Source organism: Ancylobacter mangrovi, from assembly GCF_024752335.1.
Classification (GTDB): domain Bacteria; phylum Pseudomonadota; class Alphaproteobacteria; order Rhizobiales; family Xanthobacteraceae; genus Ancylobacter; species Ancylobacter mangrovi.
Genome location: NZ_JANTHY010000003.1, coordinates 169253 through 226405, shown reverse-complemented (window position 1 = coordinate 226405; position 57153 = coordinate 169253). Strand labels below are relative to the sequence as shown.

Below are 57153 nucleotides of genomic sequence, written 5' to 3'. Positions count from 1 at the left end.
CGTGCAGATTGACCGTTTCCATGCCCCGTGCACTCTTGCCGCCCGTTTGGCGCCCATTTGGCGTGGGTCGTTCGGGTCGATTATGTCGACGGATAGGCGCTGCCTTCCGTCAGGTTTTGGCGTATCGGCGGCCCAAAACCGGGCGCCTCTTCACATAGTGTCGACAGATTTGACACCTCATCGCCTTCTGTCAAGACCACCCGGTCGCGTTCCTCCGCTCGTGCCCCGCCATGCGTCCCGGGTTGCCACCTCCCCTTGCCGCGCGCCCTCGGGCGGGCCTAGAGTAGGCTTTCCGCGACGGAACCCGCCGCATCGAGACCCCGTGTCAGCCGGTCGATCCAAGCCGTGAAAAAGCCGTCCGCCGCTCCGGCCTCCGTCACCATCAAGCATGTGGCCCAGCATGCCGGCGTCTCGTTCGGCACCGTCTCGCGCGTCCTGAACAACGCCGCCAATGTCGATCCGGCGCTGCGCCAGCGCGTCACGCAGGCCATGGCCGAGCTCGGCTACAAGCCCAACCCGGTGGCGCAGAGCCTGCGCTCGCGCCAGAGCCGGGTCATCGGCGTGCTGATGCCGGACATCCAGAACCCACTCACCGCCGCCGCCGTCACCGGGCTCGAGCCGGTGCTGGCGCGCGCCGGCTACACGCTCTTCCTCGCCAATTCGCATTCCGACCGCCAGCGCGAGAGCGACATTCTCGAGCAGTTCAAGCGCCGGCATGTCGACGGCCTGCTCGCCATGGTCGCCGACGACAATGACGAGACGACGCGCGCGCAGTTGCGCGATTTCTCGGTGCCGATGGTGATGATGGAGCGGGTGATCGACCTCGATGTCGATTGCGTGCTCACCAACCAGTATGAGGGGACCTACCGCGCCACCCGCTACCTGCTCGGCCTCGGCCACCGGCGCATTGCCCTCATCACCGTGCCGGCGATCACCCATTCGGGGCGCGAGCGGGTGCGCGGCTTCGAATCGGCCTTCGCCGATGTCGGCGCCGAGGTGCCGCGCGACCTCATCCATTCGCAGGGCCGCCAGCACCCCTATGGCCGCGACGCGGCCTATGCCTCGCTCATCGGCCGCGCGCCGGCGACCGCCATCGTGGTGAGCGGCGGCCATCTCGCCGGGGTGATCGAGGCGGTTCGGCTGCTCAATCTCAGCATCCGGCAGGACCTCTCGCTGGTCACGCTCGGCGACACCGAGCTCGCCGCGCTGATCGAGCCGCCGATCACCGCCATACGCTACGACTGGCCGGCGACGGGACGCTGCGCGGCCGAACTGCTGCTGGAGCATCTGGCGGGGCGTCAGGGTCCCTCGCGCCAGCGGACCATCGTCAGCCACGAATTCATCATTCGCGGCTCCTGCGCCCCGCCCGCCTGCCCCGCCGCCCGGGCGGGATAGGGCGCCCGCACGCCCTGCTTGCGCCGGCGACCCTGGCGGGGACGTTTGTCCCGCGACTCGCAATTAGGTGATGAACCGTTTCATTTCGTTATTGCCACGTCCGGTGGCTGGGCTTATCGTTCCGTAAAATCGACCTGCCACGGCAGGCATATGACGTCGCCGACGGGCCCGCCACGATGCGGGACCCGGCAACAAGGCGGCGCGAACCAGGAGGAAGCCATGTCCCAGCCGGGAGAGCTGTGCGGACGAGCGGACGCGTGCGCCCCGTTCGCCGAAGCATTCCAGCCCCCGTCATTTTCGAAGGCGCCCGCGGGTGTTCCGGAAGGGTCCGGACGCGCATCGCCCGGCGCCGGCCGCCCATCCGCGCGGCGGCATGAATCCGCTGCCGGACCGGCCCCCTGCCGCACCTTCGCGATCCTTCCCATCCTTCAAGAGCCCGTTCGCCATGCTTGATACTTCACGCTCCGCAGCGCATCTCACGCATAACGGCAACGGCGCCGCGAGTGCCGCCCCGTTCCTGCGCATCACCGGCATCGACAAGCATTTCGGCAGCTTCCGGGCCCTGTCCAACGTCACGCTGGACGTGCAGGCAGGCGAGTTCATCTGCTTTCTCGGCCCGTCCGGATGCGGCAAGTCCACCCTGCTGCGCATCATCGCCGGGCTGGAGCGCCAGAACGCCGGCATGATCCACAGCCTCGACCAGGACATCTCCGACCTGCCGCCGGCCCAGCGCCAGTTCGGCATCCTGTTCCAGTCCTATGCGCTGTTCCCCAACCTCAATGTGCGGGAGAACATCGTCTACGGCCTGCGCAACCGCCGCATGCGCGCTGCGGAAATCGATTCCCGGCTCAACGAGCTCATCGAGCTGATCGACCTGAAGGGCTCCGAGGGCAAATATCCGGCCCAGCTTTCCGGCGGCCAGCAGCAGCGCGTCGCGCTCGCCCGCGCCATCGCCCCCTCGCCGCGCCTGCTGCTGCTCGACGAGCCGCTGAGCGCGCTGGACGCCAAGGTGCGCGTGCATCTGCGCCAGCAGATCCGCGACCTGCAGCGCCGACTGGGCCTCACCGCCATCATGGTCACGCATGATCAGGAAGAGGCGCTGAGCATGGCCGACCGGGTGGTGGCGATGCGCGATGGCGAGGTGGAGCAGATCGGCACCCCGACCGAGGTCTACCACACGCCGCGCAGCCTGTTCGTCGCCGGCTTCGTCGGCAAGATGAACATCCTGCCGGGGCGCGTCGGCGGCGGGCGGCTCAGCATCGGCAGCCTCAGCTTCGCGATGCCCGCCTTCTACGACACGCCCGAGAACCAGGGCGAGGTCATCGCCTGCCTGCGGCCCGAGCAAATGCGGCTCGGGCCCGCCGGCGCCGCCGACGCCCTGCCCGCCAGGGTGACGCAGCTCGAATTCCTCGGTTCGTTCTGGCGCGCCACGCTCGTCGTTCCCGCGCTCGGCGACGCCGAGATCTCGGTCGATTTGACCAGCCGCGACATGGCCGACATGCCGGTCGCCATCGGCGAGAGCGTCGGCGTTGCGCTGCCGGAGGACCGCTTCGCCGTGTTCCCGGCCTCCCAGTCCGGCCAGGTCCGGGAGAGCGTGCGGCAATGACGGATCTCGCCACCCGCCACGGCGCCGCCGCCCATCACGGCACCGCCTTCCGCCCGGGGATCGACTGGGAGCACGTGGTCCGGCTCCTCGTCGGCGCCCTCATGCTGGCGGTCGCGCTCGTCATCATCGTGCTGCCGCTCTACGCGCTGCTGTCGCAGAGCTTCGAGGACCACGAGGGCAACTTCGTCGGCCTCGCCAACTTCATCAGCTACGCGCAGGACCCGATCCTGCGGCTGTCCGTATTCAACAGCCTGTGGGTCGCGGTGCTCACCGTCGCCATCGTGGTGCCGCTCGGCTTCTTCTTCTCCTACGCGCTGACGCGCAGCTGCATGCCGCTGAAGGGGCTGTTCAAGGGCATCGCGCTCCTGCCGATCCTCGCTCCCTCGCTGCTGCCGGCGATCGCGCTGATCTACATCTTCGGCAATCAGGGCTACCTGAAATGGCTGATGTTCGGCCACAGCATCTACGGGCCGGTCGGCATCATCATGGCGCAGGTGTTCCACTGCCTGCCCTTCGTGGTGCTGATCATGACGACCGCGCTGGCGACGGCGGATGCGCGCCTCTACGAGGCGGCGGAGACGCTGAACACCTCGCGCTGGCGCATCTTCTGGACCATCACCTTCCCGAGCGTGCGCTACGGCCTGATCAACGCCAGCCTCGTCGTCTTCACCACCGCCATCGTCGATTTCGGCATCGCCAAGGTGATCGGCGGCAAGTTCAACATGCTGGCGATCGACGTCTACCGGCAGATCATCGGCCAGGCCAACTTCCAGATGGGTGCGGTGATCGGCGTCATCCTGCTGTTCCCGGCGGTGCTGACCTTCATCGTCGAGCGCGTCACCTACAAGCACCAGACCTCGCAGCTCACCGCGCGGGCGGTGATGCTGCAGCCCAAGCCCTCGCGCGGCTTCGACCGGCTGATGCTGCTCGCCGTGGCGGTGCTCGCCGTGCCGATCCTCGGCATCATCGGCACCGCCATCTTCGCCTCCTTCGTCACGCTGTGGCCCTATAACCTCTCGTTCTCGCTCGCCAATTTCAATTTCGGCGCGTTCGATCCGGGCGGCTGGCTGTCCTACTGGAACAGCGTCGAGATGGCGGCGTGGACGGCGCTGTTCGGCACCGTCATGGCCTTCTGCGGCGGCTATCTGACGGAGAAGCACCGCCGCGGCTCGCGGGTGCTGCTCGGCTACCACATCGTGGCGATGGTGCCGCTGGCGGTGCCCGGCATCGTGCTCGGCCTCGGCTACATCTTCTTCTTCAACATGCCGAGCAACCCGCTCAACGTGGTCTACGGCACAATGACGATCATGGTGATGTGCACCATCGGGCACTACTACACCGTGCCGCACCTGATGGCGCTCACCGCGCTGAAGCAGATCGATTCCGAGTTCGAGGCCGCCTCGCAGGCGCTCGGCGTGTCGTTCTGGACCACGCTGCGGCGGGTGACGGTGCCGATCTCGATCCCCGCCATCATCGACATCGCCACCTTCTTCTTCGTCAATGCGATGACCACGGTGGCCGGCGTCATCTTCATCTACGGCTCGACCACCAAGGTGGCCTCGATCGCGGTGGTCGCGCTCAACGACACCGGCGACGAGGGCGCGGCCTGCGCGATGGCGATGATGATCCTCTACACCTCCGCCGGCGTGAAGCTCCTGCAGGTGATCGCGACCCGCCTGCTGCTGCACCGCCAGCAGCAATGGCGCTCCAGCCTGCGCGAGGCCTAGCGCGGCCCTTCCTTCCCGCACCGACCCGACATCGAGCCCGATGAAACTCTGAGAACCAAATGAATCGTTTCACTCCCCATCCCTTCCGCGGACCTCTGGCTGGCCTCAAGGTGCTGGAGCTGGGGTCGGACATCTCCGTCGCCTTCGGCGCGCGGCTGCTGGCCGATCTCGGCGCCGAGGTGATCAAGGTCGAGCCGCCGGAGGGCGACCCGCTCCGCCGCGAGGCGCCGCTGACGCCCGCAGGGGAGAGCGCGCTCTTCGCCTATCTCAACCGCGGCAAGGCGCTGATATCGCTCGACGGTTCCACCGGCGAGGGCTGGCGGCTGCTGGACGATCTCGCCGGGCGCTCCGATCTCGTGATCGCCACCGCGGAGGCGGTGCGCGGGGCCGAGCCGGACTGGGCGCAGCGCCCGGCGACGCTGGTGGTCTCGCCGCATGGGCTTTCCGGCCCGTCGACGGAGCGCCCCTCCTCCTCCTTCGTGCTCCAGCATGCCAGCGGTTTTGCCTTCCACCAGGCGAGCCCGGTCACCGACCCGGAGGCCACCGCCCCGGTCGGCTGCGCGGACTGGGAGGGCGACATGGCCGGCGGCCTCGTGGTCGCCATCGCCGCGCTGTGGGCGCTCGAGGCGGGCGAAGGCCGGCGGCCGGGCCCGCTGGTCGACGTCTCGCATGAGGACCTGCTGGTCTACATGCTGGTCGAGCCCTTCGCAGACTGGCAGGCCGGGCTCGACGTCACCAACCGCCGGCGCGACCCCGAGAAGGGGCTGACCATCGCCGGCGGCCTCGTCTGGTACCTGCCCTGCGCCGACGGCGCGGTCATGGTCTCCCCGCGCGAGGACCATCAATGGGCGCGCTGGTGCGAGGTGATGGGCCATCCCGACTGGACCCGTGACGAAAGCCTGTGCGGCGACCGTATCGTACGCACCGCCAATGCCGCGCGGCTTCAGGCGCTGATGGCGCAGTGGTCGGTCACGCAGGCCAACCGCGACGTGGTCGAGGCTGCCAAGGCGGCGCGCGTCGCCTGCTTTCCAGTGAGCACGCCGCACGACCTGATCGAGAACGTGCAGCTCCGCGCACGGCGCTTCTTCGACGAGGTCCGCTTCGCCGACGGGACGGTGCTGCCCATGCCCTCGCTGCCGTTCCGCTTCATCGACCAGGGCGGCGAGGAGCTCGCCCGCGGCGGCGAAGCGCTCGCGCCGGCCCGCGCGGAGGATGGAGCCGACCTGTTCGAGGCCCTGCTCGCCACCCGCGGCGGGCCGGCCAGACACCGCGCCGCAGGAGGTCTGTGATGAACCCGCTCAGCCTTGAAGGCATCCGCGTCGTCGATTTCAGCTGGGTCATGGCCGGGCCGATGACCACCAAGATGCTCGGCGCCATGGGCGCGGAGATCATCAAGATCGAATCCTCCACCCGCCCCGAATTCTCGGTCCGCGACGGCATGTTCGCGGTCATCAACAACAACAAGAAGAGCTGCACGCTCAACATCACCACGCCCGAGGGCCAGGAGATGATCCGCGAGCTGGTGCGCTCGAGCCATGTGGTGGTGGAGAACTTCTCCTCGCGCGTGCTCGCCAAATACGGCCTGTCCTATGACACGCTGCGCGAGATCCGGCCCGACATCATCTTCGTCTCCGCCTCCGGCATGGGCCGGACCGGGCCGGAGAAGGACCTGCTCGCCTATGGCTCGCTGCTGCAGGGTTATAGCGGGCGGGTCGGCATGATCGGCGAGCCGAACCCGGCGCTCGAGGCGATGGGCATCCTGCCGGCCTGGACCGACCCGATCACCGCGCTGTGGGAGACCACGGCGATCCTCGCCGCCATCCGCCACTGGCGCCAGACCGGACGGGGCGCCTATGTCGACCTTTCCATGCTGGAGGCGACCGTCGCCCTGCTGCCGGAGGCGCTGCTGCATGCCGCGCTCGGCCGGCAGGTACCCGAGCGGCGCAGCGTGACGGAAGCGGGCGCCGCGCCGTCCGGCTGCTTCCGCTGCGCGGGCGAGGACGAATGGCTTGCGCTCTCCGTGCGCACGCCGGCGGAATGGGAAGGGCTGCGCCGCGTCATGGGCGAGGCGGCCCCGGCCGATGCCGGGCTCGGCGGCGCGCAGGCGCGCCTCGCCGCCAAGGAAGACCTCAACGAGCGGCTCGCCACCTGGCTGCGCACGCGCGACGCTGCCGCGACCGAGGCGGCGCTGCACGCGGCCGGGGTGCCGGCCTCGCGCTCGCGCCACATGGCCGAGATCGTCGACGACCCGCACATGCGCGCGCGCTCGATGTTCCAGCAGATCGACGGCGAGGTGCAGATGGCCACCCTGCCCTGGCTCGCCGATGACGGCGGTGCCGCCGGCGGGGCCTGGCGCGGCGACTTCGCCCCGACCCCGGCCATCGGCCAACACAACGACTACGTGTTCGGCGAGCTGCTGGGGCTTTCGCCCGAAAGGCGCGCCGAGCTCGCCGAGGCGGGCACCATTCGCTGAGGCGAGACCCGCCGAAGCTTGAACGAGACCCGTCTCAAGGCGGGCAGAAAAGGGCAGAACAACCAGGAGGAAAACATGCGCAATTTTGGTTACCTGCTGTCGTCCGCAACCGCCGTCGCCTTCGTCGCGGCGGCCGCGGCGACGCCGGCGGCGGCGAAGACCCAGCTCACGGTCTATTCGACGCTGCAGAAGGAAGTGCTCACCCCTTACGAACAGGCCTTCGAGGCGGCCCATCCCGACATCGACATCACCTGGGTGCGCGATGCCGGCGGCGTCATGCAGGCCCGCATCATGGCCGAGAAGGACAACCCGCGCGCCGACGTGATCTTCGGCATGCCGGTCACCAACATCGTCAGCCTGAAGCGCGAAGGACTGATCGAGCCCTACGCGCCGAAGGACTACAAGCAGCTTCAGTCGAAGTTCCGCGACGACGCCGACCCGCCCTACTGGGTCGGGCTGGAGATGTATCTCAACGTCGTCTGCTTCAACACGGTGGAGGCCGAGAAGAAGGGCATCCCCATCCCCAAGTACTGGACCGATCTCGCCGACCCCGTCTACAAGGGCCAGATCGCCATGCCCAACCCGACCATGAGCAACACCGGATACGGCTATGTGCATAGCTGGATCCAGAAGATGGGCGACGAGAAGGCCTGGGACTTCCTCGACAAGCTGCACCAGAACGTCTCGGTCTACACCAACTCGTCCTCCACCCCGTGCAAATACGCCGCGAATGGCGAGTATGTGGTCGGCCTCTCGACCGACCTCACCGGCCCGTTCCTGAAGACCAAGGGCGCGCCGATCGTGCTGCTGGTGCCGGATGACGAGACCGCCTGGGACATCGAATCGACGGCGATGATCAAGGGCAGCAAGAACCCCGAGGCCGCCAAGGTGCTGATCGACTGGGGCGCCAGCCGCGAGGCGCACAAGGTGTTCAACAAGTATTACGGGGCGGTCGGCATGGACGGGCTGAACAACGGTCCGCCGAACTCGATCCCGGACGGCGCCTCCAAGGCGCAGGACTACAGCGTGGAATGGTCGATCGACAATCGCCAGCGCATCCTCAGCGAATGGGCCAAGCGCTACGATTCCAAGTCCGAGCCGAAGTCGAACTGACCGGCCAAAACGACGAAGGGACCCGGCACGCCGGGTCCCTTTTCCTTTCGGGTCGGCGCCTCCGCCCCCCGCGTCGAACGTGAAGGCCGGCCGCTCAAGCCGTCTGCCCGATCGCGTCGAGCCGCATCAGCAGGTCGGAATTAAGCTGGCTAAGCTCAGTGACGCCGAGCAGGCCCATGGTGCGGTCGATCTCGTCGCGGAACAGCTCCAGCACATGGGCGACGCCCGCCTCCCCGCTCACCGCGAGCGCCCACAGATAGGGCCGCGCGATCAGGCAGGCCGAGGCGCCGAGCGCGATCGCCTTGACGACGTCGCCGCCGCGCCGGATGCCGCCGTCCAGCAGCACCGGGATGCGCCCCTCGACCGCGCGCACGATGCCCGGCAGCGCCTCGAGCGAGCTCGCCGCATGGTCGAGCTGCCGCCCGCCATGGTTGGAGACGATCACCCCGTCGACGCCGTGCGCGACCGCCTCGGCCGCCTCCTGCGGATGCAGCACGCCCTTGAGGATGAGCGGGCCCTTCCAGATCCGGCGCAACTCGTCGACGTCGGACCAGTTCATGGCCGGGTCGAACATGTCGTGCATGCGCGCGGCGAGGGTGCGGATGTCCGAGGGGCCGTTCTCGCGCAGGTAATTGCCGAAGGTGAGCGTCGGCAGCTCCGGGCCCATGCGCATCAGCCAGGGCAGCTTGGTCGCCATGGCGAGCAGGCCCGACACGTCGAAGCGCGGGGGAATGGTGAAGCCGTTGCGCAGGTCACGGTCGCGCCGCCCGTGGAGCTGGTTGTCGACGGTCAGCACCAGCGCCTTGAAGCCGGCCGCCGCCGCGCGCTCCGCCAGCTCCCGCGTGAAGCCGCGGTCGCGATAGACGAAGACCTGCATCATCCGGTTCGGCCCGCCCGCGGCGGCGATGTCCTCCAGCGTGCAGACCGAGCCGTGGCTGGCGCAATAGGCGGTGCCGGCATTGTTGGCCGCGCGCACGGCGAGCTTCTCGGCGCCGGGCCAGAACAGCCCGGCAAGGCCCGTCGGGCCGATCATCACCGGCATGGAAAGGTCCATGCCGAACAGCTGCACCGACTGGTCGCGGACCGGCGCGCCGTTGATCGGGCGCGGCAGGAAGGCATAACGCGCGAAGGCCGCCTCGTTGCGGCGCAGCGTATGCTCGTCCTCCGCCCCGCCGTCGGAGAAATCGAACACCGGCCGCGGCAGGGTGCGCCGCGCCATGGCCCGCAGGGCGGGAACGCTGATCGCCTCGCGCCGCAGCTTCTCGGAAAGCGCGGGCGAGGCGGAGGAACGGTTTGAAGCGGACATGGGGGACCTCGAAACGACGGCCGGACGGAACAGCGGCCCGGATGGGCGGTGCAGGGATGACGGGCGGAGAGGCGACGCCGGAAAGCCGGCCGCCGCCGGTCCGCCCGGGCCGATCCGTAGAGGGCGGTCCACGCGGATGCCGGCGGCTTTGGCGCCGGTTCAGCTCTCGTCCTGGAACGCGACCTCGCGGGTGCGCTGGAACGCCGGCAGCAGCACCAGCACGAGGCACCCGGCCGCCGCGATCAGCAGCACCGCGCTGATCGGGCGCGTGACGAAGATGGCGGGGTCGCCATAGGAGACCTCCATGGCGCGGCGCAGATTCTCCTCCATCAGCGGCCCGAGGATGAAGGCCAGGAGAAGCGGCGCCGGCTCGCACTGCCACTTGATGAACATGTAGCCGAAGAAGCCGAAGATCATCAGCAGCATCACGTCGAGCACGCTGGAGTTCACCGTGTAGACGCCGATGCAGCAGAAGACGAGGATCATCGGATAGAACAGGTGGTAGGGAACCCGCAGAAGCTGCGTCCAGATGCCGATCAGCGGCAGGTTGATGACCACCAGCAGCGCGTTGCCGACCAGCATCGAGGCGATCAGGCCCCAAAAGATCTCCGGGTTGTTGGTGATGACGCGCGGTCCCGGCTGGATGCCGTGGATCAGCAGCGCGCCCGCCATCAGCGCCATCATAGCGTTGGAGGGGATGCCGAGCGTGAGCAGGGGAATGAACGAGGTCTGCGCGCCCGCATTGTTGGCGGCCTCCGGCGCCGCCACGCCCTCCACCGCGCCCTTGCCGAAGCGGCCGGGCTCCTTCGAGATCTTCTTCTCGATCGTGTAGGCGGCAAAGGAGGAGAGCATGGCGCCGCCGCCCGGCAGGATGCCGAGCACGGAGCCGATCAGCGTACCTCGCGTCGCCGCCGGCCAGGCGCGGCGGAATTCCTCGGCGGAGGGCCACAGGTTGCGCACCCGCGCCTCCAGCACAGACTGGTGATGCTCGTTCTCGATGTTGCGGATGATCTCGCCGACGCCGAACAGGCCCATCGCCAGCGGGATGAAGCCGATGCCGTCGAACAGCTCGGGAATGCCGAGCGCCATGCGCAGCGAGCCGGAGGCGACGTCGGTGCCGACGCAGCCGAGCAGCAGCCCGAGCAGGATCATGCCCAGTGCCTTCAGCACCGAGCCGTGCGCCAGCACGATCGCGGCGATGAGGCCGAGCACCATCAGCGAGAAGTACTCCGCCGGGCCGAACATCAGCGCCAGCCGGGAGACCGGCGGGGCGAACAGAGTGATGACGATGGTGGCGAAGATGCCGGCGAACAGCGAGGCGAGCGCCGCCACCGCCAGCGCCGACCCGGCCCGGCCGCGCCGCGCCATCTGATGGCCGTCGAGGCAGGTGACGACGGAGGAGTTCTCGCCGGGGATGTTGATCAGGATCGCCGAGGTCGAGCCGCCATACTGCGCGCCGTAATAGATGCCGGCGAGCATGATCAGCGCCGAGACCGGCTCCAGATAGAAGGTGATCGGCAGCAGGATGGCGATGGCCGAGAGCGGGCCGATGCCGGGCAGCACGCCGATCAGCGTGCCGACCAGCGTGCCGATGAGGCAGTAGACCACGTTGCCCGGCTGCAGGGCGATGAAGAGGCCGTGAAAGAGCGAGACGAAGCTGTCCATGTCAGTAGACGTTCCCCATGGGCCAGACGCGCATCGGCAGGCCTAGCCCGACCCGGAACACCAGCACGATGAAGACGGCCATGCCGACGGCGACCAGCGCCGCCTCGTGGAACCGGGTCTGGCGGCGGGCGACGCAGGCGACGAAGACCATGCCGACCACGGCGATGACCACGCCGAGACGGTCGATGGTGAGGGCGAAGAAGGCGATGCTCGCCAGCACGAAGAAGATCTGCCGCGGGAACCAGCGCTCGAACGGCTCGCCCTCGGCGACTAGGCCCTGGCCGATGATGGCGAGGCCGAGCCCGATCTCGATGAAGGCGAGCATGCGCGGGAAGAAGCCGGGGCCCATGGCGTCGACCGTGCCGACGTTGAGATGCCAGGCGAGGATGAGGGCGAAGACCGCGATCGCGACGAGCACGATCCCGACCATCACGTCGTTGGGGTTCTTGATCCGGGACATGGCTTTCCACCGATGGCCGGCGGCGCGGAAGAAGCGGCTCCCGCGGCCGGCGGACTCCCGGGCGCCCAAGGCGCCCGGGCGCGCGTCACGTCAGGGCGGGCTCAGAGCGAGATCTTCGCCTCGCGCACGACTTCCTCGACGACGCCCTTCCAGTTGGCCAGGAACGCCTTGAAGTCCTCTGTCGAGCTGCCGACCATGAAGGTGCCCTGCGCGGCGAGCTTGTCGTAGGCCGAGGGCGTCTTGGCCGCCTTGGCCACCGCCGCCTGCATCTGCGCGATGATGTCGTCCGGCGTGCCGGTGGCGGTGAAGATGCCGCCCCAGTCGGCATGGTTGGCCTTCGGCAGGCCGAGCTCGGCGAGCGTGGGCACGTCCGGGAACGGCTTGAGCCGGGTGTCGTTGCCGACCGCGAGCAGGCGCACCTTGTCGGACTGGATCATCGGCGTCAGCGTCGAGACGTTCAGCACCGCGAGGTCGAGCTGGCCGCCGACGAGATCGCGCGCGATCTCCGGCGCCACGCGGTAGGAGATGTTGCGGAACGTGACCCCGCCATAGAGCTGGATCGCCTCGGCGACGATGTGCGGCACGCCGCCGATGCCGGAGGTGCCGTAGCGGATGCGGCCCGGATTGGCCTTCGCATAGGCCATCAGCTCCTCGAAGGTCTTCCACGGCGAATCCTTCGCCACCGAGATGGTCTCGGGGTACTTCACCATCTGGGTGACGGGCTGGAAGTCCGCCGCGTAGTCGATCGGAATGTCCTTCATCAGCAGCGGGGTGACGAGCTGCTGCAGGCCGTTCATGAGATAGGCGTAGCCGTCATGCGGCAGGGCGAGCACCGCCTGGGCGGCGACGACGGAATTGCCGCCGGTGCGGTTCTCGACCACCATCGGCTGCTTCAGAATGTCGGACACCGCCTGAAAGGTGACGCGGGTGGCGATGTCTCCGCCGCCGCCGGGACCGAAGCCGGTGATGACCTGCACCGGCCGGGTCGGCCATGCGGTCTGCGCGCCGAGCCGCCCTGCGGCCAGCACCATCGGCGCGGCAAGGGCCATCTTCAGCGCGTCGCGCCTTGCAATCTTCGTCATTGATTCCTCCCGATTGGCTGAATGCGCGCTCTTGCGGCGCGCTGCGCCGGGCTCGTCACGCCCGGCCGCCGGGGATCGTCCGCTCGGACTCCCCGCGCCCGGAACCTGCGTCCCTTGACGTTATGGAAGCCCATTGCTTCGACCTTGTCAACAAATCTGTCGACACATTATGATTGCGCCGAAACACGCTCGCCGAGCATGGAAACACGCGCGAAGAACCGTCGTATTTACGCTGGTTGCGAGGGAATGAGACATCTGGTGCGGACTTCCTCCCCTCATTACCCGTCGTCAATCCATGTTTATGTCGACACTCATGAGTTCGCCGCGACATGAAAACGCTGGCGCGTCACGGCACGTCCGGAGGCGGGTGACATCCGCGGGCGCGCACCTCACCATCGACGCCGAGGCCGCCCGCGGGGCGCCTCGTCGCGTTGCCGTTCCGCTTCCCATCCCGTCAGGAGAGTGCCGTGTCCCAGCTTGAGAACCGCGTCGTCCTCGTCACCGCCGCCGCCCAGGGCATCGGCCGCGCCATCGCGAGCGCCTTCGTCGCGGCCGGGGCGGATGTGTGGGCGAGCGACATCAACGAGGCCGGCCTCGAGGGCCTCGAAGGCGCCCGCACCCGCCGGCTCGACGTGCGCGACGGCGCGGCGGTCGCCGCCATGATCGCGGAGATCGGCCCGATCGACATATTGTGCAACTGCGCGGGCTTCGTGCACGCCGGCACGGTGCTCGACTGCACGCCCGACGAGCTCGACTTCGCCTTCGACCTCAACGTGAAGTCGATGCACCGCACCATCAGCGCGGCGCTGCCGGGCATGCTGGCGCGCGGCGAGGGCGCGATCATCAACATCGCCTCGGTGGCGAGCAGCGTGAAGGGCGTGCCGAACCGCTTCGCCTACGCCACCACCAAGGCGGCCGTGATCGGCCTCACCAAATCGGTCGCCGCCGATTTCGTCGGGCGCGGGATCCGCTGCAACGCCATCTGCCCGGGCACGGTCGAGAGCCCCTCGCTGGAGGACCGCCTGCGCGCGCTCGGCGACTATGAGGCGGCGCGCGCCGCCTTCATCGCCCGCCAGCCGACCGGGCGCATCGGCACGGCGCAGGAGATCGCCGACCTCGCCCTCCATCTCGCCGGCGCCACCTACACCACCGGCGCGATCCACATCATCGACGGCGGCTGGTCGATGTAGCCGGCGCGCATCGCCCGACGACTCGGCGGGCGAGGCGGGCGGCGGCCTCAGCCGCTCTTCTTCGCCTCGTCCAGCTTCGGCCTCGGCAGGGTCGGCTTGTAGCCGCGGCGGTAGAGCATGAAGGTGCGCCTGAAGGTGATCACCACCACCCCGTCCTGGTTGAAGCCGACGGTCGAGACCCGCACGATGCCGACGCTCTCGCGCGACTTGGAGCGCCGTTTCTCCAGCACCTCGGACTGCGAATAGATGGTGTCGCCCTCGAACACCGGGTGCGGCAGGCGGATCTCGTCCCAGCCGAGATTGCCGAACACGTTCTGCGACAGGTCGGAGACGCTCTGGCCCATGACGGTGGCGAGCGTCAGCACCGAGTTCACCAGCGGCTTCCCGAACTCGGTCTGCGCCGCGTAGTGATGATCGAAATGCACCGGCGAAGGCGCACCCATCAGCAGCGTGAACCATGAATTGTCGCAGGACAGCAGCGTGCGGCCGATCTGGTGCGGATAGACGTCGCCGACCTCGAAATCCTCGTAGAAACGTCCCTGCCAGCCGATCTTCTCTGCCACCTTGGCCTCCCTTAGATCTATCGGAAATCTGCGGCTCAGCGCGCCAGCGCGTCCGCGGCGAACTCGGCCCGCACGCGTGCTGTGTCGGCGCCGAGCGCGGGCACCTTGCGGCCGGACGGGACGGGCCGCCCGGCCGGCCGGGGCATCCGGCTGTGCTCGCCGCCGGGCATCTCGACGTCGAGCCGGCGCAGCGCGCCGTGGACCGAGAGGTCGTGCAGGGTGGAGACCCGCGCCCAGGCGATCTGCCCCTCCTCGAGGCGCGCGATCAGCTCCTCGCAGCTATGGCTGCCGAACACCTCGTGCACCGCGCCGTCGAGCGCGTGGCGGTTCTGCACCCGCGCCCAGTTGTCGGCGAAGCGCGGATCGCGCACCAGTTCGGGGCGGCGCAGCACGGTGGCGCAGAAGCGCGTCCACTCGGCGGTCGACTGGATCGAGACCACGATGTCGCCGTCGGCGGCGTGGTAGGGCCGGTAGGGATAGACCGAGGCATGGGAGAGCCCGTAGCGCGCGGTCTCCACGCCCATATAGTCGTAGTGCAGCAGCGGCAGCGACATCCACTCGGCCATGCAGTCGAACATGGCGACCTCGATCGCCTGGCCGCGCCCGGTCGTCTCGCGCTCGAACAGCGCCTCCAGCACCGCGCAATAGGCGTTGGTGCCGGTGCCGATGTCGGCGATCGAGATGCCGACCTTGGAGGGTACCTCGGGCGTGCCGGTCACCGCGCAGATGCCGCTCTCGGACTGCACCAGCATGTCGTAGGCGCGCTTGGTCTCGTAAGGCGTGCCGCGCCCGTAGCCCATGATGTCGACGACGATCAGCCGGGGGAACTCGGCCGTGAGCTGCGCCGCGCCGAGCCCGAGCCGCTCGCTGGCGCCGGGGGCGAGGTTCTGCACGAACACGTCGGCCCGCGCGAGCATCGACCGCACGAGGGCGAGGTCGCCCGCCTCCTTCAGGTTGAGCACCACGCTCTCCTTGCCGCGGTTCAGCCAGCCGAAGGCGGCCGAGGTGCTGCCCATGGCGGTGTCGTAGTCGCGGGCGCGGTCGCCCTCCTTCGCCTCGACCTTGACGACCCGCGCGCCGGCGTCGCCGAGGCGCAGCGTGCAGAGCGGGCCGGCGACCGCCTGCTCGACGGCCACCACGAGGATGTCGGCGAGCGGGCCGCGCCGCTGTTCGGAAGGTCGAGGGTCGGACGGCTGGGACATGGGAACGGCTCCGCAGATCATTTCCGGCCGGTGACCTTTTCGAGGCCCACCAGGCGGTCGAGGAGGAAGACGAAGATGAAGGCGATGTAGATCGTGCCGGCGGAGACTGCGGCGATCATCGGATCGACCGAGTACTGCACGTAGTTGAAGACCTTCACCGGGATGGGCGAGGTGGCGATCACCGTGTTGAAGATGCTCACCTCGACGTCGATCCAGCTCATGATGAGGCCGAACAGGCAGCCGGCGATGATGCCCGGCTTGATGGTCGGCAGCGTCACATGAAGGAAGGTGACGAGCCCCGAAGCGCCGAGGTCGCGCGCCGCCTCCTCCAGCGAGGCGTCGAAGCCTTCGAGCGAGGCCAGCGTGGTGCGCACGATGTAGGGCAGGATGATCACCACGTGCCCCGCCAGCATGGCGGCGAAGCTGCGCGGGAAGTCGAGCGCCGTGGTGATCTGCAGCACGCCGACGCCGATGATGATGGCCGGCAGGATCAGCGGCGACAGGAACAGATTGGCGAGGAAATTAATGCCCGGCATCGTGCTGCGCTTCAGCGCCAGTGCCGCCGGCACGCCGAGCAGGAAGCCGATCAGCGTCGAGCCGAAGGCCAGCCGCGCGCTCAGCAGGATGGAATCGACATAGGACGGATCGGCCAGGAAGCGCTGGTACCAGCGCAGCGTGAAGCCGACCGGCGGGAAGGCGAGGAATTCCGTGGTGGTGAAGGAGATCGCGATCACCACGAACAGCGGCAGGATCAGGAACACCAGCACCGCCCAGGCGAGCAGCGACAGCGCCAGGATGCCGGCGCGGTCCCCGAGCTTCTCGAACAGCCCGCCCATGATCAGCTCCGCACCGGCTTGCGTTCGAGGATCAGCGTGTAGGCGATGATCAGCACGAAGCAGGTGACAAGCAGCACGACCGCGATGGCGCTGCCGAGGAAGGGGTTAAACACCAGCAGGAACTGGTCGTAGATCAGCATCGAGGAGACGACCGAGCGCCCCCCACTCATGATGCGCGGCGTCACATAGCTGGAGATGGACAGGGTGAAGACGATCAGCGTGCCGGCGACGATGCCGGGCACGCTCAGCGGCAGCGTCACGCGCAGGAAGGTGGAGAAGGCGGAGGCGCCGAGATCGCGCGCTGCCTCGCGCAGCGAGGGGTTGAGGTTCTGCAGCACGCTGGCGATCGCCAGCACCATGAAGGGCAGCATGACGTAGATCATGCCGACGATGATCGCGGTCTGGGTGGAGAGCAGGCGCAGCGGCCGGCCGATGATGCCGAGCATCACCAGCCCGTCATTGATCAGCCCCTCGCGCCCGAGCAGCACCAGCCAGCCGAAGGAGCGCACGATGCTGGAGGTGAAGAGCGGCATGAGGATCAGGATGAAGCACAGCCGCTTCACGAAGGCCCGGCGCTCGACCAGGGTGAGGTAATAGGCGAGCGGGTAGCCGAGCAGCAGCGTGGCGACGCAGGTCACCAGCGCCAGCCACAGCGTGTAGCCCAGCACTTCCCAGTAATAGATGTCGCCGAGCACGGTGGCGTAGTTCTCGAAGGTCAGCTCGCCCGCCTTGTTCGAGAAGCTGTCCGCCAGCACCATGCAAAGCGGCGTGACGAAGAAGACGATCAGGTAGATCAGCGGAATGCCGAGCAGGATCGCCGCCCAGAAGCGAGTGATGCGCATCGCTCAGCTCGTCAGCACGCGGGCGGCGTCGTGCGCCCAGCCGATGCGGATCGCGTCGCCCTCGCTCGGCCCCGCGCCCGCGCCGGTCTGGTGGATGACGATCTCCTGCCCGCTGCCGAGCCGGGCGAAGATGCGCGTCGCATTGCCGACGAACACCCGGTCCATCACGGTGGCGGCGAGTTCGACCCCGCCCTGCGGCGCCGCGCCGACCCGGACTTCCTCCGGCCGCACCAGCAGCGCCGGCTCGGCGGTGCCGGGGGCGACGCGATAGGGAAGATCGATCCCCTCCCCCGCCAGCCTCAGCCTGCCGTCGGCCGCCACCGCGCAGGGAAGGATGTTGGCCTCGCCGATGAAGTCGGCGACGTAGCGGCTTTGCGGGCGTGCATAGATGTCCTCGCCGCTGCCGATCTGGGCGATGGCGCCGTCATGCATGACGACGATGCGGTCGGCCATCACCAGCGCCTCCTCCTGGTCGTGGGTCACGAACAGGAAGGTGATGCCGAGCTTCTGCTGGAGGTGCTTCAGCTCCATCTGCATGCGCTTGCGCAGCTTGAGGTCGAGCGCGCCGAGCGGCTCGTCGAGCAGCAGCACCTTGGGCTTGTTGGCGATGGCGCGGGCGAGCGCGACGCGCTGCTGCTGGCCGCCGGAAAGCTGCTGGGGAAGGCGGTCGGCATAGGCGCTCATGCCGACGGTGGCGAGCGCGCCGTCGACGATGCCGGCGACCTCGCCCGAGGCGACGCCGTTCCGGCGCGGGCCGAAGGCGACGTTGTCGCGCACGCTCAGATGCGGGAACAGCGCGTAGTTCTGGAACACCATGTTCACCGGGCGGCGATTCGGCGGCACGCCGGTCATCGACCGGCCGGCGATGCGGATATCGCCACCATCGGTGTCGACGAAACCGGCGATGGCGCGCAGCAGCGTGGTCTTGCCGCAGCCGGAAGGGCCGAGGAGGGCGACGAACTCGCCCTCCTCGACGTCGAGCGAAACCCCTTTCAGGACCTTCAGCGAGCCGTAGGACTTGGTCATGCCGTCGATGGCGATGAGGGGCATGGTCGGGCCTGCTCCTGAAGCACTCGGGCTCAGCGCCGTCCGAGGACGTCGCGGTTCCACGTGTCGAGGATCTCCTGGCGATGCGCGTTGATGGCGTTCACGTCGGAGAAGCGCAGGTCCTTGATCGAGCCTTCCGGCCCCCAGGGCAGGCGCGAGCGCGCCTTCTCGCTCAGCTTCACGTCCTTCACGGCCGGGCCGTAGAAGTAGTTCTCGGCGATGCAGCCCTGGGATTCGGCGGTCATCGCGTAGTTGAGGAAGTCATAGGCCGCCTTGGACGGCTTGATGAGGTGCAGCCGGGCGTCGGAGGCGAGGCCGCCCTCCTTCGGGATGACGAAGCCGACCTCGAACGGATGCGCATCGGCCAGCGCCCACACCGCGCCGCTGTCCAGCACGCCGATGGTGGCTTCCTTGCGGGCGAGGATGTTGCTGGCATTGCCGCCGGAATCGTAGAAGGCGGCGACGTCGAGCTGCTTCAGCTTGTCGGCGCCGGGCTTGAGGTTGGTCACCCCGCCGCCGAGCAGCTCGGAGACATAGACCAGCATCGCCGGACCGGAGCCGTCGGACATGGACGGCCAGGTCACGTTGCCGGCGAAGTCGGGCTTCCACAGGTCGAACCAGGACGTCGGCGCCTGCTTGATCTCGTCCTTGTTGTAGACGATGCCGACCGAATAATAGCCGTCGCTGAGCCCGGTGATCTTGCCGTCCTTGTTCTTGTAGACGCCCTCCGGGATCATGTTGGCGACGTTCGGCACCTTGGCCGGGTCGATGTCGGCGAACAGCCCGTCCGCCTCGGCGACCTGCGAGACCTCGCCGTCGAGCCAGACGATGTCGAGCGAGGGGTTGTCGCGCTGCTGCTTCAGCTTGGAGACGGTGACGGTCGACACGCCCTGGTCGACGGTCACGCGCACGCCGGTCTTGTCCATGAACGGTTTGATGACGCATTTCTGCAGCGTCTCGCCGTGCTTGCCGCCAAAGGCGGCGACGACGAGCGAATCCTGCGCGAGCACCGGCGTCGCGGCCAGCGAGGCCGCGAGCGTACCGCCCAGGAGCCAGGAATGGCCCAGTTTCATGAAGTTCCTCCCTTGTGCCTTGTTCGTGGTCTTGGCGTTGGCACCGTCATTGAACCGGATCGTTTCCAGAGCGTCAAGTTATGTGTCGACAGATTTGACATTTCGGGCGTTGAGGCCGCCAGACCGGGCGGCGTCTGCCCTCGGCCTCGCTTGGCGGTCAGTTCATGGAAAACATATCGATTTTCATGATTTAGGCAGATGAAATCGCTTGGAAACCGTCTGTCGATACACGATCCGCCCGCCTTCGATGCTCTCGTTTCCACATGTCGTCGCCAAATAATGTCGACAAATATACAAGTAGCCGCATCTCGGACCCGGATCGCCCGAGATCGTCCGGCCCGCCGGCCGATTCTCGCCCACACCCTATTTTGTCGACAGGATTGGCCGCCGGCGGCTACACTGGAGGCCCGAAGCCGGGCCGGGACGCGGCCATGGCGCTGACATGGAAGGCGGCACATCGTTGAACAGGCCCGACTTCGAGCAGGCCGACGCCTGGATCGCGACCGCACCCTCAAGCCAGTCCGAATCCTTTCTCAACGCCGTGCTGGTGATCCGCCGCATCGTCGCCGAGCACCATGACCGGCCATCTCTGGTCTCGCGCGTCGCCTGCGAGGTCGGGGCGGAGATCGTCGAGAACATCCGCCAGAGCGGCGAGGATCTCAGCTCGGTCGAGCTCGCCGAGCGCTACGAGACCAGCCGCACGCCGATCCGCGAGGCGCTGTTATTGCTGGAGAAGGAGGGGCTGGTGCGCATTCCCCAGCGCCGCCGCCCGCACGTCGCCGTGCTCGACATCGCCGAGGCGCGCGAGATCTACCGCGTGCGCGCGGTGCTGTTCGGCGCGGTCGCCTCCGACGCGGCGCGCCTTCGCACCGACGCCGACCTCGAATCCCTGCGCGAGCAGCTCGCGCGGCTGAGCGCGGCGCACGACGCGCACGATTTGTCGGCCTATCTCTGGGCGAATGTCGAGTTCTACAACCGGCTGACCATGGCCGCCTACAACAATACGGCCAAGCGCATCCTGGATTCGCTGCTGCTGCGCACGCTGCGCCTGCGCCGGCTCTCGCTCACCCAGCCCACGCGGCGCGAGCGCTCCATGGCCCACCATGTGCAGCTCCTGGCCGCCATCGAGGAGCAGGACGCGCCGCTCGCCGACGTGCTGATCCGCTCCAACCACCTGCACGCGCTCGCCGCGCTGGAGCAGCTCTATGCCGATGGCGGCGTTCCCCTGCCGATGCGCTCGCGCCGCCGCCGCCGTCAGGCCGCTGCGGCGGCCTAGTCCGGGCCTGGAAAGCGGCCGGGCGCGTGACCCGGCCGCGCCGTCTCACGCGTTGCCTTCGATGGGAACGAGGAAGCGTCCATTGTCGATCCGTTTGACCCCGTCGACATAGAGCGTCGGCTCGAGGATCACGCCGTCCATGTGGATCTTGGACATGATCGAGCCGCCGACATCGACATTGGTGCCGAGGCCGAAATGCATCGTGCCCATGATGTTCTTGTCCTCGCGCTGGATGCCGCGCACCACCGCCTTGGCATTGACGCCGACCGAAGCCTCGGCCGGGCACATATAGGCGTTCTCGTCGCCATAGGTGGCGAGGAAGTCGCGCAGAATGCGCGCGTCCACGCCGCCGTCGATATCGACGATGCGCCCCTTCTCCACGGTGAGCTCGATCGGCGAGCCGAGCAGGCCGAGATGGTGCATGGTGAGGTCGATCACCAGCTTGCCCTCGGCCGTGCCCTCGATGGGGGCGACGTTGAACTCGCCGGTCGGGTACAGATAGTAGTAAAGCTTGCCCGCCGGCCGGTTCTCGTCCTTCTGGAAATTGATGATCTTGTAGGGATCGAAGCTGTCGGACGGCAGCGGTGGGATCCAGATCATGTTCTCGACCGAATAGCTGAAATCGGTGCCGTAGCGCGACGTCACGCGGCAGGTCTTGGCCTCGGCGCCGAACACGTTCTTGCCGACATAGTGCTTGCGCACCGCGATCTGCTTCATGTCGTCGGTGATGGCGCCGGACTGCAGCCATTCGAGCTTCATGCCGCCGTCGAGGCAGATCGAGGGGATGCCCGCCTCCATGGAGCGCAGGCTCGCCGCGCAGTGCAGCATGCCGGTCGACGAGCACAGGACGTTCACGTCCGACTTCATCATCGCTTCGCACACGGCCGCCGGCGGGTCGTAATAGTCGGCCGGGCGGCGGCCGAACAGGCACAGCGTCGCGTCCGCCTCGATGTCGGCGAGGATGGTCATGATGGCCTGCCACACCCGCGGGTCGTGTTCGGTGTCGGACAGCACCAGCACGCGCTGGCCCTTGGTGATGTTGCGCACCAGCGGGCGGCGCAGATGTTCCAGGGTGCCCGTGATCAGGCCGCTCACTCCCGTCATTTTCTCTCTCCTTGTCGGCGAACCGGCACGCTCCGGCCCCGTTGCAATAGTGTCGACATTTTGTGATTGACGGTCAAGAGCACTGCGGCGGCGCGTCACCCATCTGGTGGATTAATGCCACAGAATTAAAGCCGTATCGGCATCTTCGCAGGATTGGTCATTTCCCCGGACGAGGACCGCGCCATTAAATGTCGACTATTTGTCGACGCGGCGCACCCGGCGAGGGCGGCAGCCAGCACAGCGCGGTTCCGCCGACGGCGAGCACGCCGAGCAGCAGGAAGGCCGCCGGGAAGCCGATGAACGCCGCCAGCGCCCCGAACAGCGGCGGACCGAGCACGATGCCGAGATAGGAGAACAGCAGCGCCCCGCTCGCCACGAATCCGGCCTGCGCGGTCGGCACCGCCTGCATCAGGCTGGCGAGGAACACCCCGTTCCAGCCGCTGGTGGTGGCGCCGAGCAGGAACGCCACCAGCGCCACCACCGGGTCCGGGCTTGCCGGGGTGAGCAGCCAGGCCGCGGTGCAGGCGCCCGCCATGCCGAGGCCGATGGCGCCGAGCGTGCCGCGCAGCCGCCCCACCCGGTCGGCGACGAGGCCCCAGCCGATCCGCCCGATCACCGCCGCCGCCTGGCTGATGCCCAGCATCAGGCCGGCGGTCACCAGGTCGCGGCCGAGCTCGCGCATCAGGAACACCACCAGCAGCGAGGACACGACGAGTTGCAGCGCGCCATAGACGGTCGAGGCAAAGGAGATGGCGAGCAGCGAGCGATGGGTCAACATCAGCCGCAGCGGCGCGAAGAAGCCCGCCCGCGCCGGGGCGCGGGGCGCGCGCGGCTCGTGGCGCACCACACCGAGCAGGCTGCCGGCGAGGAGGCCGGACAACGTCACGCCGAGACCGAGCACGAGAAGCGCGGTCTCGAGGTTCGAGCGCACCACCAGCGCCGGGACGATCAGGCCCGCCAGCATGCCGCCGAGCGGCACCGCGGTCTGCCGGACCGACAGGAACAGCGCGATATTGGCGATCGGGTCGGCATTGGCGATCGCCTGCTGGCTCGCCGGGGTCAGCGGGCCGTAGCACAGCCCCATCAGCACCGTCGCCAGCACCACCCAGGCGAAGGAGCCGAGGCCGAAGATCGCCAGCGCCAGCCCGCCGGCGACGATGCAGGCGAAGCTCAGCCGCAACGGCCCGACGCGCGAGATCAGCGAGGCCGTGGAGAGCGCGCCGACGGCGACGAAGAAATAGCTCACCGCCGCATAGAGCCCCGCCGTTTCCGCCGGCAGGCCATAGGTGGCCGTCACCTGCTCGGCCACCACCGGCGGCGTCAGCACCATCATCGACATGACGGTCTGCGGATACATGGTGGCGAACAAGAGCGCCGACGGGCCGTGCCGGGTCATGGAGATTTCCGCGAAGGGAGGCGGGAAGCGCGGCCGGGGCCGCCCGAGGATCGCCCCGGCCGGACGAGAGCGCCATCGGAACACGCCTTATTAAAACGTTTTTCCACTAGCACGCGGCCACGTGCCAATGTCAATATGGCCGAACGAAACGGCGCACCGACGAGCGTCGTGTAACGTTTACCTGAACCGACGGAGGTCCCTGTGGCCGCGACCTATGAGACGCTGCTGGTGCAGCCGCTCGACCACGTCCTCGTGGTGACGCTCAACCGCCCCGCCTCGGGCAATGCGCTCAACCTCGCCATGGTCGAGGAGCTCAACCACTGGCTCTGGGAGCTCTATGTCGATGCTGGCGCGACGCGCTGTGTCGTCCTCACCGGCGCGGGCGAGCGCATCTTTTGCGGCGGCGGCGACATGAAGGAGCGCCAGGACATGGCGCCGGCGGCCCTGCGCCGGCATCGCGCGCTGACCGAGCGGCTGGTCCGCCAGATCGCCGACTGCCCGGTGCCGATCGTCGCCGCCGTGAACGGGGCGGCGGTCGGCGGCGGCTGCGAGATCGTGGCGGCGGTCGATTTCGCCTATGCGAGCGACAGCGCCCGCTTCTCGCTGCCGGAGGTGAAGCGCGGCATCTCGCCGGGCGCCGGGGCGACGCAGAACGTGCCGCGCGCCTGCGGCCTGCGGCGCGCCAAGGAGATGATCCTCACCGGCGAGATGTTCCCGGCCCGGCAGGCCCTCGAATGGGGGCTGGTCAACAAGGTGGTGCCCGGCCCGGAGCTGATGGAGGAGACGCTGGCGGTGGCGCGCACCATCGCCGGCAACGCGCCGCTCGCGGTGCGCCAGGCCAAGAAGGCGCTCGACATCGCCCTGGACACCGATTTCGCCACCGGCTTCCGCTTCGAGCTCGAGGCCCACTACCCCACCGCGCAGTCGCGCGACCGGGTCGAGGCCATCGCCGCCTACGCCGAGAAGCGCGAGCCGGTGTTCCACGGCGAGTAGCGCCCGGCGGCGAAGGCGTGCCGCCGCAACGTGTCGACGCGCCGTCAGTCGGCGTTGAATGCGGGCTTGCGGCGCTCGAGGAAGGCGGAGATCGCCTCCTTGTAGTCGGGCCCGTCGACCAGCTTGGTCGCGCTCATTTCGTGCGCCGCCGCGCGGCCCTCGTCCCAGCCGACCGTATCGATGAGATTGGCGCTCTGCTTGATCGCCCGCACCGCCGCCGAGCTCTTGGCCGCGATGATGCGGGCGATCTCCATCGCCTTGTCCATCACCTGGTCCTCGGGCAGCACGTGGTTGAGGAAGCCCACCTCGCGCAGCTCGGCGGCGCTGAGCCGGCGGCCGGTGAGGATCATCTCGCGGATGAAGCTGACCGGCAGGTTGAGCCGGTTGAAATAGGCCCCCGCGCCGCCGGTGAGGCTGCGGTCGACCTCCGGCATGGCGAAGAAGGCGGTGTCGGCCGAAACGAGGATGTCGCAGAAGCTCGCGAACACCATGCCGCCGCCGAGCGCGGGGCGGGTGATGGCGGCCACCGTCGGGCAGGAGAGCCGGTAGAAGCGGTCGGTGACGCCCTCCACATAGTCGTGCCGCGCCCGGCGGGTCTCGGCGGTGAAGGAGAGGAACTCCTTGAGATCGCCGCCGCCTATCCAGGCCTTGGCGTCCGGCTTGCAGGCCAACACCACCACCCGGATCGCCGGCGTCGCCTCGATATGGTCGATCACCCGGGCGAGATCCTCATAGACCTCCCGCGAGAAGGCGTTCACCGGCGGCCGGTCGACGGTGAGGACGGCGACGCCGTCGCTGGACTCGAGGTGAAAGAACTCGAATGTCGGTTCCTGGGGCATGGACGGCAATTCCTGTCTCCGGCCTTACGGCGGCATGCGGGGCGGCGCCCGCGCCGCCGACGGCGCAACTCTGCTGGCCCCGCACTATGGTTGAACCGACCGTTCGGGTAAACGTTTCATCATGCCCCCCATGCGGAAAATCTTCTTTTCTCGTAGAGGCTCCACGGGATCGACATTTCCCGGCATGGCGCCATCGTTGAAACGAATGCCGATGGGCGACTCGCGATGAGCCCCGGCGCCCGCGCGCCCCTCACGCAGCCCCTCCGGCACACCGGCCCGCGGCCGTGGATGCTTGCACGAGCCGGGCATCTACCGTCTGATTGATGGCGAACGACATCAATCCCGACCACGCATGCAGGGCGCCGGCGATGATCCTCTTCGAGTCGGTCCTTGTGCTCATGCTCGGCGCAGTGCTGCTGTCGGACGGGGCGCGGCGCGCCGGCATTCCCTACCCGGTCGTGCTCGCCATCGCCGGGACCGCGCTGGCGCTGGTGCCGGACATCCCCGCCATCGCGCTCGAGCCGGAGCTGGTGCTGGCGCTGTTCGTGGCGCCGATCCTGCTCGATGCGGCGTACGATTCCTCACCCCGCGACCTGCGCAGCAACTGGCTTTCCGTCGGCAGCCTAGTGGTGATCGCCGTCGGCGTGACGACGCTCGCGGTCGCCGCGGTCGCGCGCTGGCTGGTGCCGGACCTGCCCTGGGGCGCGGCGGTGGCGCTTGGCGCCATCGTCGCCCCGCCCGACGCCGTCGCGGCGACGGCGATCCTGCGCCGCGTGCGCCCGCCGCACCGCCTCGTCGTCATCCTCGAGGGCGAGAGCCTGCTCAACGATGCCTCGGCGCTGCTGATCTACCGGCTCGCCGTCGCCGCGGTGCTCGCCGGCGGCTTCTCGCCCGCCGGCGCGCTGCCGACCTTCGGCCTCGTCATCGTCGGCAGCCTCGCGCTCGGCGTGGCGCTCGCCAGGCTCATCACCCGGCCGCTAGCCTATTTCAACGAGGACGCGCCGAGCTCCATCATCCTGCAATTCATCAGCACCTTCGGCGTGTGGATCCTCGCCGAGCGGCTGCACCTGTCCGCCGTCATCACCATCGTCGTCTACGCCATGGTGCTGGCGCGCACGAGCGGACTGCGCATGAGCGCGCGCCTGCGCGTGCCCTCCTACGCGGTGTGGGAGACCACCGTCTTCGTGCTGCAGACCATGGCCTTCGTGCTGATCGGACTGCAGTTGCGCCCGATCCTCGCGCAGCTCGGCCCCTGGCAGAGCACCACCTATGCCGGCGTCGCGCTGGTGGTGCTGCTCACGGTCATTCTGGTGCGGCTGGTCTGGGTGGTGAGCTATCAGGTGATCACGCGATGGGCCGGCCGCCTCGCCGGTCGCCTGCGCGCGGGACGGACGCCCGACACGCTGAGCGGCAGCGACAGCCTCATCATCGGATGGTGCGGCATGCGCGGCATCGTCACGCTGGCGACCGCCTATGCCCTGCCGGACGGCTTTCCCTATCGCGAACTCATCGTGATGTGCGCCTTCGTGGTGGTGGTCGGCACCCTGCTGGTGCAGGGCCTGACCCTGCCGCTGCTGCTGCGGCGCCTGCCGCTGGGCGACGACCACTCGGTCGAGCAGGAGTTCCGCACGGCCCGCAAGCTGGCGCTCAAGGCCGCCATCTCGGCCATCGGCGACGACACCTCCGACACCGCCGAGGCGGTGCGCCGCGAATATGGCGACATGGCCCGGCAGACGCGGGACCGCCAGGAGTTCGACACGTCGGAGAACCGGCTGCGCCGCCAGGCCCTCGCCGCCGCGCGCGACACCGCACTCGAGCTGCGGCGCAACGGCACCATCGGCGACGACGCCTTCCACCGGATCGAGGAGGAGCTCGACTGGCTCGAACTCGGCGCCGCCCCGCGAACGCTCGAGTAGGTTCTTCGCGTCCCGAATGCGCCCGGGTTCAGCCGCGCGCGGCGATCTCCTGGATGAAGTCGAGAAAGGCCCTCACCTTCGCCGGCGGCAGATGACGCGAGGGGTGGTAGGCGTAGAGTGGGTAGAGCTCTTCCGACCAATCGGGCAGGATCTGCACCAGCTCCCCGCGCGCCAGCAACGGCGCCAGCCCGAGCGCGAGGCTCTGGAAGATGCCCTGCCCCGCGACGCAGGCCGACACCGCGACGGAAGGGTCGTCCAGCACCAGCCGGCTCGACACCTTCACCTCGACCGCCTTCCCCCCGCGATGGAACTCCCAGGCGAAGGGCAGCCCGGTCTGCGGATCGCGGAACAGCAGCGCCTCGTGATGGACGAGGTCGTGCGGCGAGCGCGGCTCGCCATGCCGCTCGAGATAGGCCGGCGCGGCGACCGTCAGCACCGGCGTATCGAGCAGCTTGCGGGCGATCAGCGATGAGGCGTCCGGCGGGCCGAAGCGAACAGCCACATCCACGCCGGCCATCATTTCCTCGCGATAATTGCTGGTGGAGACATCCACCGACAACGCCGGATAGCGGGCGAGGAAGCGTTGCAGCTCCGGCGCGAGCACCGTGCGGGCGAACCAAGGGTCGACCGAGACGCGCAGCCGCCCGCGCACCAGCGCAGCGGCGCCGGCGGCCTCGGCGGCGGCCTCCTCCAGCCCGGCCAGCAGCGGCATCACCTGCGCGTGGAAGCGCCGACCCTCCTCGGTGAGGCTGACCTCGCGCGGGTTGCGGTCGAACAGCCGCACCCCGACGCGGGCCTCGAGCCGGGCGACCGCGCGGCTCACGCCCGACGGCGTCAGCCCCAGCATCTCGGCCGCGCGCGCGAAATTGCCGGCCTCACTCACGGCGGCCAGCACGCCGACGCCGGCGAGAAGCCGCGTATCGAACGACATCGGGTCCCGTGTCCTCGCTGAAGGTGATTTTGAGTCACGATAGCAGTGATTTTAATGCGCGTGAATCACGCCATCGCCAAGCCTACAAAGGCCCATCGCTGAGGCGCCGGCGAGCGCGGGCTCTATCACGGCCTCGCCTGAGCCCGCCCCCGAACCATCGTCTGGAGAACCCTCATGTACGCCATCACCGGAATCACCGGCCAGGTCGGCGGTGCGCTCGCGCGCACGCTCCTCGCCGAAGGGCTGCCCGTCCGCGCCGTCCTGCGCGACGCGGCCAAGGCCGGGCCGTGGGAGGCGAAGGGCTGCGCCATCGCCCTCGCCGACATGGACGACGCGGCAAGCCTCGCCGCTGCGTTCGCGGGCGCCGAGGCGGTCTTCGTCCTGCCGCCGTCCGAGTTCGATCCCGAACCCGGCTTCCCCGAAGCACGGCGCGTCGTCGACGCCATCGCCGCCGCCCTGATGCAGGCCCGCCCCGCCCGCGTGGTGTGCCTCTCCACCATTGGCGCCGACGCGCCGCACGAGAACCTCCTGACCCAGCGCACCCTGCTGGAGGAAGCGCTCGGCGGGCTCGGCCTTCCGGTCACCTTCCTGCGGCCCGGCTGGTTCATGGAGAACGCGCTCTGGGACGTTCCGGCCGCGCGCGAGGAGGGCGTGCTGTGCAGCTTCCTGCAGCCGGCCGACCGGAAATTCCCGATGGTGGCGACGCAGGATGTCGGCCGCACCGCCGCCGCGCTGCTTCGCGAGACATGGAGCGGCACGCGCATCGTCGAGCTCGAAGGCCCGGCGCGCGTCTCGCCGGACGACCTTGCCCGTGCCTTCGCCGATGCAATCGGCCGCCCCGTACGGGTCGAGCCGGTGCCGCGCGGGAGCTGGGAAGCGATCTTCCGTTCGCAGGGCGCGCGCAACCCGCTGCCGCGCATCCGCATGCTCGACGGCTTCAACGAGGGCTGGATCGAGTTCCACGACCACGGCGCCTCGGCCCTGAAGGGCACGACCACGCTCGAAACCGTCATCGCCGGTCTCGTCGAGGCCGACAGGGCGCGGACGGCCGGCTGAGAACCGCGAAAGGCAATCGTCATGGAGACCATCGGCACCCAGGGCGTCGCGATACCCCGCCTCGGCTTCGGCACCTTCCGCATGCCGGGCGCCGATGCCCGCCCGGCGGTCGAGAGCGCGATCGCGCTCGGCTACCGGCACATCGACACCGCCGCCATGTACGAGAACGAGGCCGCGGTCGGCGCCGCCATCGCCGCGTCCGGCATCGCGCGGGAGGCGTTCTTCGTCACCACCAAGGTCTGGCACGACCAGCTCGCGCCGGACGCGCTCGCAAGGGCGTTCGACGCGAGCCTGCGCCGGCTCGGGCTCGACCATGTCGATCTCTACATGATCCACTGGCCCGCGCGCGGCATGGACATGGCGGCGACACTGGAAGCGATGACGGCGCTACGCGAGAAGGGCCTGACCCGGGCCATCGGCGTGTGCAACTTCAACCTGCCGATGATGCGCCGGGCGGTCGAGGAGATCGGCGCCCCCATCGCCAGCCTTCAGGTCGAGTACCACCCGTTCCTGTCGCAGGCGCCGATGCTGGCCTATCTGCGCGGGAAGGGCATTCCGCTCACGGCCTGCGCCCCGCTCGTCCAGGGGCGTGCGGCGGACGACCCGACACTCGCCGCGCTCGGCCGCCGCCACGGCGCCAGCGCCGCCCAGATGGCGATCGCCTGGCTGCTGGACCAGCCCGGCGTCGCGGTGATCCCGAAGGCCGCGCGACCCGAAAGCCAGCAGGCCAATCTGGACGCGCTCGGCATCCGGCTCGACGAGCGCGATCGCGCCGCCATCGCCGCCCTGCCGAAGGGCCAGCGCTTCGTCCGCCCGCCCTTCGCGCCGGAATGGGACGCCGCCTAGCCCCGGCGCGGGGCCGGAGGGCACCGCCTGAAGGTGCGCCTCAGGTCCCGCCCGGGTCTGCCGGGGCGCGGGCGTCCCCTCACCTGTAGACCAGCACCGGGATGCTGGAATGGGTGAGCACCTTCAGCGTCACGCTGCCGAGCATCAGCGCGGCGATGCCGCGCCGGCCGTGCGAGGCCATGGCGATGAGGTCGCACCCGCGCTGCGTCGCCGTGTCGATGATGCCGAGATAGGGATCGTCGCTCTCGAGCTGCACCACCTCGCATGGCACGCCGAACCGCTCCGCCTCGCGCGCCGCCGCCGCGAGGCAATGGTCCGCCTGCGCACGCGAGAGGCGCTCATACTCCTCGCGGGTCGCCTCGATCTGCTCGGGCGACATGGTGAACAGGTGGAACGGCTCCACCACCATCAGCGCCGTCACCTTCGCGCCGGCGTCGCGCGCGAAGGCCATGCTCGTCTCCATCGCCGTCATGGAGAGCGGGGAACCGTCCACCGGGATGAGGATGTGTCTGTACATGCTCGGACCCTCGCTCGGGCCGCAGGCAGGCGGGGCGCGGTGTCACGCCCAACCGCCCGGCGGCTCCTTGATCAGGTGATCCTGCACCGCCCGCACGCCGGGAGTGGTCTCGGCGACGACGCGCAGCGCGTGGCGCTCGGCATCGGCATTGGCGATGCCCCACAGGCCGACCACCCCGTCGTCGACGGTGATGTTGAGCCGCCAGGTATGAGCCCATGGCTGCTCGCGCAGCCGCTCCATGACCCGGCTGCGGATCGCGCTGTCGGTGACCGGGATGTCGAGATTCGCCGCCCGCGGCGTGGCCACGGCCTGGATGAGGTTGGAGCGGCTCACGATGCCGACCAGCCGGCCGTCCTCGACGATCGGCACCCGCTTGATGTCGTGCCCCTCGAACAGCGAGGCGATCTCGTGCAGCGGGGCGTCGGGCGTGGCGGTGACGACCGAGCGGCGCATCACGTCGGAGGCGGTGCGGCCGTGCGACTTCACATATTCGAGCTCCAGCGTCGAGTCGTCGAGCATCGCCTCGAGCCACCACGAGCGCCGGCGCGCCGTGCCCGCCTCGATCCGGCGGATCAGATCACCCTCGCTGACGATGCCGATCAGCGCGCCGGCATCGTCGACCACCGGCACCCCGCCGATGCGGTGTTCCAGAAGCGTCCTCGCCACCTGCGCCACGGTGTCGGTTGGCTTCGCCGTTATCACCGGCGCCGTCATTACGTCACGAGCCTTCATTGTCACCTCCCATCTATGATTGACGTTACGTTCTCACGGCCGGCGGCGCGGTCCCTTGATGTCGATCAACGGCCCTTGCGGGCCCCGGAAGGCCCGGGCGCGCCATGCGGCCGCACGGTCGATGCATCTCACGGTTGATGCATCTCAAGAGTCCCGCCCGCCCGCGGCGTTACGCTCATCAGGTCGCCGCCATGACCGTGGAACCGTGGAGCGGAAAGATGAGCGAGAGGATGCTTCAGGAGCGGGCCGCCGATGCGCTTCGGCGCGACGGCCGGATCGACGCCAGCCGTATCAGCGTCGCCGCCAAGGGCGGTGTCGTCACGCTGAGCGGGCGCGTGGGGAGCTATGCCGAGAAGGCGATCGCCGCGCGCATCGTCACGGCGCTTCCCGGGGTCCGGCATGTCGAGGAGGATCTGGGCATTGCCTGCCGCCACCCCTCGCGCTCGGTCGACCACGAGATCGCCCTCCGCGCCAGGGTGCGGCTCCTGCGCTCGCCCACCTTTCCCGGCGGCATCGAGGTCACGGTGCGGCACGGAAGGGTGACGCTGAAGGGCTGCGTCGCCAACTGGCACCAGGCCGCCCTCGCCGAGGCGGCGGTCGAGGACATTCGCGGCGTCACCGGCGTCGATAATCTGCTGACCATCGGCTCGGCGCCCGCAAACGGCCCGCAGCCCCGCCCCGCCTCGCGCATGCACTGACGGGCCTGCCGGCGCCGCAGGCGACACCCCCGCCATCGCCTTCATGCGCCGGTGCGGCAGCCCGAAGCCGGCGGCCCGAACACACGATTTTGTGGTCCGGCGGCTGCCGCCGCTTGCTGCATGTCAATGCGGGCACGGACGACTGGGTATCTGCTCACCACCGAAGGAGCCCGCGTGCGGGCGTCCTCCCATTTCATCATCGGTGCATCAGGGAGAGTGTCATGGCAGTGCCCACCAAGCTTCCCGCCAAACCGCCATCCGGTCCCGCCTCGCCCCCGGAGGCGTGGACGCCGTTCGACCCGCTTCGCCGGGAGATGGAACAGCTGTTCGACCGTTTCGGCCTGCCATCCTGGCCGCTGGCGCGCTCCGTGTTCCAGGACGACGTGTTCCGCGGCCGCAGCCTCGCGCCGGCGGTCGACGTCGCCGAGAAGGACAAGGAATTCGAGATCACCGCCGAATTGCCCGGCCTCGACGAGAAGGATGTCGAGGTCAAGCTGTCGAACGGCACCCTGACCATCCGCGGCGAGAAGAAGGACGAGAAGGAGCAGCGCGAGAAGGGCTACCACCTCTCCGAGCGGCGCTACGGCTCGTTCCTGCGCTCGTTCCGCGTGCCGGAGGGGATCGACCCCGGCAAGATCGAGGCCCGCTTCGCCAAGGGCGTGCTGACGATCAGGCTGCCCAAGACCGCCGCGGCCCCGGCCGAGACGACGATACCGATACGCGCCGCCTGACGGCGTCCTTGCGGGTCCGGGTCGGCAGGGCCGGCTCGGCTCCGCCGGCAGATGAGGAGGAGCCCATGGAAAACGCCAACCTGACCCAGCGCCTTGCCGAGGCGATCGGCCGCCAGTCCGATGACATCGCCGTCGACGTGTCGCTCGACAAGCGGATCATCACGCTGAAGGGCAAGGTGACCTCGCGCGGCGAGCAGATCCGGATCGAGGATGCGGTCGGCCGGCTCGCTCCCGACTTCACCATCATCGACAAGGTGAAGGTCGAGCCTCACTAGCGCGGCCCCGGGGGCGAAAACGCGCGACACCTCGCGGGCGCGACGCCTGCCGTCAGCCGCCGGGCAGCGCCCGGAGATAGGCGATGAGGTGCGGGACGATATGGTAGAGCACCCGCGCCGGCACGGTGTCGCCCACCGGCTGCCCGTCCACGTCGGTCTCGTTGATCCACAGCCCCGTCCGCGTGTCGAGCGCATGCTCGAACAGGGCGTCGAGCGCCGTCTCGGCGAGCGCGCCGTGGTCGATGTCCCGCCCGATCGCCTGCGCCTCGAGCGAGGCGCGCAGCAATTCGCCCGTCGGCCAGAGCGGCCGGCCGAGCGCCAGCGGACGGCCCGCGCCGTCGAGGCGGTTCGGCACTGGCCGCGCCAGCCGCCCCGCGCCGACGCCCGTGGCCTTCAGGCCCGCACGGTAGAACGCGTCGCCGATCTCCGCCGCCCGCGCCGGCCCGCCCGTCGCCGCATGGCGATGGAGCAGCCACGCCCATTCGAAATGGTGGCCGGCCTCCCTCTCGCGCTGCCGCGTATCCGCGAGCGGGCGCCAGTCCGGCTCGTACCATTCGTCGATGCCCGGAACGGTGCCGTCTTCCGGCGCCGTCAGGCGGCCGACAAGGTCGAGCACGCGTTCCGCCCTCAGGTCCCATCCGCCCGCCGGGTCGAGCCCGGCGAGCTGAAGGAAGGCCTCGAACAGGTGCATCTGCGGAAACTGCCGGCGCGGGCCTTCCCCGCCCGCCGGCTCGCTATAGCCGCCCCGGGGATCGGAAAGCTCGCCGTCGAGGCGCGCCCCGATCTCGCCGGCAATGGCGATGAGGCGGGTCTCCCCGCTCATGGCCACGTAGCTGCCAAGGGCGAGCAGCACGAAGGCGAGATCGTAGAGGTCGGCCTCGGCATCGGCGCCGCCGCCATCCGCATTCACCGTATGGGCGAAGCGGCCGGGTGCGAGACGGCAGGCGTCGAGGAGGAAGCCGAGCCCGTGCTCGGCCGCCTTCCGCGTCGCCGGCGCGCCGTCGAAACCGTGCGCGAGGCAGAACGTATGGACGAGCCGGCCCGTCAGCATCGTGCCGCGCATGTCCCCCGGGACGGGCGTGCCGTCCTTCAGGAACACCTCCTCGACATAGCCGGGCCGTCCCGGCATCACGGTCCGCTCGATCCAGCGCGGCAGGAAGAGCTCCGTCAGCCAGGCGGAGAGCCGCGCAGGGCGGGCGCGCGCCGGGGCGCCGAAATGCGCGGAATGCTGGTTCATCGGGACATCACTGAAACGGCGGGAGGCGGCGAGGACGGAGGCGAGAAAGCGAAGCCGGCTGGCGGCTACATGACCGCGCCGATCTGCCATGGCACGAACTCGTTGTCGCCATAGCCGAGCTGCTCGGACCGGGTAGGCTCGCCCGAGGCGACGCGCAACAGCGTGTCGAAGATTTCCCGTCCCTTGCGTTCCAGCGACACGCCCTCCAGCATCTCGCCGCAGTCGATATCCATGTCGTCGCGCATGCGGGAGTACATCTCGCTGTTGGTGGCCAGCTTGAGCGAGGGGGCGGGCTTGCAGCCGAAGGCCGAGCCCCGCCCGGTGGTGAAGCAGATCAGGTTTGCCCCGCCCGCCACCTGCCCGGTCGCCGAGACCGGATCGAAGCCCGGCGTGTCCATGAAGACGAGCCCGTGCGCGCGCACCGGTTCGGCATATTCATAGACCGCCTCAAGCGGCGCGTGGCCGCCCTTGGCCACCGCGCCGAGCGACTTTTCGAGGATGGTGGTGATGCCGCCGGCCTTGTTGCCGGGCGAGGGATTGTTGTTCATCTCCGCGCCGTTGCGGGCGGTGTAGGCCTCCCACCAGCGCAGCCGCTCCATCAGCCGCTCGCAGACCTCCGGGCGCGCCGCGCGGCGGATCAGCAGGTGCTCGGCGCCGTAGATCTCCGGCGTCTCGGAAAGGATCGAGGTGCCGCCCTCGCTCACCAGCAGGTCCGAGGCGAAGCCGAGCGCCGGGTTGGCGGTGAGCCCCGAATAGCCGTCCGAGCCGCCGCACTGGAGGCCGAGCACCACCTCGCCCGCCGGCCGCGCCTGCCGCCGCGCCGCGCCCGCATGGGGCAGCATCTCGCGCACCGCGCCGACGATCTGCGCCACCGCATGGCGCGTGCCGCCGGCCTCCTGGATCGACAGGCTGCGGAAGCCGTCGCTCTCCTCGATCCCGCATTCGCGCTTCATCCGCGCGATCTGGAACACCTCGCAGCCCAGCCCCACCATGACGACGGCGCCGAAATTGGGATGGCAGGCATAGCCCCACTGGGTGCGCAGCAGCACGTCGTAGCCTTCGCCGCGGTCGGCGAGCCCGCAGCCGGTGCCGTGCACGATCGGCACCACGCCGTCGATCGAGGGATAATCGGCGAGCAGGCCCGAGCGCTCGATCTCCTGCGCGGCGAAGCGCGCGACCGAGGCCGAGCAGTTCACCGAGGCGATGATGCCGATATAGTTGCGCGTGCCGGTCCGCCCGTCGCTGCGGCGGAACCCCTGGAAGGTCGCCGGTGCCGCCGCGGCCGGGCATCCGGCCGCAGCACCGGCAGCCTCGCCCCGCGCCGCGCCGGGCCGCACCACCGCCTCGACATTGTGGACATGCACCCAGTCCCCGGGCGCGATGTCGGTGCTGGCGGTGCCGATCGGCTGGCCGAACTTGACCAGCGGCTCGCCCGCCGCGATGGGGCGCGCCGCCATCTTGTGGCCGCGCGGAATCCGCGCGCGGGCGGTGAGGCCGTCCGCCTGCATGCCGGGCTCGAGCGGATCGAGGGCGATGACGACATTGTCCCTCGCGTCGAGCCTCAGCATCCTCGGTGTGGCACTCATCGCCGACACGTCCTGTCTCTTGGCACGCTCGTATTGCCGAACCTCACGCCGGCGACTTCTTCACCCGCGCGACGATCTGGGTCGGGTTGACGAAGCGCAGCGCGATGATGAGCCAGATCAGCGTGCTCATCATGTAGATCACCGCCATGGCGTCGATCGACTGGCCCGCGCGCACGCCGGCGGCGAACACCGAATAGTAGAGCGCGACCACCAGCGTCTGGCTCGACGGGCCGGCGGTGAGGAAGGTCAGCTCGAACATCGACACCGTGCGCACCATCGCCAGCAGCGACGCGGCGAGGAGGCCGGGCAGCAGCAGCGGCACCAGCACGTGGAAGAACAGCCGGCCCGTGCCGGCGCCGAACACCCGCGCCGCCGCCTCCACCTTCGGGTCGATCTGCTCGATGAACGGGATCATCAGGATCACCGTGAACGGCAATGTCGGCACGAGGTTGGCGATGATGACGCCCCACATCGTGCCGGCGAGCCCGACCTTGTAGAGCACGGTCGCCAGCGGTACGCCGAAGGTGATCGGCGGCACCAGCAGCGGCAGCAGGAACAGCACCATCACCAGCGGCTTGCCGGGAAAGTCGCGCCGCGCCAGCGCATAGGCCGCCGGCACGCCGAACAGTGCCGACAGTACCACCACCGCGCCGGCGATCTGGAAGGTGACGGTGAGCACGTCGCCGAGCTGGAACTCCTTCCACGCCGCCGCGTACCAGCGGAAGGTGAAGGCGGCGGGCAGCCACGAATTGAGCCAGCGCGTGCCGAAGGAGTTGACGACGACGGTGGCGATCATGGCGACGACGTTCACCACGAACAGGATGACGAAGGCCCAGACCGCCGTCTTCCAGAGCTTCTCGAGGACGTTGTCCATGTTCATGTTCAGCCCTTTCCGCCGCCGGCCGGGCCCTTGTAGAACAGGCCGCGCAGCCCGAGCACGAGGCCGACGAAGCCAAACTGCACCAGCGCCATGATCATCGCGATCGCCGAGGCGTAGGAGTAGTCGTACTGCTCGAACGCCGCCTGCGCCGCCGCGAAGGAGATGACCCGCGTCTCGCCGGCCGGCGCGCCCAGCATCACCGCCGAGGGAAACACCGAGAACGCGTCGACGAAGGCGAGGCAGAAGGTGACGGCGAGGCCGGGCACGATCAGCGGGAAGACGATATGCGCGAAGCGGTGCCGCGCCCGCGCGCCGAGCGTCGCCGCCGCCTGCTCAAGCGCCGGGTCGATGCCGGAGATCATCGACAGGGTGAGCAGGAAGGTGAAGGGAAAGCCGGTGATCACCAGCGAGATGAACACGCCCCAGTAATTGTGGACGAGGCGGATGGGCCGGTCGATCAGGCCGAACAGCATCAGCGTGCGGTTCAGCCAGCCCTGCGGGCCGAGATAGTTCAGCAGCCCCTCGGCGACCAGCACCGTGCCGAGCGTGATCGGCAGCACCAGGATCGTGGTCAGCAGCCGCTGGCGCGTCATGTGCCGCACCTGCATGGCGATCGGCACCGAGAGCGCGATGTTGAGCACCGTCACCGGCAGGGCGAGGCGCACCGTCAGCCAGATCGTGCCGTACATGTACGGGTCGGAGAAGAAGCGCGTGTAGTTGCCGAGCCACCCGCCCTCCTTCGGCATGAAGGACAGCACCAGCCCGTAGAGAAACGGGTAGACGAACAGCAGCACGATGAAGAGCGCCGCCGGCAGCAACAGCAGCGTGACGCCGTCGAGGCCGCGGTCGGCGAGGCTCGGCCGCCGGCGGGCGGAGGGGGCGGTCGTGGAGGAGGCGGCGGCGTCAGCCATTCGCGCCTCCCCTCTCATAGACGAGCACGCGTTCGGCCGGCGCGCCGAGGCGGACCGCCTCGCCGGGGGCGAGCGGCTGGTCGGCGCGGAAGAACAGCTCCTGCCCGCCCAGCCCGGTCGCCGTGCCGAAATAGGATTCGCCGCGATACTCGATGCCGCTGACCACCGCCTCGATCGGCCCGTCCGGCGCCGGGACGAGGTCGGCCGGGCGGATCGCGACCGTGACGCCGGTTCCCGCCGCCGCGTCGCCGATGTCGATCGGCCGCCCGTGGATCGGGCCGGCGAAGCCGCAATCGACCGCGACCCCCGCCCCCTCGCGCGCCACCAGCCGGCCCGCCAGCGCGTTGCGGAAGCCCATGAACTCGGCGACGTCGGCATGGAGCGGGCGGCGATAGAGCTCCTGCGGCGTGCCGACCTGGCGCACCGCGCCGTCGCGCAGCACCACGATGCGGTCGGCAAGCGAAAGCGCCTCGTCCTGGTCGTGCGTGACGTAGATCGTCGCCGAGCCCAGCAGCCGGTGGATGCGGCGGATCTCCGCGCGCATCTCCAGCCGCAGCTTGGCGTCGAGATTGGAGAGCGGCTCGTCCATCAGCACCAGCGGCGGCTCCACCGCGATGGCGCGGGCGATGGCGACGCGCTGCTGCTGACCGCCGGAGAGCTGGCCGGGCAGCTTGCCCGCCTGCGAGGCGAGCCGCACCACCTCGAGCGCCTCGTCGACCCGCCGCTGCACCTCGGCCCGAGGAACGGCGTGCATCTGCAGGCCGAAGCCGACATTGCGGCGCACATCCATGTGCGGGAACAGCGCGTAGTTCTGGAACACCATGCCGAAGCCGCGCTCCTCGGGCTTCAGCGTATCGATGCGCCGGTCGTCGAGCCAGATCGCCCCGCCGCTGAGCGACAGCAGGCCGGCGAGACAGTTGAGCGCCGTCGACTTGCCGCAGCCCGAGGGCCCGAGCAGGGCGATGAACTCGCCGCGCTGCACGGTGAGGCTGATTTCCTTCAGCGCATTGTGGGAGCCGAAGTTCCGGCTCATCCGGTCGAGCCGCAGCTCGCGAAAGCCGGTGGACGCGATCGCCATCGCTTTCAATCCCGTTTCTTGTCGTGGAAAGGCATCGGGCGGCAGCGGACAGGGCGGACGGCACGAAGCCGCCCGCCCGGCCGCAGGCTCACTTCTGCATCTTGGCGGCGCCGATCTCGCGGTCCCACTTGTCGAACATCTCGACCAGTTCCTTCGCGTCGAGCGGCGGCTCGGTCGGGTTGTCGGCGATCAGGCTCGCATATTCGGGACGGCCGTACTTCTCGATCGTCTCCTGGCTCTCCTTCGGCGCCATGTCGAGCGTCACGCCCTTGATGGACGGGCCGGGATACATGTAGCCGTGATCGAACATGAAGGCCTGCTGCTCGGGCTTGAGCAGGTAGGCCATGAGCTGGAGCACGACCTTCAGCTTCTCCTCCGGGACACCCTTCGGGATCGCCATCAGGTTGGCGTCGCCGACCCAGTGGAAGTTCTTGAAGGCGCCGACCTTGTACTCCTCAGGCACGATGCCGAGGTAGCGCGGGTTGATGTCCCAGCCGGTCGTCGTGGCGATGATGTCGCGCGTGCCGTTGGCCAGCTCCTTCATCGAGGCGGTGGTGCCCGAGGTGTAGTACTCGATGCAGCCGTCCAGCTCCTTCAGATAGGCCCAGGTCTTGTCCCAGCCCTTCACCGGGTCCATCGGGTCCTTGTCGCCCAGCAGATAGGGCAGGCCCATCACGAAGGTGCGGCCGGGGCCGGAATTGGCCGGCCGCGCATACATGAACTTGCCCGGATTGGCCTTGCAGTAGGCCATCAGCTTCTCGGGCGTGTCGGGCACGTCCTTCACCCGGTCCGGGGCGTATTCGAGCAGCGGGCCGGAGGGGTACCAGTCGAGCACGAAGGCCTGGCCGCGCGTCATCTCCTGCATCTGGTAGGCGCCGGGGAGATAGAGCTTCTTCAGGTCCGGGAACATGTCGGCGTATTTCGGCAGGATCTCGAGCCAGAGGCCCTGCTCCATGCCGGCGGCGAGCGCGTCGTTGCCGGTGAGCACGAAGTCGATGTCGACCCGGCCCGCATCCTGCTGCGCCTTCAGCTTGCCGGCGAGCTCGGGCGCGGTCGCCTGGGTGAACACGAACTTCGACACCAGGTCGGGATGCTCGGCCTGGAACTTCTCCAGCGCCGGCTGGCTGATCTGCAGATCGCCGGCGACGTCGATGACGTTGATGACGACCGGCTCGGCCATCGCGCCGATGGTCGTCGAGACGAGCAGGGCACTTGCGGCAAACAGGCTGGATTTCCAGCGCTCATAGGACATTCGTTCTCTCCACTCTGGTTAGCAGTCAAGGGACCGACACCGGCTGGTGCAGATCAGGCGTCCGCTGCGGTCGGCTTCTTGGCGAGCCTGCTCGCGGCGGCACGGTCGAGGAAAAGGTGGCAGGCGGGGTGCTGCTGGAGGATCGAGGCCGGCCACATATTGGTGACGGGCCCCTCCAGCACGTGCTGGACGGCCTCGGCCTTGCGCTCGTCCGGCACGGTGAGGATGACGGCGCGGCTCGACAGGATGCGCTGCACCGTCATCGAGATCGCCTCGGTCGGCACGTCGTCGAAGGTCGGGAACCAGCCCTCGCCGAACTGCTGGCGCCGGCAGCGCTCGTCGAGCTCGACCACCTTGTAGGCGACCGTGCTCTCGAAATCGGCCGGCGGGTCGTTGAAGGCGAGGTGCCCGTTCTCGCCGATGCCGGCGAAGGTCACGTCGATCGGGTGCCGGTCGATCAGCGCGTTGATGCGGGTGAGTTCGACGGCGAGGTCAGGCGCGTCGCCCTCGACGAAATGGAACGCGCCGAGCGCGGGCAGCCGGCCGGTGAAGCGCTCCTTCAGGTAGCGCCGGAAGCTCGCCGGATGCGTGTCCGGCATGCCGATATATTCGTCGAGATGGAAGGCGGTGACGCGCGACCAGTCGATCCCCTCCGCCGCCACCAGGGCCTCCAGCATCTCGAACTGGCTCGCCCCGGTCGCGATGACGATGTTGGCGCTGCCGCGCGCGGCGATCGTCTGGCGGATGGCCTCGGCGCCCAGCGCCGCGGCGGCGCTGCCGCTTTCCTGCTTGGTCTCGAAGTAGCGAACGTCGATCATATGCTCTTCCTGCTGGACGAAGGCCCGGCCGCCTGCGGCTCCGGTTTGGGCCGCCGGGGACGGCGGCGGGACGTGGTGGGGGAGGACGGATCGCGATCCGTCGGCGCGCCTGCGTTCGGCACGCCTCCTTGCGGCGCGGGACCCGTGGTGCCGCGCACGATCAGCTCGCCGACGATCACCGGCGTGTCGACCGGCGCCGCCGGCTCCGACAGCCCGTTGAGCAGCAGGTCGACCGCCTTGGCGCCGGCGAGGCCGCAATAGGCGTTGACCGTGGTCAGCGGCGGATAGGTGGTGGTGGCGATGATGTCGTCGCAGCCGACGACGCTGAAATCGTGCGGCACCGAGAGCCCGCGGTCGGCGAGGCCGGCCATGATGCCCTGCGCCACCACGTCGTCGACGGCGAGCGCGGCGGTGGCGCCGGTGTTCAGAAGCTGGTCGACGCAGGCCCGGCCCGCCTCGTGGCTCGGCCGCGCGGCGTCGATCTGCGCCACCTTGAGGCCGAGCGCCGCCCCGGTCTCGCACACCGCCCGCGCGCGCTGCTGGCTCGACCAGGAGGAGCGCGGCGCACCGACATAGGCGATGACGCGGTGGCCGAAGCCGGCGAGCAGCTTCACCGCGTCGGTGAAGCCGCTGGCGGTGTCGACCAGCACCCGCTCGATGCCCTCGAGCTCGCGGTTGATGACCACCAGCGGCCGGCGGGCGGCGTGGCGGCGGATGCGCTCCTCGTCGAGGCGGGGCGAGGCGAGCACGAAGCCGTCCACCTGCACGGCGAGCTTGTCGAGCAGCAGGTCCTCGAGGCTGGCGGTCTCGTCCGAATCGCCGAGGAAGGTGGCGTAGCCGCGCTTGTAGGCCTGCGCCTGCGCGCCGCGCATCAGCGCCGAGAAGAACGGGTTGGCGACGTCCGGCAGGATCAGCGCGATGTTGTGGGTGCGCCCGGTGGAGAGCGCCCGCGCCACCTGGTTGGGCACGTAGCCGAGGCGCTTGGCCGTGCTGAGCACCTTCTCCACCGTCGCCGGCGCCAGCAGTTCCGGCTGCGAGAAGGCCCGCGACACCGTCGCCTGCGACACGCCGGCCTCGCGGGCGACGAGGCGGATGGTGGGCGCGGAGGTGTGCGGCGGCTTGACCACGGCTCATCCCTAATGAAAGCGGTTACATATGAGAATGAAACCGCTTTCATTGCCTGTCAACAGCCATATTGAGCGTTTCGCGCGGAAAGCCGTGAAGGCCTGCCGGCGACGTCCGCGCGCCGCCGGATACCGCCTTCCGCTAGAGCGGCTGCGGGCGCCCGCCGAGGCTGGCGCAGTCGGTGGGCGCCCGCGCGCCGGACAGCCGCCCGGCTAGCCAGCGCGTCGCCGCCTCGACGCTCGAGGCCTCCGCGCCGCCATGCGAGGCGAAGGGGATCGGGTCGTAGTCCAGCGCCACGCCGTCGCGGCACAGCCGGTGGGCGAAGTCGCGCGTGGTCGAGGGCGAAACGAGCGCGTCGCCGCCGCCTTGGGCGAGGAACACCGGCGTGCCGGGTTGGGCGGGCACGGAGTTCCGCGCGATCACCCGCGCCCAGTCCGGCCGATTCTCGGCCTGGCGGCGCAGGAACCCGTCCCGTCCGTAGGCGAAGGTCGCCAGCCCCAGCCCGAGCCGCTCCGGCAGGTCGAGGCTGCACAGCGTGGCGAGATGCTCCAGCGCCGGCAGCGCCTGCAGGCGCACCACCTGGCCGATCGGCAGGTCATAGGCATGGCTCCACGACCAGGCGGCGGAGGAGGCGACCACCTCGCCCGCCGGCGAACCGATGTCATGCGCGAGCAGACGGCGCAACTCGGTCGGCGCCGAGACCGCCGCCGCTCCCTCGAAACGCAGTTCCGGGGCGTAGCTGCGCGCCAGGGCGCGGGTGAACAGCGCCGCCTGCCCGCCTTCCGAAAAGCCCCAGCTCGCGAACCGCCGGCCGGCGTCGAGACCCGGCAGCGCCCGCGCCGCGCGCACGGCGTCGATCATGGCATGGGCCTCGCTCGGGCCGACCAGATAGGGATGCACCTTGCCGGCGCCGAGCCCCTGATAGTCGGTGGCGACCACGATGTCGCCATCGGCGAGCAGCGTGCCGAGGCCTCCTATGCTGCCGAAATCATGCCCCGGAAAACGCGAGGGCGCACAGCCCGGGGCGATGCCGCTGGTGCCGTGGCCCCAGGTGACCACAGGCCGGCGGAATTTCGCCGCCGGCGGCGCCGCGACCACGCCGGAGACGGCGATCGGGCGTCCATCCACGTCGCGCGAGCGGTAGAGGATGCGGTAGGCGACCGCCGCGCCCGCCGGCGGCGCCAGCGGCTCGGCCCGGATCAGCGTGCCGGCCCGGCCGGCGATCAGCGCCGCGGGCACCTGGTAGAAATTCGTCGTCGTGTCGGCGCGCACGGCACCCGGATAAAGGCCGAGCAGGCCGATCCCCAGACGAAACGCCGACCGGCGCACCACGCGCACAAAGCTCATCACGCCAAGCATGGGACGATCCTCCGCCTTGGTTCCCGCCGCGCGGGAGCCGGACCGCCCGAGCGGCGGCGGAGTTACTTAAGGGGAGGAGGCGCCCCGGCTCTTTCGAAACCGCGCCGGAACTGTCCGATCTGCCCTTTGGGAAGACGGGGGAAGCGGCACGGAAGGCCGGAACGTCGCGCGAGCCATGCGGCAGGGACGCAAGAAAACAGCCCCGCGGTCGGCTTCATGCCGGCGCGAGGCTGTCCTTCATGCGGTCCGCTGCGGCGGCGCCGATCAGGCGACGTCGGGCAGGCGGTCGAGATATTTGTCGAGCGTGATCGGGTAGTCGCGCACGCGCACGCCGGTGGCGTTGTAGAGCGCGTTCGCCACCGCCGCGCCGACCCCGCATATGCCGAGCTCGCCCACCCCCTTCGCCTTCATCGGCGAGGAGATCGGGTCGGTCTCGTCGAGGAAGATGACGTCCTGGTGCGGGATGTCCGCATGCACGGGCACCTCGTAGCCGGCGAGGTCGTGATTGACGAAGAAGCCGCGCCGCGTGTCGACGGCCAGTTCCTCCATCAGCGCGGCGCCGGCGCCCATGGTCATGGCGCCGATCACCTGGCTGCGGGCGGACTTCGGGTTGATGATGCGCCCGGCCGCGCACACCGCCAGCATGCGCCGGATCCGTGCCTCGCCGGTGGCGACGTCCACGGCCGCCTCGACGAAATGGGCGCCGAAGGTCGACTGCTGGTAGGTCTTGTCGAGGTCGCCATACTCGATCGCGTCCTCGGCGACGATCTCGCCGTCGCCCGCCGCCTCGCCGATCGGCACCGAGCGGTTGCCCACCCGCACCTGTCCGCCGGCGAACTCGGCCTCCTCCGAATTGAAGCCGAGGCGGCGCGCCACCTCCTCGCGCAGCTTCGCGCAGGCGGCGAACACGCCGGAGGTCGCGTTGTTGGCGCCGAACTGTCCGCCCGAGCCGGCGGAGACCGGATAGTCGGAATCGCCCAGATGCACCGCGATCTTCTCGATCGGCAGCCCCGTCATCTCCGCCGCCGTCTGGGCGATGATGGTGTAGCTGCCGGTGCCGATGTCGGTCATGTCGGTTTCCACCGTCAGGCTTCCGTCGCCGGCCAGCCGTACCCGGGCGCCGGACTTCATGAGCAGGTTGTTGCGGAACGCCGCCGCCATGCCCATGCCGACCAGCCAGTTCCCCTCGCGCACCCGCGCCGGGCGCGGATCGCGCCGGCTCCAGCCGAAGCGCTCCGCGCCGAGCCGCAGGCACTCCACGAAGGGCCGGGACGAGAACGGGCGCTCGGGATGCTCGGGATCGACCTGGGTGTCGTTGCGGACACGGAACTCGACCGGATCCATACCGAGCTTCTCGGCCATCTCGTCCATGGCGATCTCGAGCGCCATCAGGCCCGGCGCCTCGCCGGGGGCGCGCATGGCGTTGCCCTCGGGCAGGTTGAGCACGGCGAGCCGCATCGACGTCATCCGGTTCGCCCCGGCATAGAGCAGGCGTGTCTGGCCCACCGCCGTCTCCGGCCCGCCGCCCGGCAGGTCGCCGGACCAGCTCTCATGGCCGATGGCAGTGATGGTGCCGTCGCGCTCGGCGCCGATGCGGATGCGCTGGATGGTGGCGGGCCGGTGGGTGGTGTTGTTGGGGATCAGCGGGCGCTGCAGCGCCACCTTCACCGGCCGGCCGGCAGCCTTCGCCCCCAGCGCCGCGAGCAGCACATCGGCGCGCAGGAACAGCTTGCCGCCGAAGCCGCCGCCGATATAGGGCGAGACCACGCGCACCTTCGACCGGTCGATGCCGAGCGTCGCGGCGAGGTCGCCGGTGGCCCAGGCGATCATCTGGTTGGAGGTCCACACCGTCAGCGCGTCCCCCTCCCAGGCCGCGAGCGTAGCGTGCGGCTCCATCATCGCATGCGAATGGTCCGGCGTCGTATAGGTCTCGTCGAGCGTCACCGGCGCGTCCGTGAAGGCGCTCGCGAAGGAGCCGACGCTGGTGTCGGGCGGGCCGGAGATGGCGGTCTCCTCCGGCGGCGAGGCGGATCCGCGTGCCGCACGCAGGTCGAACACGCCGGGCTCGGCCTTGTAGTCGACCTTCACCAGCGTGCTGGAGCTGCGGGCCTGCTCGAAGCTTTCCGCGACCACGAGGGCAATGGCCTGGTGGTAGTGCTCGACCTCGGGTCCGCCGAGCAGGCGGGCGGTGTTGAAGTTGCCTTTGCCGAGCTTGCCGGCATTGTCCGCCGTCACCACGGCGATGACGCCGGGCGCGCGCTCGGCGGCGGAGGTGTCGAGCCGGGCGATGCGGCCCTTGGCGATCGCGGCGCCGAGCACGTAGCCATAGGCCGGCTCGGCGACCACGTCGTGGCGCTCATAGGCGTAGGGCGCGGTGCCCGTTGTCTTGAGCGGCCCGTCGATGCGGTCGTGGGGATGGCCGACGACCTTGAGGTGATCGATCGGGTTGGTGGTGGCGGGAGTATCGAACTTCATGGCTCAGCCCCTCGCCTGCTTGAGGATCGACCCGAGCGTTCGCTCGACCAGCGTCACCTTGAACGCGTTGTCGCGCGTGGGCCGGGCATTGGCGAGCAGGCGCTCGGTGGTCGGGCGCGCGCCGCGCGGCAGCTCGGCCTCCGCCTCCTCCACCCGCCAGGGCTTGTGCGCGACGCCCCCGAGCGCAACCCGCCCGCTGCCGTCCTCCTGGACGATCGCCCCGACCGAGACCAGCGCGAAGGCGTAGGACGCGCGGTCGCGCACCTTGCGGTAGACATGCCGCCCGCCGACCGGCTTCGGCAGGATCACGGCGGTGATCAATTCGCCCGGCTCCAGCACGGTCTCGACATCGGGCGTGTCGCCGGGCAGGCGGTGGAACTCGGCGATGGGGATGCGCCGGCCGCTGCCGTCGGCATGGATGGTCTCGACCTCGGCGTCGAGCGCGCGCAGGGCGACCGCCATGTCGCTGGGATGGGTGGCGATGCAGGCATCGCTGGCGCCGATCACCGCGAGCTGGCGGGTGAAGCCCTCGATGGCCGAGCAGCCGCTGCCGGGGCTGCGTTTGTTGCACGCCTGATTGGTGTCGTAGAAATAGGGGCAGCGCGTGCGCTGGAGCAGGTTGCCCGCCGTCGTCGCCTTGTTGCGGAGCTGCCCGGAGGCGCCCGCCAGCAGCGCCCGCGACAGCAGGGCGTAGTCGCGCCGGACGCGCGCGTCGGACGCGAGCTCGGTGTTGCTGACCAGCGCGCCGATGCGCAGCCCGCCCTCCTGCGTCGGCTCGATCGTGTCGAGCGCCAGCCCGTTGACGTCGATCAGGTGCGTGGGGGTCTCGATCTGCAGCTTCATCAGGTCGAGCAGGTTGGTGCCGCCGGCGATGAACTTGGCGCCGGGCGTAGCGGCCGCGGCGGCCGCCGCCTGCGCCGGGGACGCGGCGCGTTCAAAGGTGAAGGGTGTCATGCTGGGCTCCCGGCAACGTCGGTGATGGCGGCGACGATGTTCGAATAGGCGCCGCAGCGGCAGATGTTTCCGCTCATGCGCTCGCGCAGCTCGTCCTCCGAGAGCGGGGGCGCCGAGGCGAGGTCCTGCGTGACGTGGCTCGGTATGCCGGCCTTGATTTCCTCCAGCACCGCCACCGCCGAGCAGATCTGGCCCGGCGTGCAGTAGCCGCACTGGTAGCCGTCATGCTTCACGAACGCGGCCTGCATCTCGTGCATGTGCCCGGGCGTGCCGAGCCCCTCGATGGTGGTGACCTCGGCACCCTCGTGCATCACCGCGAGGGTGAGGCACGAATTGATCCGCACGCCGTCGACGATCACTGTGCAGGCGCCGCACTGGCCGTGGTCGCAGCCCTTCTTGGTGCCGGTCAGGCTGAGCTGTTCGCGCAGCGCATCGAGCAGGGTGGTGCGGGTGTCGACCTCGAGGTCGCGCGTCGTGCCGTTGACGGTGAGGTGCACGGGCATGCGCACCGGCCCGGGCGTCGGTGCGGACGCGGGCTCATTGCGCGCCTCGCTGGCGGGCGCCGCGCCCGGGCTGGCGGGGGCGGCGTTGGCGGGCGAGCCCGCGCTGCTGCCCGCCAGGGTCGCGGCGCCAGCGGCGAGAAGGTCCCGCCGCGAAAGATCATGATGGGATTGCCCCTGCATGGTTCCGATCCAATCGATGTGCAGCCGGCTGGCATGTGGAGAGGAGCTCGCGCGGAGGCGATCGCCGTCCGTCGGAACGAGCATGTCAGAGGCGCAATGTTTATTCGGGCGATGCGTTCCGCTCTTCACCGGCCGGCCCGCATCACGAATCGCGTGAACGGGCCCGGCAGGCGGGAGCGGGAAAGGGCAACCTTACCCGCCGGCCATGTGGCCGCAGGGACGGGTGAGAGGCGGCGCGAGGCGGGCGCTCACGCTTCCGCGCGGCGGGTCTGTGAGCGGAAGACCAACCGGTTGCAGATGATGATCGCCAGCAGCGAGCCGACCCCGACCAGGGTGAAGATCGCGTTCACCGACGGGGTGAAGCCGAAGCGCATCTGGTTCCAGACCCACACCGGCAGGGTCGGCGCGGTGCCGCTGAGGAACAGCGTCACCATAACCTCGTCGGCCGAGAGCGTGAACCCCAGCAGCGCGCCGCCGATCACCGCGCCGCGGATCGAGGGGAACAGCACATGGACGAAGCTCTGCCAGTGATTGGCGCCCGAATCCATCGAGGCCTCCAGCAGCGCCGCGTCGAGCCGGCGCAGCCGGGCGAGGATGATCATCAGGATCACCGGCATGACGAAGCTCGCCTGGCCGATCACGATCCGCGCAACGCCCGAGGGTATCTGCACGAGCTGCGTCGCCAGCACCATGACGATGCCGAGCACCACGCCGGGGATCGCCACCGGGATCGCGAGCGCGAACTCGAAGAACCGCGCCTGCTTCACCCGCCCGTAATGGATCGCGAAGGCGAAGCCGATCGCCGCCACGGTCGAGACCAGCACTACCAAGAAGCCGACGATCAGGCTGCGCTGCACCGCGTCGAGCATCGCGGCGTTCTCACCCAGCTCGCGATACCATTGCAGCGTCATCCCCTGCAGCGGGAAGGCCTGCACCTTCGACTCGTTGAACGACATCAGCACCATGATGGCGAGCGGCGCGTAGAGGAACAGGTAAGGGATGGCGAAGGCGATGTTGGCGAGGGCTCGCAGCAGCCGGCCGCCCTGCGTGCGCGGACCGGACGAGGCCGGCTGCGCCCCCTCGTCGCCCGTCAGCACGCCCTTGCTCTGCCCGAACCACATCACCAAAGCCAGCACCACGCCGACGCTCACCAGCAGGCAGACGGCGATGGCCGAGCCATAGGGCCAGTTGTTGGCGATGCCGAACTGCGAGGCGATCACCATGCCGATCATGGTGCCGTCGATGCCGCCGACCATGGAGGGGGTGATGTAGTCGCCGACCGTCATCAGGAAGGCGAGCGAGAAGCCGATGGCGACGCTCGGCCGCGACAGCGGCCAGATCACATGGCGGAAGGTCCGCCAGCCGGAGGCGCCGCTGTCCTGCGAGGCCTCGACCAGCGAATGCGGGATCTTCTCCAGCGCGGTGAAGATGGAGATGAACGCGTAGGGGATCGAGATGTAGGTGTAGGTGAGCAGCACCGAGAAGCCGGTATAGAGGAAGGCCTCGCTCGGCTCGGCCAGGATGCCGGTGGTGACGAGGAAGGTGTTCAGGATTCCGCTCTGGCCGAGGATCATGCGCCAGGCGAACACCCGCATCAGCAGGCTGATCCACAGCGGGATGATGACCAGCAGCACCAGGATCGACCTGTTCCCGCGCACCACCCGGGCGGCGTAATAGGCCATCGGATAGGCGATCAGGCAGCCGAGCAGCGCCGCACCGAAGCTGGTGCCGAGCGTCTTCAGCAGCAGGTACTGGAAGCTGTGCGAATCCCACAGCCGCGCATAGCTGGCGACGGTCGGCTCGAACACAATGCGCCCGCTGCGGGTTCGCAGGAAGCTCGCCCCCACCAGCAGGAGGTTCGGCACCAGCACCAGCGCGATGAACCAGGCATAGACCGGCCAGCCCATCATGCTGAAACGGCTGGGCCGGAAGGCGCGGGCGGGGCTCATCGTCATGTCGGAGGCGATGTCAGCCATGGAATACCGTCGCGTTGTTGGCATCGAACAGCACGCGCACCTGCTTGCCGGGCGTGAAGCGCTCCTCGCTGGCGGCGGGGACGGCGGCGATGATGTTCAGCCCTCCGCAGCGCACATTGACCTCGAGCGCATTGCCGAGGAACAGCACGTCCTTCACCGTCCCGTCGATGCTGCACGCCCCGTCCGCCGGCAGGTCGGGCGCGTCGAGGCGCACGCATTCGAAGCGGATCGCCATCCGTGCCGGCCCGGTGCGCGGCGCCGCGATGCCCGACAGCGGCTTGCCCTCGAGCAGCGCGGTGATGGCGCCGTTGCGGTCGACGCATTCGATCGGCAGCAGGTTGGAGCGGCCGACGAACTGGGCGACGAACTCCGAGGAGGGATCGAAGTAGATCTCGCGCGGCGTGCCGAGCTGCGAGATGCGCCCCTCGCTCATCACCGCCACCCGGTCGGACATCGACAGCGCCTCGCCCTGGTCGTGGGTCACGTAGATGAAGGCGATGCCGAGGTCCTTCTGCAGCGAGACCAGCATATGCTGCATCTGCTGGCGCAGGCGCAGGTCGAGCGCGCCCAGCGGCTCGTCGAGCAGCAGGATGCGCGGGCGGCAGACGATGGCGCGGGCGAGCGCCACGCGCTGGCGCTGGCCGCCCGAGAGCTGGTGCGGCAGGCGCTGCGCGAAGTCGCCCATGCTGACCAGCTCCAGGCACTCGCGCGCCTTGGCCAGCCGCTCGCTTTTGCGCGCGCCCGCCATGCGCAGCGGGTAGGCGACGTTCTCCAGCACGCTCATATGCGGGAACAGCGCGTAGCTCTGGAACACCGTGCGCACGTCGCGGCGGAAGGGAGGCACATCGGTGATGTCCTCGCCATCCATGATGATGCGCCCCACATCCGGACGCTCGAAGCCCGCGATCATGCGCAGCAGCGTGGTCTTGCCCGAGCCGCTCGGGCCGAGGATCGAAAAGAACTCCCCCGGTTCGACCGAGAAGGAGATCCGGTCGAGTGCCGGCCGGGTCGCGCCCTCGAAGGTCTTGTCGACCCCCGCGACGGCGAGGATCGTCCGCGAAGCCTTTTCCATCCCTGTGCTCCGATGCTCATCTGAGGATGGCACGCTCGTCAGAGCGTGCCGGCCTTGAAGTCGTTCCACATCTGCAGGCGGCGGTCGAAATCTTCCGGCTTCTGCAGGATGACGAGCTTCTCCCAGAAGTCGCCGGCCTGGGAGTCGGGGATGTTGGTGCGCTTGAGGGTCTTCTCGCTCACCCCGCCTTCCTTGGCCTCGGCGAGGTCGAGCACCCCGTTATTGGTCGAGGCTTCGATGAAGCGGGACTGCCATTTGACCGACAGGTTGTCGTTGATGAACTTGTAGACGATGTCGCGGTCGCCCTTCTTGGAGACGCCGGTGCAGTCGATCCAGGTCGGGGTGCCTTCCTTGGGCAGCGAGTAGTCGAAGTTCTTGCCCTTGTCCTGCAGCGAGGTCACCACGGCGATGTTCTGGCAGTAGCCGATCACGGCGTCGCCGGCGGCATAGATGTTCACCGCGTCGTCGAAGCCGCGGGCGATGGTGCGCACCTGCTTGCGCAGCGCGCGCAGCGCGTCGGCACACTTGTCGAACTCGGCGTCGGTGAGGTTGAACGGGTCCTTGGCGCCGATGTAGAGCGCGATCATGGGGAACACGATCGTGCAGTCGTCGAACACGTTCACCTTGCCTGCGTATTTCTCGTCCCACAGCACCGCCCAGCTGTCGGGAGACTTGGTGACGTCGGCATCGAACATCAGCGGCTGGGTTCCCCAGTTGTAGGGGATGCCGACGATGGAGCCGTCCACGGTGGTGAACTTCTTCCAGTCGAGCTTGGAGGTGATGTTTGAGGTGTTCGGCACCTTCGACGTGTCGAGGGTGGTGATGAGGCCGGCCTCGTGGAAGCGCGGCAGCGAGCCGGTCTCGATATACATCACGTCGGGCTGGATCGCCCCGGAGAAGGGCTGGGAGAACAGCTCGTCGACCGAGCCGATCACCACCGGCTTCACCTCGACGCCGTTGGCCTCGCTCCATTCCTGGCACCAGGCCGGGTCGTGGTAGGTCTCCCAGGTCAGGAGCACGATCGGCTCTTGCGCGTAGGCCCGGCGCAGCACGCCCGGCGCTGCCAGCGTCGCGGCCGCAAGTCCCATGCCTTTCATGACGCTGCGCCGCGACGGCGCTCGATCATTCTTTCGGAAGGTCATTTTTATTCCCTCTGTTCGGGGCCCTGGCGGCCGGTTTCGGGTTCGGCAACAAACGTGCCAGCCGGGGGCGTCGCTATTCCGAAAGAATATTTCTCGTTCTTGATGATAAAATTCTTCTATTCACCAAAATTAGCGCGACCTATTCATCGTCATATAACCAGAATTCAAGGGATAAAGGCAAACTCGACACTGCGACATGTCTCTCCCGCTGTCTTAATAAAGCGATTTCGTCGCATGGGCGGGAATGTTGCATGGACGAGCCAGGGGAGTCGCACCGGCGCGACAGGTCGCCGGCCCGCGCGGTCTCGTGCGTGCGCCGCGAGCATGGCCCCGGTCGTCAGTGGGCGATCTGATAGCGCTGGAGCTTGCGGTAGAGCGTCGCGCGGCTGAGCTGGAGCGCGACCGCCGCCGCCTTCACATTGCCGCCGCAGCGCGCCAGCGTGGAGACGATCGCCTCGCGCTCGGCGGCGGCGATGGCGTGGCGCGCGCTGCCCGCCTCGCCGGGCGGCTCTGCCGATTCCGGCACCGGCTCGGGCACCGCCGTCGCCGGCACCGGCACGCGGCCCGCCGGGCGGATCATGATGTCGCGTGCGTGGAGCACGGGCCCCTCGCACATGTGGATCGCGCGGTTCAGCACATGGCCGAGCTCGCGCAGATTGCCCGGCCAGGGATGGCCGAGAAGCAGCGCGATGGCGTCGGGCGCGAGCTCGATCGCCCGCTCCCCCACCAGCCGCGCGAACACCGCCTCGATCAGCTCGCGGCGGTCGGCGCGCTCGCGAAACGGCGGAATGTCGATCACCGCGCCGGCGAGCCGGTAGTAGAGGTCCTGCCGGAACAGGCCGCTGGCGATCTGCTCCTCGAGGTTCTGGTTGGTGGCGGCGACCACCTGGACGTCGATGCTGCGCGGCTTGCCGGAGCCGAGTGGCGTCACCTCGCCCGATTCCAGCACGTGCAGCAGGCGCGTCTGCTGGCCGAGCGGCATGTCGCCGATCTCGTCGAGGAACAGCGTGCCGCCGTCGGCCTCGACCAGCCGGCCGGGGCTGCCCTCGCGCCGGGCGCCGGTGAAGGCGCCGCTGCCATAGCCGAACAGCTCGCTGTCGATCAGCGTGTCGGGCACCGAGGCGCAGTTGAAGGCAACGAACGGGCCACCCCGCCGCGGGCTCTCCGCATGCACGGCGCGGGCGAACACGTCCTTGCCCGCGCCGGTCTCGCCGAGCAGGAGGATGGGCAGCGAGCCGCCCAGCACGCGCCTCACGAAGCGCACATTGGCCCTCATGCGCGGATCGCCGCCGGCGCAGTCGTCGAGCGTCAGCCGCCGGTCCGCAGCAGCGGGCGGCGCGGCCGGGCGGCGCGGCGTGCTGGCGGCGTCGGCCGCGCTGAAGCGGCTGGAGGCGGGCGGCGCCTCGGCCGGGCCGCTAAGCAGGACGCTGAGCGCGTCGCCGCCCTTCTGCAGGTGCAGCGTCAGCTCGGCGCCCGCGAGCCGGGTGAGGTCGAGCAGGCGGTGGTCGCGCTCGAAGATCGCCCACAGGCTGCGCACGCGGCCGAGCTGCACCCGGTCGCGCAGCATCTCGCGGGCGGCACGGTTGAGGCCGACGAGCTGGAAGTCGCCATCGACCGCGATCAGGCCGTGATCGACCGGGCCGGTCGCGAATTTGAGAATGTAGTTGCGACGGAAGGTGTGCCGGAACATGCGCTCGCCGATGCGGTCGGCAAGGCCGGTGGTGAGGCCGAGCACCACCTTCAGCGTCTCGCGCTGCAGCTCCGGATTGCGGATGGAGATGTTGATCGCCCCCATCAGCTCGGCGTTGGGGCTGAACAGCGGCGCGCTGGCGCAGGACAGGGCCGAGAACTCGTAGAAGAAATGGTCGTTGGTGTGCACGCCGACCGGCCGTCCCTCGACCAGGCAGGTGCCGATGGCGTTGGTGCCGGCGGAAGGCTCGGCCCAGGCGGTGCCCGCCCGCTCGACCTCGCTGTAGAATTGCGGGTTGTAGTTGGCGCGCTCGGCGATGACGTAGCCGTCGAGATTGCCGAGGCTGATGCTGAAGCCGGACAGCGACACGGCGCCGAAGGCGGCGTCGATCTCCGGGCCGGCGAAATGGACCAGCTCGTCATTCGCCTCGCGGTGGCGCTTCAGCTCGGCATCGCTCACCGATTCGATCAGGAACTTCGCCGCCGGGTCGAAACGGTAGCCTTCCATGCAACGCCGCCAGGAGGCGGCCATGGTGTCGACGGTGCGCAGCGCCCGCGTCTCCTCGGGCGGCAGGGAAAGCTGGTTCGCGCTCGAAACGATCCGTGAAACGTGACTGCGAAGATCCAGCATCGCGGGCTCCAGCTCCGACCCCCCGCCTAAATTCTGCGCAGCACAATTCTTAATCGTCAACCCGCCTTCCCTTTCGCATCGGCAGCCCCGTGACGAGGCGCGACGGGCCGGCACCGCCGGCCCGTCCCTGTCACGCGAACAGCATCCTCAGATGATCGTTGAGGAACACGCCGTCGGGATCCATCTCGCGGCGCAGACGCTTGAAGGCGTCGTATTTCGGATAGATCCGCTCGAGCCGCTCCGGCGTCATGAAGTGGTGCTTGCCCCAGTGCGGGCGCGCATCGTAGCGGTCGAGGATGGCGTCGGCGTCGCGCAGCATGCCCCAGGTCCACTCCTCGAGCGGGCCGGAGATCGACAGCGCGTAGCCGTCCCGCTCCGCATAGGCGGAAAGGTAGGTGTCGTCGCCCTTCACCGCCCGGCACTCCACCGGGTAGAGCGCGTCGGGATATTTGGTCTGGAACATGTGCCGGACCTCCGCGAAGCACTCCTCGAAGCGCCCGAACGGAACCGCGTACTCGATCTCGCGGAAGTTCGGGATGTAGTCGTTAGGGTAGATGATCGAGGAATGGTCGAATTCCTCGCCCGGCCCGAGCTCGGGCGCCGGCTGGTCGACCGGCACCGCGTTGTAGGTGCGCATGTGGCAGATGTCGTGCTCGCGGGTCGCGGTCGAGGGCACCGCGCCGCCCGGCAGCTCGTAGAGCTCGGCCGACTTCTTGAGCGGCAGCCAGAAGAACCAGAAGGTGCGGTTCTCGTCGAGCCGCTCGTGCAGGTTGCCGATGCAGTCCTCCACGTCGGCGTTCCAGGAGCGCTTGTAGATATTGTACGAGGGCACCGCCTGGATGGTGACCGACACCACCAGCCCGAACATGCCGATCGAGGTGCGGAACGCCTTGAACAGCTCGCCATCGGCCGGCGACAGGTCGCGCAACTCGCCGTCCGCGGTCACGATCCGCGCCCCGGCGATGGCGGTGGACATGCAGGGCAGCGTCTTGCCCGCGCCATGCGTGCCGGTCATCAGCGCGCCGATGATCGCCTGACGGTCAATGTCGCCCTGATTGTTGAGCGACATGCCCTGCTCGCGCAGGAAGGCGGTGAGCGCGCTCACCCTCATGCCCGGGCGCACCGTGACCTGGAGCTTCTCCTTGTCGACCGAGACGACCTGGTTGAAATCGTCGAAATCGACATGCACGCCCGGCGTCGGCACGATGGCGGGATTGGAGTGCCCCGCCCCGCTGGCGCGGATCGGCAGGCCCAGCCTGCGCGCCTCGCGCACGATCGTGCAGACCTCCTCCTCAGAGGTCGGCCGCGCCGTGTAGCGCGGCACGAAATACTGCTCGCCAAACCAGTTCCACCAGAGCTTACCCGGCTGCAGCAATCCGCCCTTGTCCACGCTCAGCATATCGATCCCTTCCACTCGCTCAGACCGCCATCGCCGGCGCTTCGCCCAACGCCTCGTTGACCGCGGGCATGACGCGCCTGGCGAGCAGCTCCATCGAGCGGCGCATGACGCTCTCGTCCTCCCATTCGTGCGACGTCATCATCAGCGTGCCGAACGGGCCGACCTCGTCGCGCAGCTCGAGGATCTTGCGGGTCACCGTCTCCGGGCTGCCGTAGATCACGAAATTGTCGCGCACCAGCTCGTGGGTGATGGTCGCCGGGTCGGTGTCGCGGAACGGGGCGAGAAGCGCGCCGGCGCCCATGCGCTCATAGACCTTGTACATGTAGTCGTAATACCAGTCATAGGCGCCGCCCGGCTTCTTCACGTAGCGCTCCGCGGCCTCGTCGGTGTCGGCGACATGGATCGAGCGGGCGACGCGCCATTTGGAGCCGTCCGGCACCTTGCCGAGCTTGGCCAGCTCGTCGCAATAGGTTTCCCAGTGGGTCTTCACCACCCAGGACGCGACGAAGTTCGCCGAGATCGGCATGAAGTCGTTGCGGGCGGCGACGCGGATCGAGTTCGAATTGGGGCTGGAGACCGAGACCGCCAGCGCGGGGTGCGGCTTGGTCAGCGTCTTGGGCAGGATGCCGACGCCGAGATCGGGCCAGTACATCTTGCTCAGCTTCACGTCCCAGAACTTGCCGGGAATGTCGTAGGGCGGATCGGCGGCCCAGATCCGCTTAATCATGTCGATCGAGTCGAGCATCATTGCGGTCCGGTCGGCGTTCTCCATGCCGTAGACCTCGAAGTCCGAGCCGAGGCCGCCGGTGCCGATGCCGAGGATGAGCCGCCCGGGGGCGAGGTGGTCGAGCAGCGCGATATGCGCGGCCGCCATCACCGGATGATAGAGCGGCAGCGTCATGACGCCGGTGCCGAGCTTGATGCGCTTGGTCTGCGGCGCCATGTGCGCCAGGAACATCAGCGGCGAGGAGATCTGCTCGATGGAAGCCGAGTAGTGCTCTCCGATCCAGCCTTCCTCGAAGCCGAGTTCGTCGGCGAGCTTGAAGGCCTGGATGTCCTCCCGCAGCGAGGTGGCATAGTCCCTTTGGACCGAGTGAAGCGGCATCATGAAGAAGGAAAGCAGCACGACCGGACTCCCTTGACTGCGACCGGCGCATGGCCGATCGCGCCCTTCTCGGCAAGGGCTGTGCCATTTGCCTAATTCATTGAAATATATGGATTATCATCCCATCGAAGTGGCCATGCGAGACGCCGCGTCTCATCACGGAGAAAGCCGCCACGCGGATGCGAACGCACCCACATCCGGCGCATCCCCGGCCCTGCGTCAGAACCGGGTCGGCGCGAAGGGGGTAAGGTCGAAGGCCGGCGCCCGCCCGGCGATCAGGTCCGCCGCCGCCTGCCCGGTGCGGGCGCCCGCGGCGAGACCGACATGGCCGTGGCCGAAGGCATAGGCGACGTCCGGGCACTGGCTGGCCCGGCCGATCACCGGCAGCGAGTCGGGCATGCTGGGGCGGAAGCCCATCCAGCGCGACACCCGCCCTTCCGGGTAATGCGCGGCGAGGCCCGGGAACAGCCGGCGCCCGAGCGTGAGCAGGTAGTCCGCCCGCTGCCAGTTGGGCGGCGCGTCCAGCCCGGCGAACTCGACCGTGCCGGCGAGCCGCAGCCCGGTCTCCATCGGGGTCGAGACGAACTTGGCGCTGGCGTCGAGGATCGGCAGGCGCGGCGCGGTCTCGGGGTCGGCGATCAGCACGTGGTAGCCGCGCTCGGTGTCGAGCGGGACGTCGTCGCCGAGGCTCGCGGCCAGCCGGCGTGAATGGGCACCGGCCGCGACCACCGCGGCATCCGCCGGAATGGCTCCGGCATCGGTCTCGATGCCTCTGAGCATCGCACCCTCGCGCAGGAAGCCCTTCGCCTCGGCGGCGAGAATCCGCCCGCCATCGCGCTGGAAGGCCTCGGCGAGCGTGCGCACGAGCCGGTTCGGGTTCACCGTGTGGCC

51 protein-coding genes (2 of these 51 only partly in view) are annotated in these 57153 nt (G+C 69.1%); 15 read left to right on the top strand and 36 right to left on the bottom strand.

What is annotated here, in order from left to right; all coding sequences use genetic code 11:
• Positions 1-22, bottom strand: the 5' portion of a protein-coding gene (locus NVS83_RS10750; protein ID WP_258739304.1) for an alpha/beta fold hydrolase. It extends 758 nt beyond the left edge of the window; 22 of the gene's 780 nt are visible here — the first part of the coding sequence; its start codon is at positions 20-22; its stop codon lies beyond the left edge, outside the window.
• A 323-nt stretch (positions 23-345) separates the two neighbouring features.
• Here NVS83_RS10750 and NVS83_RS10745 point away from each other — a divergent pair, with 323 nt between their 5' ends.
• From NVS83_RS10745 to NVS83_RS10720, 6 genes are all read left to right on the top strand, one after another.
• Positions 346-1395 (top strand): LacI family DNA-binding transcriptional regulator, encoded by a 1050-nt coding sequence (locus NVS83_RS10745; RefSeq protein WP_258739303.1) that lies wholly within the window; start codon positions 346-348, stop codon positions 1393-1395.
• A gap of 445 nt (positions 1396-1840) precedes the next feature.
• Positions 1841-3001, top strand: a complete 1161-nt coding sequence (locus NVS83_RS10740) for a putative 2-aminoethylphosphonate ABC transporter ATP-binding protein (protein ID WP_258739302.1) — start codon at positions 1841-1843, stop codon at positions 2999-3001.
• Positions 2998-4728, top strand: a complete 1731-nt coding sequence (locus tag NVS83_RS10735; protein ID WP_258739301.1) for a putative 2-aminoethylphosphonate ABC transporter permease subunit — start codon at positions 2998-3000, stop codon at positions 4726-4728. Before NVS83_RS10740 ends, NVS83_RS10735 begins: the two co-directional genes overlap by 4 nt.
• Before the next feature lie 59 nt (positions 4729-4787).
• Positions 4788-6017, top strand: a complete 1230-nt coding sequence (locus NVS83_RS10730) for a CoA transferase (RefSeq protein WP_258739300.1) — start codon at positions 4788-4790, stop codon at positions 6015-6017.
• Positions 6017-7201 (top strand): CaiB/BaiF CoA transferase family protein, encoded by a 1185-nt coding sequence (locus NVS83_RS10725; RefSeq protein ID WP_258739299.1) that lies wholly within the window; start codon positions 6017-6019, stop codon positions 7199-7201. Before NVS83_RS10730 ends, NVS83_RS10725 begins: the two co-directional genes overlap by 1 nt.
• Positions 7202-7276: 75 nt before the next feature.
• Positions 7277-8314, top strand: coding sequence for an extracellular solute-binding protein (locus NVS83_RS10720; protein ID WP_258739298.1), 1038 nt, complete (start codon positions 7277-7279; stop codon positions 8312-8314).
• 94 nt (positions 8315-8408) lie between these two features.
• On the opposite strand, the gene NVS83_RS10715 is transcribed toward NVS83_RS10720, so the two are convergent.
• The 4 genes from NVS83_RS10715 to NVS83_RS10700 all read right to left on the bottom strand — a co-directional run bounded on the left by NVS83_RS10715 (position 8409) and on the right by NVS83_RS10700 (position 12827).
• On the bottom strand, positions 8409-9620 hold the full coding sequence (locus tag NVS83_RS10715; protein WP_258739297.1) for an alpha-hydroxy acid oxidase: 1212 nt from the start codon (positions 9618-9620) through the stop codon (positions 8409-8411).
• Positions 9621-9779: 159 nt separating this feature from the next.
• Positions 9780-11285, bottom strand: a complete 1506-nt coding sequence (locus NVS83_RS10710) for a tripartite tricarboxylate transporter permease (protein ID WP_258732848.1) — start codon at positions 11283-11285, stop codon at positions 9780-9782.
• A gap of 1 nt (position 11286) precedes the next feature.
• Entirely contained in the window at positions 11287-11745 is a 459-nt protein-coding gene (locus NVS83_RS10705) for a tripartite tricarboxylate transporter TctB family protein (RefSeq protein WP_258739296.1), read from the bottom strand.
• A 101-nt stretch (positions 11746-11846) separates the two neighbouring features.
• Positions 11847-12827 carry a Bug family tripartite tricarboxylate transporter substrate binding protein gene (locus NVS83_RS10700; protein ID WP_258739295.1) on the bottom strand — a complete coding sequence of 327 codons (981 nt, stop codon included), beginning with the start codon at positions 12825-12827 and terminating at the stop codon, positions 11847-11849.
• A 467-nt stretch (positions 12828-13294) separates the two neighbouring features.
• On the opposite strand from NVS83_RS10700, the gene NVS83_RS10695 reads away from it, so the two are divergent.
• Positions 13295-14017 carry an SDR family oxidoreductase gene (locus NVS83_RS10695; RefSeq protein ID WP_258739294.1) on the top strand — a complete coding sequence of 241 codons (723 nt, stop codon included), beginning with the start codon at positions 13295-13297 and terminating at the stop codon, positions 14015-14017.
• A 47-nt stretch (positions 14018-14064) separates the two neighbouring features.
• Here NVS83_RS10695 and NVS83_RS10690 read toward each other — a convergent pair whose 3' ends face one another.
• From NVS83_RS10690 to NVS83_RS10665, 6 genes are read right to left on the bottom strand one after another with little or no spacing between them, the layout of a single operon-like run.
• Positions 14065-14580, bottom strand: coding sequence for a MaoC family dehydratase (locus NVS83_RS10690; RefSeq protein WP_258739293.1), 516 nt, complete (start codon positions 14578-14580; stop codon positions 14065-14067).
• A gap of 35 nt (positions 14581-14615) precedes the next feature.
• Positions 14616-15782 (bottom strand): CaiB/BaiF CoA transferase family protein, encoded by a 1167-nt coding sequence (locus NVS83_RS10685; protein WP_258739292.1) that lies wholly within the window; start codon positions 15780-15782, stop codon positions 14616-14618.
• Positions 15783-15799: 17 nt separating this feature from the next.
• On the bottom strand, positions 15800-16618 hold the full coding sequence (locus NVS83_RS10680) for an ABC transporter permease (protein WP_258739291.1): 819 nt from the start codon (positions 16616-16618) through the stop codon (positions 15800-15802).
• Positions 16619-16620: 2 nt separating this feature from the next.
• Positions 16621-17460 (bottom strand): ABC transporter permease, encoded by an 840-nt coding sequence (locus NVS83_RS10675; protein WP_258739290.1) that lies wholly within the window; start codon positions 17458-17460, stop codon positions 16621-16623.
• A 3-nt stretch (positions 17461-17463) separates the two neighbouring features.
• Positions 17464-18510 (bottom strand): ABC transporter ATP-binding protein, encoded by a 1047-nt coding sequence (locus tag NVS83_RS10670; RefSeq protein ID WP_258739289.1) that lies wholly within the window; start codon positions 18508-18510, stop codon positions 17464-17466.
• A gap of 29 nt (positions 18511-18539) precedes the next feature.
• Positions 18540-19580 carry an ABC transporter substrate-binding protein gene (locus NVS83_RS10665; protein ID WP_258739288.1) on the bottom strand — a complete coding sequence of 347 codons (1041 nt, stop codon included), beginning with the start codon at positions 19578-19580 and terminating at the stop codon, positions 18540-18542.
• A gap of 460 nt (positions 19581-20040) precedes the next feature.
• Here NVS83_RS10665 and NVS83_RS10660 point away from each other — a divergent pair, with 460 nt between their 5' ends.
• Positions 20041-20856, top strand: coding sequence for a GntR family transcriptional regulator (locus NVS83_RS10660; protein WP_258739287.1), 816 nt, complete (start codon positions 20041-20043; stop codon positions 20854-20856).
• Positions 20857-20901: 45 nt separating this feature from the next.
• Here NVS83_RS10660 and NVS83_RS10655 read toward each other — a convergent pair whose 3' ends face one another.
• Together NVS83_RS10655 and NVS83_RS10650 are read right to left on the bottom strand one after the other, a co-directional pair.
• Positions 20902-21960: an aminopeptidase gene (locus tag NVS83_RS10655; RefSeq protein WP_258739286.1), complete on the bottom strand. Its 1059-nt coding sequence runs from the start codon at positions 21958-21960 to the stop codon at positions 20902-20904.
• A 184-nt stretch (positions 21961-22144) separates the two neighbouring features.
• Positions 22145-23356, bottom strand: coding sequence for an MFS transporter (locus NVS83_RS10650; RefSeq protein WP_258739285.1), 1212 nt, complete (start codon positions 23354-23356; stop codon positions 22145-22147).
• A gap of 201 nt (positions 23357-23557) precedes the next feature.
• Between NVS83_RS10650 and NVS83_RS10645 the strand changes: the two genes are divergently transcribed.
• On the top strand, positions 23558-24349 hold the full coding sequence (locus NVS83_RS10645; RefSeq protein ID WP_258739284.1) for an enoyl-CoA hydratase/isomerase family protein: 792 nt from the start codon (positions 23558-23560) through the stop codon (positions 24347-24349).
• Between the two features lie 44 nt (positions 24350-24393).
• On the opposite strand, the gene NVS83_RS10640 is transcribed toward NVS83_RS10645, so the two are convergent.
• Positions 24394-25188: an enoyl-CoA hydratase/isomerase family protein gene (locus NVS83_RS10640; protein ID WP_258739283.1), complete on the bottom strand. Its 795-nt coding sequence runs from the start codon at positions 25186-25188 to the stop codon at positions 24394-24396.
• Between the two features lie 368 nt (positions 25189-25556).
• On the opposite strand from NVS83_RS10640, the gene NVS83_RS10635 reads away from it, so the two are divergent.
• Positions 25557-27104 carry a cation:proton antiporter gene (locus tag NVS83_RS10635; RefSeq protein ID WP_258739282.1) on the top strand — a complete coding sequence of 516 codons (1548 nt, stop codon included), beginning with the start codon at positions 25557-25559 and terminating at the stop codon, positions 27102-27104.
• A gap of 28 nt (positions 27105-27132) precedes the next feature.
• On the opposite strand, the gene NVS83_RS10630 is transcribed toward NVS83_RS10635, so the two are convergent.
• A complete protein-coding gene (locus NVS83_RS10630; protein WP_258739281.1) occupies positions 27133-28035 on the bottom strand; it encodes a LysR family transcriptional regulator in 903 nt (300 codons plus the stop codon).
• Positions 28036-28209: 174 nt separating this feature from the next.
• Between NVS83_RS10630 and NVS83_RS10625 the strand changes: the two genes are divergently transcribed.
• Together NVS83_RS10625 and NVS83_RS10620 are read left to right on the top strand one after the other, a co-directional pair.
• Positions 28210-29091, top strand: coding sequence for an NmrA family NAD(P)-binding protein (locus NVS83_RS10625; RefSeq protein WP_258739280.1), 882 nt, complete (start codon positions 28210-28212; stop codon positions 29089-29091).
• Positions 29092-29112: 21 nt separating this feature from the next.
• Positions 29113-29937, top strand: coding sequence for an aldo/keto reductase (locus tag NVS83_RS10620; RefSeq protein WP_258739279.1), 825 nt, complete (start codon positions 29113-29115; stop codon positions 29935-29937).
• A 79-nt stretch (positions 29938-30016) separates the two neighbouring features.
• Here the strand turns inward: NVS83_RS10620 and NVS83_RS10615 are convergent, their stop codons facing one another.
• Together NVS83_RS10615 and NVS83_RS10610 are read right to left on the bottom strand one after the other, a co-directional pair.
• Positions 30017-30454, bottom strand: coding sequence for a universal stress protein (locus NVS83_RS10615; protein WP_258739278.1), 438 nt, complete (start codon positions 30452-30454; stop codon positions 30017-30019).
• 42 nt (positions 30455-30496) lie between these two features.
• Positions 30497-31186, bottom strand: a complete 690-nt coding sequence (locus tag NVS83_RS10610; RefSeq protein ID WP_258739277.1) for a CBS domain-containing protein — start codon at positions 31184-31186, stop codon at positions 30497-30499.
• Between the two features lie 218 nt (positions 31187-31404).
• On the opposite strand from NVS83_RS10610, the gene NVS83_RS10605 reads away from it, so the two are divergent.
• The 3 genes from NVS83_RS10605 (at position 31405) to NVS83_RS10595 (ending at position 32890) form a co-directional block, all read left to right on the top strand.
• Positions 31405-31884, top strand: coding sequence for a BON domain-containing protein (locus NVS83_RS10605; RefSeq protein ID WP_258739276.1), 480 nt, complete (start codon positions 31405-31407; stop codon positions 31882-31884).
• Positions 31885-32105: 221 nt separating this feature from the next.
• A complete protein-coding gene (locus NVS83_RS10600; RefSeq protein WP_258739275.1) occupies positions 32106-32615 on the top strand; it encodes an Hsp20/alpha crystallin family protein in 510 nt (169 codons plus the stop codon).
• 65 nt (positions 32616-32680) lie between these two features.
• Positions 32681-32890, top strand: coding sequence for a BON domain-containing protein (locus NVS83_RS10595; RefSeq protein WP_258739274.1), 210 nt, complete (start codon positions 32681-32683; stop codon positions 32888-32890).
• 52 nt (positions 32891-32942) lie between these two features.
• Here NVS83_RS10595 and NVS83_RS10590 read toward each other — a convergent pair whose 3' ends face one another.
• From NVS83_RS10590 to NVS83_RS10500, 19 genes are all read right to left on the bottom strand, one after another.
• Complete coding sequence (locus tag NVS83_RS10590; protein ID WP_258739273.1) at positions 32943-34127, bottom strand: AGE family epimerase/isomerase; 1185 nt, start codon at positions 34125-34127, stop codon at positions 32943-32945.
• A gap of 65 nt (positions 34128-34192) precedes the next feature.
• The gene (locus tag NVS83_RS10585; RefSeq protein WP_258739272.1) at positions 34193-35713 is read right to left on the bottom strand and encodes a UxaA family hydrolase; all 1521 of its coding nucleotides are present in this window, start codon (positions 35711-35713) and stop codon (positions 34193-34195) included.
• Positions 35714-35756: 43 nt separating this feature from the next.
• Positions 35757-36587 carry an ABC transporter permease gene (locus tag NVS83_RS10580; protein ID WP_374115051.1) on the bottom strand — a complete coding sequence of 277 codons (831 nt, stop codon included), beginning with the start codon at positions 36585-36587 and terminating at the stop codon, positions 35757-35759.
• Positions 36588-36595: 8 nt separating this feature from the next.
• On the bottom strand, positions 36596-37504 hold the full coding sequence (locus NVS83_RS10575; RefSeq protein WP_258739269.1) for an ABC transporter permease: 909 nt from the start codon (positions 37502-37504) through the stop codon (positions 36596-36598).
• A complete protein-coding gene (locus NVS83_RS10570; RefSeq protein WP_258739268.1) occupies positions 37497-38582 on the bottom strand; it encodes an ABC transporter ATP-binding protein in 1086 nt (361 codons plus the stop codon). The genes NVS83_RS10575 and NVS83_RS10570 overlap by 8 nt, the downstream gene beginning before the upstream one ends.
• 88 nt (positions 38583-38670) lie before the next feature.
• Complete coding sequence (locus NVS83_RS10565; protein WP_258732876.1) at positions 38671-39834, bottom strand: extracellular solute-binding protein; 1164 nt, start codon at positions 39832-39834, stop codon at positions 38671-38673.
• A gap of 53 nt (positions 39835-39887) precedes the next feature.
• The gene (locus NVS83_RS10560) at positions 39888-40652 is read right to left on the bottom strand and encodes a glucosamine-6-phosphate deaminase (protein WP_258739267.1); all 765 of its coding nucleotides are present in this window, start codon (positions 40650-40652) and stop codon (positions 39888-39890) included.
• Positions 40649-41779, bottom strand: coding sequence for a LacI family DNA-binding transcriptional regulator (locus tag NVS83_RS10555; RefSeq protein WP_258739266.1), 1131 nt, complete (start codon positions 41777-41779; stop codon positions 40649-40651). The genes NVS83_RS10560 and NVS83_RS10555 overlap by 4 nt, the downstream gene beginning before the upstream one ends.
• 139 nt (positions 41780-41918) lie before the next feature.
• Positions 41919-43136, bottom strand: a complete 1218-nt coding sequence (locus NVS83_RS10550) for a lipase family protein (protein ID WP_258739265.1) — start codon at positions 43134-43136, stop codon at positions 41919-41921.
• Positions 43137-43400: 264 nt separating this feature from the next.
• Positions 43401-45611 carry an aldehyde oxidoreductase molybdenum-binding subunit PaoC gene (gene paoC, locus NVS83_RS10545; RefSeq protein WP_258739264.1) on the bottom strand — a complete coding sequence of 737 codons (2211 nt, stop codon included), beginning with the start codon at positions 45609-45611 and terminating at the stop codon, positions 43401-43403.
• Positions 45612-45614: 3 nt separating this feature from the next.
• Positions 45615-46565, bottom strand: a complete 951-nt coding sequence (locus NVS83_RS10540; protein ID WP_258739263.1) for an FAD binding domain-containing protein — start codon at positions 46563-46565, stop codon at positions 45615-45617.
• The gene (paoA, locus tag NVS83_RS10535; protein ID WP_258739262.1) at positions 46562-47248 is read right to left on the bottom strand and encodes an aldehyde dehydrogenase iron-sulfur subunit PaoA; all 687 of its coding nucleotides are present in this window, start codon (positions 47246-47248) and stop codon (positions 46562-46564) included. The genes NVS83_RS10540 and paoA overlap by 4 nt, the downstream gene beginning before the upstream one ends.
• Before the next feature lie 248 nt (positions 47249-47496).
• Positions 47497-49224 carry an ABC transporter permease subunit gene (locus NVS83_RS10530; RefSeq protein ID WP_258739261.1) on the bottom strand — a complete coding sequence of 576 codons (1728 nt, stop codon included), beginning with the start codon at positions 49222-49224 and terminating at the stop codon, positions 47497-47499.
• A complete protein-coding gene (locus NVS83_RS10525; RefSeq protein ID WP_258739260.1) occupies positions 49217-50296 on the bottom strand; it encodes an ABC transporter ATP-binding protein in 1080 nt (359 codons plus the stop codon). The genes NVS83_RS10530 and NVS83_RS10525 overlap by 8 nt, the downstream gene beginning before the upstream one ends.
• A 38-nt stretch (positions 50297-50334) precedes the next feature.
• Entirely contained in the window at positions 50335-51438 is a 1104-nt protein-coding gene (locus NVS83_RS10520) for an ABC transporter substrate-binding protein (protein WP_258739259.1), read from the bottom strand.
• Positions 51439-51775: 337 nt separating this feature from the next.
• Positions 51776-53758, bottom strand: a complete 1983-nt coding sequence (locus NVS83_RS10515; protein ID WP_258739258.1) for a sigma-54-dependent Fis family transcriptional regulator — start codon at positions 53756-53758, stop codon at positions 51776-51778.
• A gap of 130 nt (positions 53759-53888) precedes the next feature.
• Positions 53889-55157, bottom strand: a complete 1269-nt coding sequence (locus NVS83_RS10510; RefSeq protein WP_258739257.1) for a D-arabinono-1,4-lactone oxidase — start codon at positions 55155-55157, stop codon at positions 53889-53891.
• 19 nt (positions 55158-55176) lie between these two features.
• The gene (locus NVS83_RS10505) at positions 55177-56283 is read right to left on the bottom strand and encodes an LLM class flavin-dependent oxidoreductase (RefSeq protein WP_258739256.1); all 1107 of its coding nucleotides are present in this window, start codon (positions 56281-56283) and stop codon (positions 55177-55179) included.
• 198 nt (positions 56284-56481) lie between these two features.
• Positions 56482-57153, bottom strand: partial view of an NAD(P)/FAD-dependent oxidoreductase gene (locus tag NVS83_RS10500; protein WP_258739255.1) — the 3' portion only. Its footprint extends 603 nt past the window's final position; only the last 672 of its 1275 coding nucleotides appear in the window; its start codon lies off the right edge, out of view — the gene reads right to left on this strand; its stop codon occupies positions 56482-56484.

Coding starts and splice junctions, on each gene's coding strand:
- NVS83_RS10740 (WP_258739302.1), top strand. CDS start 1,841: ATGCTTGATACTTCACGCTCCGCAGCGCATCTCACGCATAACGGCAAC.
- NVS83_RS10735 (WP_258739301.1), top strand. CDS start 2,998: ATGACGGATCTCGCCACCCGCCACGGCGCCGCCGCCCATCACGGCACC.
- NVS83_RS10730 (WP_258739300.1), top strand. CDS start 4,788: ATGAATCGTTTCACTCCCCATCCCTTCCGCGGACCTCTGGCTGGCCTC.
- NVS83_RS10725 (WP_258739299.1), top strand. CDS start 6,017: ATGAACCCGCTCAGCCTTGAAGGCATCCGCGTCGTCGATTTCAGCTGG.
- NVS83_RS10720 (WP_258739298.1), top strand. CDS start 7,277: ATGCGCAATTTTGGTTACCTGCTGTCGTCCGCAACCGCCGTCGCCTTC.
- NVS83_RS10715 (WP_258739297.1), bottom strand. CDS start 9,620: ATGTCCGCTTCAAACCGTTCCTCCGCCTCGCCCGCGCTTTCCGAGAAG.
- NVS83_RS10710 (WP_258732848.1), bottom strand. CDS start 11,285: ATGGACAGCTTCGTCTCGCTCTTTCACGGCCTCTTCATCGCCCTGCAG.
- NVS83_RS10705 (WP_258739296.1), bottom strand. CDS start 11,745: ATGTCCCGGATCAAGAACCCCAACGACGTGATGGTCGGGATCGTGCTC.
- NVS83_RS10700 (WP_258739295.1), bottom strand. CDS start 12,827: ATGACGAAGATTGCAAGGCGCGACGCGCTGAAGATGGCCCTTGCCGCG.
- NVS83_RS10685 (WP_258739292.1), bottom strand. CDS start 15,782: ATGTCCCAGCCGTCCGACCCTCGACCTTCCGAACAGCGGCGCGGCCCG.
- NVS83_RS10680 (WP_258739291.1), bottom strand. CDS start 16,618: ATGGGCGGGCTGTTCGAGAAGCTCGGGGACCGCGCCGGCATCCTGGCG.
- NVS83_RS10675 (WP_258739290.1), bottom strand. CDS start 17,460: ATGCGCATCACTCGCTTCTGGGCGGCGATCCTGCTCGGCATTCCGCTG.
- NVS83_RS10670 (WP_258739289.1), bottom strand. CDS start 18,510: ATGCCCCTCATCGCCATCGACGGCATGACCAAGTCCTACGGCTCGCTG.
- NVS83_RS10665 (WP_258739288.1), bottom strand. CDS start 19,580: ATGAAACTGGGCCATTCCTGGCTCCTGGGCGGTACGCTCGCGGCCTCG.
- NVS83_RS10655 (WP_258739286.1), bottom strand. CDS start 21,960: ATGACGGGAGTGAGCGGCCTGATCACGGGCACCCTGGAACATCTGCGC.
- NVS83_RS10650 (WP_258739285.1), bottom strand. CDS start 23,356: ATGACCCGGCACGGCCCGTCGGCGCTCTTGTTCGCCACCATGTATCCG.
- NVS83_RS10640 (WP_258739283.1), bottom strand. CDS start 25,188: ATGCCCCAGGAACCGACATTCGAGTTCTTTCACCTCGAGTCCAGCGAC.
- NVS83_RS10635 (WP_258739282.1), top strand. CDS start 25,557: ATGATCCTCTTCGAGTCGGTCCTTGTGCTCATGCTCGGCGCAGTGCTG.
- NVS83_RS10630 (WP_258739281.1), bottom strand. CDS start 28,035: ATGTCGTTCGATACGCGGCTTCTCGCCGGCGTCGGCGTGCTGGCCGCC.
- NVS83_RS10625 (WP_258739280.1), top strand. CDS start 28,210: ATGTACGCCATCACCGGAATCACCGGCCAGGTCGGCGGTGCGCTCGCG.
- NVS83_RS10620 (WP_258739279.1), top strand. CDS start 29,113: ATGGAGACCATCGGCACCCAGGGCGTCGCGATACCCCGCCTCGGCTTC.
- NVS83_RS10615 (WP_258739278.1), bottom strand. CDS start 30,454: ATGTACAGACACATCCTCATCCCGGTGGACGGTTCCCCGCTCTCCATG.
- NVS83_RS10610 (WP_258739277.1), bottom strand. CDS start 31,186: ATGAAGGCTCGTGACGTAATGACGGCGCCGGTGATAACGGCGAAGCCA.
- NVS83_RS10605 (WP_258739276.1), top strand. CDS start 31,405: ATGAGCGAGAGGATGCTTCAGGAGCGGGCCGCCGATGCGCTTCGGCGC.
- NVS83_RS10600 (WP_258739275.1), top strand. CDS start 32,106: ATGGCAGTGCCCACCAAGCTTCCCGCCAAACCGCCATCCGGTCCCGCC.
- NVS83_RS10595 (WP_258739274.1), top strand. CDS start 32,681: ATGGAAAACGCCAACCTGACCCAGCGCCTTGCCGAGGCGATCGGCCGC.
- NVS83_RS10590 (WP_258739273.1), bottom strand. CDS start 34,127: ATGAACCAGCATTCCGCGCATTTCGGCGCCCCGGCGCGCGCCCGCCCT.
- NVS83_RS10585 (WP_258739272.1), bottom strand. CDS start 35,713: ATGAGTGCCACACCGAGGATGCTGAGGCTCGACGCGAGGGACAATGTC.
- NVS83_RS10580 (WP_374115051.1), bottom strand. CDS start 36,587: ATGGACAACGTCCTCGAGAAGCTCTGGAAGACGGCGGTCTGGGCCTTC.
- NVS83_RS10575 (WP_258739269.1), bottom strand. CDS start 37,504: ATGGCTGACGCCGCCGCCTCCTCCACGACCGCCCCCTCCGCCCGCCGG.
- NVS83_RS10570 (WP_258739268.1), bottom strand. CDS start 38,582: ATGGCGATCGCGTCCACCGGCTTTCGCGAGCTGCGGCTCGACCGGATG.
- NVS83_RS10565 (WP_258732876.1), bottom strand. CDS start 39,834: ATGTCCTATGAGCGCTGGAAATCCAGCCTGTTTGCCGCAAGTGCCCTG.
- NVS83_RS10560 (WP_258739267.1), bottom strand. CDS start 40,652: ATGATCGACGTTCGCTACTTCGAGACCAAGCAGGAAAGCGGCAGCGCC.
- NVS83_RS10550 (WP_258739265.1), bottom strand. CDS start 43,136: ATGCTTGGCGTGATGAGCTTTGTGCGCGTGGTGCGCCGGTCGGCGTTT.
- paoC (WP_258739264.1), bottom strand. CDS start 45,611: ATGAAGTTCGATACTCCCGCCACCACCAACCCGATCGATCACCTCAAG.
- NVS83_RS10540 (WP_258739263.1), bottom strand. CDS start 46,565: ATGACACCCTTCACCTTTGAACGCGCCGCGTCCCCGGCGCAGGCGGCG.
- paoA (WP_258739262.1), bottom strand. CDS start 47,248: ATGCAGGGGCAATCCCATCATGATCTTTCGCGGCGGGACCTTCTCGCC.
- NVS83_RS10530 (WP_258739261.1), bottom strand. CDS start 49,224: ATGGCTGACATCGCCTCCGACATGACGATGAGCCCCGCCCGCGCCTTC.
- NVS83_RS10525 (WP_258739260.1), bottom strand. CDS start 50,296: ATGGAAAAGGCTTCGCGGACGATCCTCGCCGTCGCGGGGGTCGACAAG.
- NVS83_RS10520 (WP_258739259.1), bottom strand. CDS start 51,438: ATGACCTTCCGAAAGAATGATCGAGCGCCGTCGCGGCGCAGCGTCATG.
- NVS83_RS10515 (WP_258739258.1), bottom strand. CDS start 53,758: ATGCTGGATCTTCGCAGTCACGTTTCACGGATCGTTTCGAGCGCGAAC.
- NVS83_RS10510 (WP_258739257.1), bottom strand. CDS start 55,157: ATGCTGAGCGTGGACAAGGGCGGATTGCTGCAGCCGGGTAAGCTCTGG.